The 41,653-nt window shown below is 71.3% G+C and carries 40 protein-coding genes (1 of these 40 cut by a window edge); 22 read left to right on the plus strand and 18 right to left on the minus strand.

Going from position 1 to position 41,653, the window contains the following annotated elements; all coding sequences use genetic code 11:
* Together ACTJKK_RS07545 and ACTJKK_RS07550 are read left to right on the plus strand one after the other, a co-directional pair.
* Positions 1-1,153, plus strand: the 3' portion of a protein-coding gene (locus ACTJKK_RS07545; protein WP_440747513.1) for a DUF6421 family protein. Its footprint begins 308 nt before the window's first position; only the last 1,153 of its 1,461 coding nucleotides appear in the window; its start codon lies off the left edge, out of view; its stop codon occupies positions 1,151-1,153.
* Between the two features lie 31 nt (positions 1,154-1,184).
* Positions 1,185-1,826 (plus strand): SDR family NAD(P)-dependent oxidoreductase, encoded by a 642-nt coding sequence (locus ACTJKK_RS07550; protein ID WP_440747514.1) that lies wholly within the window; start codon positions 1,185-1,187, stop codon positions 1,824-1,826.
* Positions 1,827-1,854: 28 nt separating this feature from the next.
* Here ACTJKK_RS07550 and ACTJKK_RS07555 read toward each other — a convergent pair whose 3' ends face one another.
* Positions 1,855-3,252 (minus strand): MFS transporter, encoded by a 1,398-nt coding sequence (locus ACTJKK_RS07555; protein ID WP_440747515.1) that lies wholly within the window; start codon positions 3,250-3,252, stop codon positions 1,855-1,857.
* A 62-nt stretch (positions 3,253-3,314) separates the two neighbouring features.
* On the opposite strand from ACTJKK_RS07555, the gene ACTJKK_RS07560 reads away from it, so the two are divergent.
* Positions 3,315-4,379: a threonine aldolase family protein gene (locus tag ACTJKK_RS07560; RefSeq protein ID WP_440747516.1), complete on the plus strand. Its 1,065-nt coding sequence runs from the start codon at positions 3,315-3,317 to the stop codon at positions 4,377-4,379.
* Between the two features lie 62 nt (positions 4,380-4,441).
* On the opposite strand, the gene ACTJKK_RS07565 is transcribed toward ACTJKK_RS07560, so the two are convergent.
* Positions 4,442-5,053, minus strand: a complete 612-nt coding sequence (locus ACTJKK_RS07565) for a DUF4916 domain-containing protein (protein ID WP_440747517.1) — start codon at positions 5,051-5,053, stop codon at positions 4,442-4,444.
* A 110-nt stretch (positions 5,054-5,163) separates the two neighbouring features.
* Here ACTJKK_RS07565 and ACTJKK_RS07570 point away from each other — a divergent pair, with 110 nt between their 5' ends.
* Together ACTJKK_RS07570 and ACTJKK_RS07575 are read left to right on the plus strand one after the other, a co-directional pair.
* Positions 5,164-5,820 (plus strand): alpha/beta hydrolase, encoded by a 657-nt coding sequence (locus ACTJKK_RS07570; RefSeq protein ID WP_440747518.1) that lies wholly within the window; start codon positions 5,164-5,166, stop codon positions 5,818-5,820.
* Between the two features lie 282 nt (positions 5,821-6,102).
* A complete protein-coding gene (locus ACTJKK_RS07575; protein ID WP_440747519.1) occupies positions 6,103-7,704 on the plus strand; it encodes an ABC-F family ATP-binding cassette domain-containing protein in 1,602 nt (533 codons plus the stop codon).
* A gap of 15 nt (positions 7,705-7,719) precedes the next feature.
* On the opposite strand, the gene ACTJKK_RS07580 is transcribed toward ACTJKK_RS07575, so the two are convergent.
* Both ACTJKK_RS07580 and ACTJKK_RS07585 read right to left on the minus strand, forming a co-directional pair.
* Positions 7,720-8,799: a hypothetical protein gene (locus tag ACTJKK_RS07580; RefSeq protein ID WP_440747520.1), complete on the minus strand. Its 1,080-nt coding sequence runs from the start codon at positions 8,797-8,799 to the stop codon at positions 7,720-7,722.
* A gap of 44 nt (positions 8,800-8,843) precedes the next feature.
* Positions 8,844-9,251 carry a DUF6157 family protein gene (locus ACTJKK_RS07585; protein ID WP_440747521.1) on the minus strand — a complete coding sequence of 136 codons (408 nt, stop codon included), beginning with the start codon at positions 9,249-9,251 and terminating at the stop codon, positions 8,844-8,846.
* A gap of 69 nt (positions 9,252-9,320) precedes the next feature.
* Between ACTJKK_RS07585 and ACTJKK_RS07590 the strand changes: the two genes are divergently transcribed.
* From ACTJKK_RS07590 to ACTJKK_RS07615, 6 genes are all read left to right on the plus strand, one after another.
* Entirely contained in the window at positions 9,321-14,066 is a 4,746-nt protein-coding gene (locus ACTJKK_RS07590) for an ATP-dependent helicase (RefSeq protein ID WP_440747522.1), read from the plus strand.
* Positions 14,067-14,129: 63 nt separating this feature from the next.
* Positions 14,130-14,972 carry an EI24 domain-containing protein gene (locus tag ACTJKK_RS07595; protein ID WP_440747523.1) on the plus strand — a complete coding sequence of 281 codons (843 nt, stop codon included), beginning with the start codon at positions 14,130-14,132 and terminating at the stop codon, positions 14,970-14,972.
* Positions 14,972-15,745 carry a DNA-formamidopyrimidine glycosylase family protein gene (locus ACTJKK_RS07600; RefSeq protein ID WP_440747524.1) on the plus strand — a complete coding sequence of 258 codons (774 nt, stop codon included), beginning with the start codon at positions 14,972-14,974 and terminating at the stop codon, positions 15,743-15,745. Before ACTJKK_RS07595 ends, ACTJKK_RS07600 begins: the two co-directional genes overlap by 1 nt.
* An 82-nt stretch (positions 15,746-15,827) precedes the next feature.
* Complete coding sequence (locus ACTJKK_RS07605; RefSeq protein WP_247625234.1) at positions 15,828-16,235, plus strand: DapH/DapD/GlmU-related protein; 408 nt, start codon at positions 15,828-15,830, stop codon at positions 16,233-16,235.
* A gap of 56 nt (positions 16,236-16,291) precedes the next feature.
* Complete coding sequence (locus tag ACTJKK_RS07610) at positions 16,292-17,020, plus strand: LysR substrate-binding domain-containing protein (RefSeq protein WP_440747525.1); 729 nt, start codon at positions 16,292-16,294, stop codon at positions 17,018-17,020.
* 82 nt (positions 17,021-17,102) lie between these two features.
* The gene (locus tag ACTJKK_RS07615; RefSeq protein WP_440747526.1) at positions 17,103-17,819 is read left to right on the plus strand and encodes a glutamine amidotransferase-related protein; all 717 of its coding nucleotides are present in this window, start codon (positions 17,103-17,105) and stop codon (positions 17,817-17,819) included.
* A gap of 45 nt (positions 17,820-17,864) precedes the next feature.
* Here ACTJKK_RS07615 and ACTJKK_RS07620 read toward each other — a convergent pair whose 3' ends face one another.
* A complete protein-coding gene (locus tag ACTJKK_RS07620) occupies positions 17,865-18,332 on the minus strand; it encodes a glutaminase (RefSeq protein ID WP_247625237.1) in 468 nt (155 codons plus the stop codon).
* A gap of 94 nt (positions 18,333-18,426) precedes the next feature.
* Here ACTJKK_RS07620 and purU point away from each other — a divergent pair, with 94 nt between their 5' ends.
* Entirely contained in the window at positions 18,427-19,278 is an 852-nt protein-coding gene (gene purU, locus ACTJKK_RS07625; protein ID WP_247634047.1) for a formyltetrahydrofolate deformylase, read from the plus strand.
* Here purU and ACTJKK_RS07630 read toward each other — a convergent pair.
* Genes ACTJKK_RS07630 through ACTJKK_RS07640 form a run of 3 tightly spaced genes read right to left on the minus strand, consistent with a single transcriptional unit; the run spans position 19,268 to position 21,051 of the window.
* Entirely contained in the window at positions 19,268-19,705 is a 438-nt protein-coding gene (locus ACTJKK_RS07630) for a type II toxin-antitoxin system VapC family toxin (RefSeq protein ID WP_440747527.1), read from the minus strand. The two genes, purU and ACTJKK_RS07630, sit on opposite strands and share 11 nt — an antisense overlap.
* Complete coding sequence (locus tag ACTJKK_RS07635) at positions 19,702-19,959, minus strand: type II toxin-antitoxin system Phd/YefM family antitoxin (protein WP_440747528.1); 258 nt, start codon at positions 19,957-19,959, stop codon at positions 19,702-19,704. Before ACTJKK_RS07635 ends, ACTJKK_RS07630 begins: the two co-directional genes overlap by 4 nt.
* A 39-nt stretch (positions 19,960-19,998) precedes the next feature.
* On the minus strand, positions 19,999-21,051 hold the full coding sequence (locus ACTJKK_RS07640; protein ID WP_440747529.1) for an NAD(P)H-dependent flavin oxidoreductase: 1,053 nt from the start codon (positions 21,049-21,051) through the stop codon (positions 19,999-20,001).
* 52 nt (positions 21,052-21,103) lie between these two features.
* Between ACTJKK_RS07640 and ACTJKK_RS07645 the strand changes: the two genes are divergently transcribed.
* Positions 21,104-21,376 (plus strand): DUF6412 domain-containing protein, encoded by a 273-nt coding sequence (locus ACTJKK_RS07645; protein ID WP_247625240.1) that lies wholly within the window; start codon positions 21,104-21,106, stop codon positions 21,374-21,376.
* Positions 21,377-21,448: 72 nt separating this feature from the next.
* Positions 21,449-22,258: a YidC/Oxa1 family membrane protein insertase gene (locus tag ACTJKK_RS07650; RefSeq protein WP_440747530.1), complete on the plus strand. Its 810-nt coding sequence runs from the start codon at positions 21,449-21,451 to the stop codon at positions 22,256-22,258.
* On the opposite strand, the gene ACTJKK_RS07655 is transcribed toward ACTJKK_RS07650, so the two are convergent.
* From ACTJKK_RS07655 to ACTJKK_RS07665, 3 genes are all read right to left on the minus strand, one after another.
* Positions 22,230-23,231: an EamA family transporter gene (locus tag ACTJKK_RS07655; protein WP_440747531.1), complete on the minus strand. Its 1,002-nt coding sequence runs from the start codon at positions 23,229-23,231 to the stop codon at positions 22,230-22,232. The genes ACTJKK_RS07650 and ACTJKK_RS07655 overlap by 29 nt on opposite strands.
* Positions 23,232-23,267: 36 nt before the next feature.
* A complete protein-coding gene (locus ACTJKK_RS07660) occupies positions 23,268-24,152 on the minus strand; it encodes an SDR family oxidoreductase (RefSeq protein WP_440747532.1) in 885 nt (294 codons plus the stop codon).
* Between the two features lie 130 nt (positions 24,153-24,282).
* Positions 24,283-24,630, minus strand: coding sequence for a DUF7882 family protein (locus tag ACTJKK_RS07665; RefSeq protein WP_247956795.1), 348 nt, complete (start codon positions 24,628-24,630; stop codon positions 24,283-24,285).
* Between the two features lie 200 nt (positions 24,631-24,830).
* On the opposite strand from ACTJKK_RS07665, the gene ACTJKK_RS07670 reads away from it, so the two are divergent.
* Together ACTJKK_RS07670 and ACTJKK_RS07675 are read left to right on the plus strand one after the other, a co-directional pair.
* Complete coding sequence (locus ACTJKK_RS07670) at positions 24,831-25,403, plus strand: FHA domain-containing protein (protein ID WP_440747533.1); 573 nt, start codon at positions 24,831-24,833, stop codon at positions 25,401-25,403.
* Positions 25,400-25,912, plus strand: a complete 513-nt coding sequence (locus tag ACTJKK_RS07675) for a CinA family protein (protein ID WP_440747534.1) — start codon at positions 25,400-25,402, stop codon at positions 25,910-25,912. Before ACTJKK_RS07670 ends, ACTJKK_RS07675 begins: the two co-directional genes overlap by 4 nt.
* A gap of 46 nt (positions 25,913-25,958) precedes the next feature.
* Here the strand turns inward: ACTJKK_RS07675 and ACTJKK_RS07680 are convergent, their stop codons facing one another.
* Positions 25,959-27,068, minus strand: coding sequence for an alcohol dehydrogenase catalytic domain-containing protein (locus ACTJKK_RS07680; protein ID WP_440747535.1), 1,110 nt, complete (start codon positions 27,066-27,068; stop codon positions 25,959-25,961).
* A gap of 250 nt (positions 27,069-27,318) precedes the next feature.
* Here ACTJKK_RS07680 and ACTJKK_RS07685 point away from each other — a divergent pair, with 250 nt between their 5' ends.
* Positions 27,319-27,804: a YfbM family protein gene (locus ACTJKK_RS07685; protein WP_247625253.1), complete on the plus strand. Its 486-nt coding sequence runs from the start codon at positions 27,319-27,321 to the stop codon at positions 27,802-27,804.
* Between the two features lie 220 nt (positions 27,805-28,024).
* Here ACTJKK_RS07685 and ACTJKK_RS07690 read toward each other — a convergent pair whose 3' ends face one another.
* Positions 28,025-29,740, minus strand: coding sequence for a DUF222 domain-containing protein (locus ACTJKK_RS07690; protein ID WP_440747536.1), 1,716 nt, complete (start codon positions 29,738-29,740; stop codon positions 28,025-28,027).
* Positions 29,741-30,041: 301 nt separating this feature from the next.
* Positions 30,042-30,914 carry an EamA family transporter gene (locus tag ACTJKK_RS07695; RefSeq protein ID WP_247625255.1) on the minus strand — a complete coding sequence of 291 codons (873 nt, stop codon included), beginning with the start codon at positions 30,912-30,914 and terminating at the stop codon, positions 30,042-30,044.
* 233 nt (positions 30,915-31,147) lie between these two features.
* Here ACTJKK_RS07695 and ACTJKK_RS07700 point away from each other — a divergent pair, with 233 nt between their 5' ends.
* From ACTJKK_RS07700 to ACTJKK_RS07710, 3 genes are all read left to right on the plus strand, one after another.
* Positions 31,148-32,431: a M18 family aminopeptidase gene (locus tag ACTJKK_RS07700; RefSeq protein ID WP_440747537.1), complete on the plus strand. Its 1,284-nt coding sequence runs from the start codon at positions 31,148-31,150 to the stop codon at positions 32,429-32,431.
* Positions 32,432-32,545: 114 nt separating this feature from the next.
* Positions 32,546-33,985: a purine-cytosine permease family protein gene (locus ACTJKK_RS07705; RefSeq protein WP_440747538.1), complete on the plus strand. Its 1,440-nt coding sequence runs from the start codon at positions 32,546-32,548 to the stop codon at positions 33,983-33,985.
* The gene (locus tag ACTJKK_RS07710; RefSeq protein ID WP_440747539.1) at positions 33,982-34,587 is read left to right on the plus strand and encodes a cysteine hydrolase family protein; all 606 of its coding nucleotides are present in this window, start codon (positions 33,982-33,984) and stop codon (positions 34,585-34,587) included. Before ACTJKK_RS07705 ends, ACTJKK_RS07710 begins: the two co-directional genes overlap by 4 nt.
* Before the next feature lie 145 nt (positions 34,588-34,732).
* Here ACTJKK_RS07710 and ACTJKK_RS07715 read toward each other — a convergent pair whose 3' ends face one another.
* Positions 34,733-35,443: an MBL fold metallo-hydrolase gene (locus tag ACTJKK_RS07715; RefSeq protein WP_440747540.1), complete on the minus strand. Its 711-nt coding sequence runs from the start codon at positions 35,441-35,443 to the stop codon at positions 34,733-34,735.
* A 99-nt stretch (positions 35,444-35,542) separates the two neighbouring features.
* Here ACTJKK_RS07715 and ACTJKK_RS07720 point away from each other — a divergent pair, with 99 nt between their 5' ends.
* On the plus strand, positions 35,543-36,154 hold the full coding sequence (locus ACTJKK_RS07720; RefSeq protein WP_440747541.1) for a TetR/AcrR family transcriptional regulator: 612 nt from the start codon (positions 35,543-35,545) through the stop codon (positions 36,152-36,154).
* 65 nt (positions 36,155-36,219) lie between these two features.
* On the opposite strand, the gene hutI is transcribed toward ACTJKK_RS07720, so the two are convergent.
* Genes hutI through hutH form a run of 3 tightly spaced genes read right to left on the minus strand, consistent with a single transcriptional unit; the run spans position 36,220 to position 40,653 of the window.
* Positions 36,220-37,413 carry an imidazolonepropionase gene (gene hutI, locus ACTJKK_RS07725; protein ID WP_440747542.1) on the minus strand — a complete coding sequence of 398 codons (1,194 nt, stop codon included), beginning with the start codon at positions 37,411-37,413 and terminating at the stop codon, positions 36,220-36,222.
* Positions 37,414-37,445: 32 nt separating this feature from the next.
* Positions 37,446-39,119: a urocanate hydratase gene (hutU, locus tag ACTJKK_RS07730; protein ID WP_440747543.1), complete on the minus strand. Its 1,674-nt coding sequence runs from the start codon at positions 39,117-39,119 to the stop codon at positions 37,446-37,448.
* Positions 39,112-40,653: a histidine ammonia-lyase gene (hutH, locus tag ACTJKK_RS07735; RefSeq protein ID WP_440747544.1), complete on the minus strand. Its 1,542-nt coding sequence runs from the start codon at positions 40,651-40,653 to the stop codon at positions 39,112-39,114. The genes hutU and hutH overlap by 8 nt, the downstream gene beginning before the upstream one ends.
* Before the next feature lie 58 nt (positions 40,654-40,711).
* Here hutH and ACTJKK_RS07740 point away from each other — a divergent pair, with 58 nt between their 5' ends.
* On the plus strand, positions 40,712-41,494 hold the full coding sequence (locus ACTJKK_RS07740) for an IclR family transcriptional regulator (RefSeq protein WP_440747545.1): 783 nt from the start codon (positions 40,712-40,714) through the stop codon (positions 41,492-41,494).
* Positions 41,495-41,653: the final 159 nt, after the last annotated feature.

Consider the following 41,653-nt stretch of genomic DNA (forward strand, 5'->3'; position numbering starts at 1 on the left):
CTGGGCGGCGGAGGACTTCGGCGTTCCGGACTTCCTCGACTCCCTCGTGGCGTTCCAGCCGCAGGAGCACCGCATCGACGGCATCCGCCACCTGGTCGTCTTCCCGATGTACACGCAGAACGGTTCGAGCGACCGCCTCGTCGAGGCCCTGATCGTCGAGACGATCTGGCCGGAGTTCATCGGTGCCCTCGAGGCCGGCGACTACGGCAACAAGCTGTTCGTCTCGCTGCGTCTGATCGACTTCACGCCCGGGTACGACACGAACTCGGCCGTGCTGTTCCCCGAGACCGTCGCGATGCGCGAGATCCCCTCGTTCACGTGGGGCGCGATCTTCCAGGACCGCGAGGCCGCCCGCTACCGCCGCGTCACGCGCGCGGCATCGGAGATCACCAAGCTCGATCTGCCCGAACGCGCCGCCGAGATGCTCGACGACCAGGCGCTCACCGAGCGGGTGTTCGTGATGTGGGACATCATCCACGACCGCACCCACATGCGCGGCGACCTGCCGTTCGATCCGTTCATGATCAAGCAGCGGATGCCGTTCTTCCTCTACTCGCTCGAAGAGATGCGCTGCGACCTGACCGCGTTCCGCGAGTCGGTCAAGATCGAGCGCACGCTCACCGCGCGCAGCGAGGCCGGCGAGGATCTCACCGACTCCGAGCGCGAGATGCTCGAGCATGCACCTCTGGTGCAGTACGCCGTGATCTTCGACCGCATCTTCCGCTTCGCGATCACGGGTTCGCGCGTGCGCAACTACGACGGCCTCGGCGGACAGCTGCTGTTCGCGTGGCTGCACCAGCGCGGAGTGCTGCACTGGACCGACACGGCGCTCGCGTTCGACTGGGAGGGTGTGCCCGACGCGGTCGTCGCGCTCGGTGACGCGATCGACGACCTGTACTGGCGTTCGATCGACCGCCCGAAGACGGCGCACTGGCTGGCCGCCTACGACCTCGTGCGCTCGGTGCTGACGCCGCACCCCGCGTCCGCCTGGGCGCGCGGACTGTCGGACGAGATCCTCGCGGGGGCCCCCAAGGGCTACACCGACGCGGTGCTCGACGACGAGTTCCCGCTGTCGATGTTCTTCGAGGCGCTCGACAAGAAGATGAAGGCCGTGATCGAGTCGACCGTGGGAATCCGCGGAACCGACGACTGATCGCATCCACGGCCGGGCCGGAGTCTCGCATATGAAGACCATCGTTCTCGCGGGTGCCACGAGCGCCTCCGGCCTCGCCGTGACCCGCGCGCTGATCACGGCGGGCATGCGCGTCGTCGCGACCGGACGCTCCGCCGACCGTCTGCAGCCGCTGGCGGATGCCGGAGCACGGACCGACGTCGCCGATGCGACCTCGCTCGATGACATGATCGCGCTGGCGGAGCGACTCGCGTCCGACGGCCTCGCGGTCGACGCCGTCGTGCCCCTCGTGGGCGGGTGGCGCGGGGGCGGCGGCCTCGCCGGTCAGAGCGACGAGGACTTCGCCGCGCTGCTGCCCGCGCTCGACGCCGTGCGCGCGACGAGCCGCGCGTTCGACGGGACGCTCCGGGCATCGGATGCCGGACGCTTCGCGATCGTGTCGTCGACGGCCGTCGCGCGACCGCTCGCCGGCGGGGCGAACTACGCCGCGGTCAAGGCCGCGAGCGAGGCGTGGACGCGCGCCGTCGCACAGGGGTTCGCCAAGACGGCTCGCGATGCGGGAGAGCCGCTGCGCGCGGCATCCGTCGTGTTCCGCGCGAAGGCGCTCGATCCCGAGTCGCTGGCACCGCGCATCGTCGGTCTCTGGGATGCGGATGCCGCCGAGTTGAACGACCGGGTCATCGACCTGGAGTGAGCGGGGCACGCGATCGGGAGCGTGGCGTCTAGAGCTGCGGTGCTCCCGGGACGACCGGCGGGGCATCGTCGACCGATGCACCCTCGCCCTCGCCCTCGCCCGGAATGCTCTGCTCGGGCGCCTCGGCGTAGAGCACCGTGAGCTTGCGGTACGACTTCGTGAAGAACGCGAGCGTCGCCGCGACCACCATGATGAGCCCGGCGAACAGACAGATCAGGGCGATACCTCGGGCCTCTCCTTCGCCGAGCAGCCAGCCCCACTGCTGCTGACCCTCGCGGCCGTCCATGTAGGGGATGATCAGGAACTCGGCGAGAGGCGCGATCAGGAACGCCGTGATGGGTGCGGCCGCCGCCTCCATCGCCGCCGCGACGCCGAAGACCCGCCCCTGGCGTTCGAACGGCACGACCTTCTGGATCACGGTCTGCTCGGCCGCCTCGACCGGGGGCACGAGCGCCATGTAGACCCACATGCCGAGCACGTACAGCCACCACCACTCGCGCAGCATGAACACCGCTCCGAGCAGCCCCATCGCGATCACGACGAGCAGCATGGTGCGCATCGGCTTCTTGCCCAGGCCGAACTTGGCCACCAGGCCGCCGCCGATGAGGAAGCCGGTCGACGCGAAGGCCAGGGCGAAGCCCCACGTCTGCGCGTCGAACAGCGTGAGCCCGTAGGGGTCCATGAGCGCCATGTAGACGCCGCCGATGAGGTTGTTGAAGGTCGAGAAGATGATGAGGGCGAACAGCCCGGGAGCCTGCCGGATCGCGCGCACGCTGCCGCGGAAGTCGACCGCGCTCTTGGCGTCGGGGTCGGCCTGCGGCTCGCTCTCGGGGATGCGGATGAAGAGCAGATGCGCGAAGGTGACCGCCATCGCGGCGATCGCGATCGCGAGGGTCCAGCCCATGCCGAGGAACCCGATCGAGAGCCCCGAGAAGACGCTCGTGACGAGGAAGGCGATGCCCTGCACCGTGCCGACGAGTCCGTTGGCGTTGGCCCGCTTCTCTTCGGGCACGAGCAGGGTGACGGTGGTCGAGAGCGCGATGTTGCGCAGCTGCTCGATCACCCCGCCGAACAGGATCACACCTGAGAACAGCCAGAACCACGGGCCGCCCAGGTCGAGCAGGGCCGCCTCAGGCTGCGACAGGTAGAGCACTCCGGCGACGAGGAAGGCCACGGCCGAGATCACGCTCGAGAGCACCATGACCGCGTGCTTGCGGTGCCGATCGACGATCGTTCCGAACATCATCGCGAAGAACGCGACGAACAGCATGTACGCGCCGCCGATGATGCCGGTCGCGAGCACCGACTGCGTCTCGATGTAGACCCAGAAAGTGAGCGCGAACCAGAGGAAGCTGGTCGTCACGTTGGCGATCAGCGTATTGACGAGGACGTTGAGGAACGCCCGGTTCGCTGCGGTCCGCTGCATGGGTTCGAGGGTACTCAGGACCACCGACATCCGATACGGGTTCGGGCGAATAGGCTGGGTCGGTGACCATTCAGCACGACCCCGCGATCCGGGGCTTCGCCAGTGACAACTACTCCGGCATCCACCCCGAGGTGCTCGCCGCGATCGCGACCGCCAACGACGGCCACCAGGGCGCCTACGGCAGCGACGCGTACACCGCGCGCCTGCAGGAGGTCGTTCGCTCCCACTTCGGCGAGCGCGCCGAGGCCTTCCCCGTCTTCAACGGCACGGGCGCGAACGTCACCGGCCTCCAGTCGATGCTTCCCCGCTGGGGTGCGGTGATCGCGGCCACGACCGCGCACATCAACGTCGACGAGGGCGGTGCCCCCGAGAAGATCGGCGGGTTCAAGCTGCTCACGGTGCCCACCGACGACGGCAAGCTCACCCCCGAGCTCATCGACCGCGAAGCCTGGGGCTGGGGCGACGAGCACCGCGCGCAGCCGCTGGTGGTCTCGATCACCCAGTCGACCGAGCTCGGCACCCTCTACACCGCCGACGAGATCCGTACGATCGCCGATCACGCGCACGAGCGCGGCATGAAGCTGCACCTCGACGGCGCTCGCCTCTCGAATGCCGCCGCCGCCCTCGATCTGCCGCTCGCGGCCTTCACCACGGATGCCGGCGTCGACGTGCTCAGCTTCGGCGGCACCAAGAACGGCGCCATGCTCGGCGAGGCCGTGGTGGTGCTGAACCCCGAGGCATCCGACGGGCTGGTCTACTCGCGTAAGTTCAACATGCAGCTCTCGTCGAAGATGCGCTTCGTCTCGGCGCAGTTGATCGCTCTGCTCGAGGGTGACCTTTGGCTGCGCAACGCGCGTCACGCGAACGCCATGGCCGCCCGCCTGCGCGGCGAGATCGAGCAGGCCATCGCATCGGGTTCGATCACCGGCGTCGCCTTCACGCAGCCCACCCAGTCGAACGGTGTGTTCGCGACTCTGCCCGACGGCGTCGCCGACGCGCTGCGCGAATCGTTCCGCTTCTACGACTGGGATGCCGCGCGCAACGAGGTGCGCTGGATGTGCAGCTTCGACACCCACGAGGACGACGTCGACGCGTTCGTCGCCGAGCTCGCTCGCCTCACGTCCTGAGGCCGTGCGGAGCCTCGGCCGGCACGCTCATCGCAGCGGCGCTCTCAGCGCAGCCGGCGCGCTCAGCGCAGCAGGCCGAGACTCGCGAGCGCCTGCCGGATGAGCGTGCCGCGGCCGCCCTCCATCTCCGACCAGACCGCGTCTGAGCCGGCGGCCTCGGGCGAGAACCAGGTGACCTCGAGGGCATCCTGACGGGGCTCGCAAGTGCCGGTGACCGGCACCACGAAGGCGAGCGACACGGCGTGCTGCCGGTCGTCGTGGTAGGCGCTCACGCCGGGGATCGGGAAGTACTCGGCCACCGTGAACGGCAGGGGCTGGGGCGGGAGCAGCGGGAACGCCATCGGACCGAGGTCGTTCTCGACGTGGCGGAACAGCGCGTCGCGGATGGTCTCGCCGAAGCGCACGCGGCCCGAGACGATCGTGCGCGTCATCTCACCCAGGGGCGTCGAGCGGAGCAGGATGCCGATCTCGCTCACCTGACCGGATCCGTCGGTGCGCACCGGGATCGCCTCGACGTAGAGCATCGGCAGGTGCCGGCGCGCCTCCTCGAGCTCGACGTCGCTCAGCCACCCGGGGTTCGCGTCGGGCACCGGAGGCTGCGGGGCGCCGTCGCCGAATCCGCCGAGGCCGTCGTCGTCGGGCTCGGGGTCGGGATCAGGTGTGCGCACCGCCATGTGTCCTTTCTACCAGCAGCATCCGACTTCCCCTATGGCCGGGCCGCTGTCGGCGGCCGCGCCGTGCCGAGGCCGGGCCCGTGTCGGCGGCCCCTGGCAGGATGGACGGCATGAGCGAGGAGCTGACGATCGACGACGCCGCGACCCGGTGGGTGCCGGGCGACCGCACGGGCAAGCCGCTGCTGGTGCTGCTGCACGGCTACGGCGCCGACGAGCACGACCTCATCGGACTGGCCCCGTATCTGCCCGCGGACATCGCCGTGGCATCCGTCGCTGCACCCCTCGCCCCTCCGTTCCCGATGCCGGGCCGGTCCTGGTACCCCATCGAGGGTCTGAACGGTCGTCGGCCCGAAGACGTCACGGTCGCCGCCCGCGCGTTCCTCCGCTGGCTCGACGTCGCCGCCGCCGACGCGTCGTCGGTGGCACTCCTCGGCTTCTCGCAGGGCGCGGCCGTCGCCCTCCAGACGCTGCGCCTCGCCCCTGAGCGGCTCGGCGCGGTCGTCGCCCTCAGCGGCTACGCCACCCCGGGCGACCTGCCCGGCGACGAGGCCCTGCGCGAGCTGCGTCCGTCGGTGTTCTGGGGCCGCGGATCGGCCGACGACGTGATCCCCGAGGCGCTCATCACGCACACCTCGCTGTGGCTCCCCGACCACTCCACGCTCTCCGGCAGGGTCTACACCGGGCTCACGCACAGCATCTCCGAGGAGGAGCTGGGCGACGTGCACCAGTTCCTCGCGCTCTGGCTCGAGGGCATCGCCGGCGAGTGACCCGCGCGGCGCTCGGGCGCGGCGCTCCGGCGCGGCGGAGCGTCGCGACACGCCCGGGTTGCACGACGGCATCCGCCGGGGGTATCGTCGTCACGTCCTGTCCGCCGTGTCTGGAAGTCCTTTGATCTGATCCGTCGCCTCCGCGCTCCTCTTTCCGCGCGCTGACCCGACGATCGCCGACTCCACCCGGCCGCTCTCCTCCCGCCTTCGACGGCGCCGCGCAGGAGACCCGCCGTGCAGGCCCGGTGTCAGTGCACCCTCGCACTCGACAGGAGACACACCGTGTCAACCCCCACCCTTCACGCATCGGTCACGCTCGACCGCCTCACCTTCGCCTGGCCCGACGGCTCCACCGCCCTCGATTCCGTGTCGGGCGCCTTCGGCGCGGGTCGGACCGGCCTCGTCGGACGCAACGGCGCCGGGAAGTCCACCCTGCTCCGCCTCATCGCCGGCGAACTCGACCCGACGGCGGGCACGGTGACCACCACCGGTGACGTCGCGTACCTGCCGCAGCAGCTCACGCTCGACATCGAACGACGCGTCGCCGACCTGCTCGGGGTCGGGGCGGCGCTCGATGCCGTCCGCGCGATCGCGGCGGGCGACGTCGACCCCGCCCACTTCGACGCGGTCGGCGACGACTGGGACATCGAGGCGCGAGCCGCGGCATCCCTCGCCGAGGCCGGTCTCTCGCCCGAGTTCCTCGACCGTCGCGTCGGGGAGCTCTCGGGCGGTGAGGCGGTGCTCGTCGCGATCGCCGGCATCCGTCTGCGGCGAGCTCCGATCACGCTCCTCGACGAACCCACCAACAACCTCGACCGCGACGCCCGTGCGAAGCTCGCCGCGATGGTGACCTCGTGGAAGGGCACGCTCATCGTCGTCAGCCATGACGTCTCGCTGCTCGACAGGATGGACGACACCGCCGAACTGTTCGGCCGCACGCTGAGCGTGTTCGGCGGACCGTACTCCGAATGGCGCGCGTGGCTGGACGCCGAGCAGGATGCCGCGCGACAGGCCGAGCGCGATGCCGCCCAGGTCGTGCGCAAGGAGAAGCGCCAGCGCATCGAGGCCGAGACCAAGCTCGCGCACCGTGCGCGCACGGCCCGCAAGGCCGAGATCGAGAAGCGCGTGCCGAAGATCATCGCGCACGGCCGGAAGATGGCCGCGGAGGTGTCGGCCGGCAAGCTTCGCACCGAGGTCGGGGCGAAGGAGGATGCCGCGCGCGCCGCCCTCGATGAGGCGGGGCGCCGCGTGCGCGCCGAGGCGTCGATGAAGATCGAGCTTCCCGACCCGCAGGTCTCGCGCAGCCGCCGCATCGCCACGATCACCGATGCGGAGAGGTCGTGGGTCGTGCAGGGCCCCGAGCGGGTCGCGCTGATCGGGCGCAACGGTGCGGGCAAGACGACCCTGCTGGAGCGCCTGGTCGCCGGGGCCGCGCCGGAGGACGGACGGGCGGTCGCCGCCGCGTACGTCGATCACATCGGCTACCTGCCGCAGCGGGTCGACGGCCTCGACGGGACGCTCACCGTGTTCGAGAACATCGCCGCGGCGGCCCCGCACGTGCCCGAGAAGGAGCTGCGCAATCGGCTCGCACGCTTCCTCATCCGCGGCGCGACGGCCGACCGGCCGGTGGGGGCCCTGTCGGGAGGCGAGCGCTTCCGCGTCGCGCTGGCGACGCTGCTGCTGGCGGATCCCGCGCCGCAGCTCGTGGTGCTCGACGAGCCGACGAACAACCTCGACCTCGACACGGTCGACCAGCTCGTCGACGCGCTGACGGCGTACCGCGGCGCCGTGCTCGTCGTGAGCCACGACGACGCCTTCCTCTCCCGTCTCGCTCTCGACCTCACTCTCGAGATCGACGGCGAGGGGATGCTGCAGCAGGTGTGAGCGGCCGGAGCGCGCTCACTCGAAGGTCACGACGAGCGCGCTCCCGCTGACCTCGACCGTGCCGCTCGTCGACAGCTCGCCCTCGAAGGTCACCGGCTCCGCGGCATCCGCCGGGGCGTAGACGGCCCGGACGGCTCCTCCCCGTGCGACGAACATCTCGCCGTCGAGCAGCAACTCGACGGTCGGGTACGTGTCGACGATCCATTCGACCTCGACGGTGCGTGCGTCCAGCGGTGCGCTCAACGGGCATCCGTCGACCCGCCAGGTGGTCTGCGTGGCGCACTCGTCGAGATGCGCGTCGACTTGGCGCTGCACCTCCTCCGAGAAGTTCGCGTTCGGGACGACGGCGACCTTCCGCGCTCCGCCCGGTGCGCCGGTGATGACGAGTTCGTCGATATCCGTCTCGTAGAACGTGTCATCGATCGCCGCGACCGGGTACACCGCCGGGTACAGCGCGAGCGGCAGGACCTCGCCCGAATCGACCGTCGGCGTCTCGACACCGCCGAGGAGGAACGCGGGGTCCTCCTCCGTGACGATGAAGCGGCCGGTCAGCGCAGTCCTGACCTGCCACTGCCCCGACTCCTCGTCGCGGGCGAGCGAGAGGGTCGTGTCGTGCCGCTCTCCCGCCAGGGCGAAGGACACGTCCACGCTCGTGACGCTCGCGGCGTCATCGGCGTCTGCGGGGGCCTCGACGACGACGTCCCGAATCCGTTCGGTCGCGGCCCCGAGCACCTCGTCGGTCAGCATCGACGGGTCGTCCAGCTTCTCGATCTCCTGCGGCCGGGGGGCCACGAGAGCCGCGGCCGCGGTGGCGTCGCCGTCGGCGATGTGCTGGAGGTATTGCTCGGCGACCTCACCGGCGCTCGGCCCGCGGTTCGCACCGTTCACCGCCACCAGGACGCCGGCGATCACCGCCGCGAGGACCGCGGCTCCGACGAACACCCACAGGAGGATCCACGCACCCGCGCGGGTACGGCGCGGCGGCCCGGGGTGCGCGGTGTGCGCGCCGGGATCAGGCGGCGATGGATGCTGCGGCGTGGAATTCTGCGACGCCGGAACGCCGTGGGCAGGCTGCGGTGCATGCGGATCGGTCATCGTCTCCCCCTGGTCGATCTGCACCCACCGTATCGGTCATGCCGTCAGGGCCGCCTGCTCCGCATCGCCCGCGTGTGGGAGATCCCGGGATCGGCGGCGTGGCGCGCATAGTCGTCGGATTCGCGCGCGACGAGGGCGACACGGCCCTGAGCGTCGTGGTGGAGGCCCCAGCCATAGCGCTTGCCGAGCGGCGAGGAACGCAGGCAGGGGCGCCCGACGGAGAAGAACAGGGCACGCTCGACGGCGTCGTCGACGGCGATTCCCGCTCGCAGGGCGAACGTCTCGAACACCACGTCGTCCGACGTGCGGCCGTACGGATGCTCGGCGATCAGCCGGTAGTGCAGGGCGGCGATCGTGGGTTTCTCGCTCGCGGGCGGCTCGACCGCGTGATCGGTCGGGCAGTCCTCGGCGACCTCGATGAACGTGTCGATGTAGTTCGTGGTGTGCGCCATGGCTACAGCATGCGCCCCACCACCGACAACCGTCGAGCCCATGTCGGTGGCCCGGGCCAAGATGGACGTATGAGTGACGTGCTCGAGCGCTTCACCCCACCCACGCAGGATTGGTTCCGGGGTGCGTTCCCCGCGCCCACTCCCGCACAGGCGGGTGCGTGGGACGCGATCTCGGCGGGCAAACACGCCCTCGTGGTCGCGCCCACGGGCTCGGGCAAGACGCTCTCGGCGTTCCTCTGGGCGATCGACAGCATCTTCCGCGAGCGCATGGCCGAAGCGGATGCACCCGCGAAGAAGAAGGACGACGCCCCGCGCACGCGCATCCTGTACATCTCGCCGCTCAAGGCGCTGGGCGTCGACGTCGAGCGCAATCTGCGCTCCCCGCTCGTCGGCATCGGGCAATCGGCCCGGCGGCTCGGGGCTCCGTCGCCGACGGTGACGGTCGGTGTCCGCTCGGGCGACACCACCTCGAGCGACCGGCGCAAGCTGGTCTCCGATCCGCCCGACATCCTCATCACCACGCCCGAATCGCTCTACCTCATGCTCACGAGCCGCGCGGGCGAGACGCTGCGCGGCGTGCACACCGTCATCATCGACGAGGTGCACGCGGTCGCCGCCACCAAGCGCGGCGCCCACCTGGCGGTGAGCCTCGAACGCCTCGACGCGCTGCGGTCGTCGTACGGTGCCGAGGCCCCGGCGCAGCGCATCGGCCTCTCGGCGACCGTGCGCCCGATCGACGAGGTCGCCCGCTTCCTCGGCGGTTCCGCGCCCGTCGAGATCGTGGCGCCCCGGGCATCGAAGACCTTCGAGCTGGGCGTCGTCGTGCCGATGGACGACATGACGAATCCGCCGCCGCCTCCGGGCAGCGGTGCCGACTCCCCGACAGCGGATGCCGAGTACACCGAGGTGACGGGATCGGTCTGGCCGCACGTCGAGGAGGCGATCGTCGATCGCATCCTGCAGAACAACTCGACGATCGTGTTCGCGAACTCGCGCCGCCTCGCCGAGCGCCTGACCGGCCGGTTGAACGAGATCTACTCCGAGCGCACCGGTGTCGAGCTGCCCGACCAGACGGTCCCCGCCCAGATGATGGCGCAGGCGGGGGCCACCGCGGGCGCCGATCCCGTGCTGGCCAAGGCGCACCACGGCTCGGTCTCGAAGGAGCAGCGCGCTCTCGTCGAGGAGGAGCTCAAGTCGGGCGTGCTGCGCTGCGTCGTCGCGACGAGCAGCCTCGAACTCGGCATCGACATGGGGGCCGTCGACCTCGTCATCCAGGTCGAGGCTCCGCCGTCGGCGGCATCGGGCCTCCAGCGCGTCGGCCGGGCCGGGCACCAGGTCGGCGAGATCAGCCGCGCAGCGCTGTTCCCGAAGCATCGGGGTGACGTGCTGCACACCGCGATCGTGACCGAGCGGATGCTCGCGGGCAAGATCGAGGCCATCCAGGTGCCCCGCAACCCGCTCGACATCCTCGCCCAGCAGACCGTCGCGGCGAGCGCGCTGGGAGCGATCAGCGTCGAGGAGTGGTTCGACACGGTGCGCCGCTCGGCGCCGTTCCAGTCGCTCCCGCGGTCGGCGTACGAGGCGACGCTCGATCTGCTCGCCGGGCGCTTCCCGTCCGACGAGTTCGCCGAGCTGCGCCCGCGCCTGGTCTGGGATCGCGACGCCGGCACGCTCACGGGACGTCCGGGCGCGCAGCGCATCGCGGTCACGAGCGGCGGCACGATCCCCGACCGCGGGCTGTTCGGGGTGTTCGTGGCGGGCGAGTCGACGGGCGCCCGGGTCGGCGAGCTCGACGAGGAGATGGTCTACGAATCACGCGTGGGCGATGTGTTCACGCTCGGCACGACCAGCTGGCGGATCGCCGAGATCACGCACGACCGCGTGAACGTGATCCCCGCGTACGGCCAGCCCGGCAAGGTGCCGTTCTGGCATGGCGACGGCATCGGGCGACCGTTCGAACTGGGCGAGGCCCTCGGAGCGTTCTCGCGCGAGGTCTCGGCGGCGACCCCCGAGAAGGCGGCGCAGCGCCTCATCGACGCCGGCCTCGACGAGCAGGCCCGCGCGAATCTGCTCGCCCACCTCAGCGAGCAGCGCGAGGCCACGGGCACCCTCCCGACCGATCGCACGCTCACGGTCGAGCGCGGCCGCGACGAGGTCGGCGACTGGCGCGTGATCCTGCACTCCCCCTACGGCATGAAGGTGCACGCACCGTGGGCGCTGGCGATCAACGCCCGGGTGCGCGAACGCCTGGGCGTCGAGGGGTCTGCGGTCGCGAGCGACGACGGCATCATCGTGCGCATCCCGGATGCCGAGGCCGAACCGCCCGGCGCCGAGCTGTTCGTCTTCGACCCCGACGAGATCGAGCACCTGGTGACCGAGGAGGTCGGAGGTTCGGCGCTCTTCGCCTCGCGCTTCCGCGAGTGCGCGGCCCGCGCGCTGCTCATGCCGCGCACCAACCCCAACCGCCGCACCCCGCTCTGGCAGCAGCGCCAGCGCTCGGCGCAGCTGCTCGAGGTCGCGCGCCGGCATCCGACGTTCCCGGTGATCCTCGAGACGCTCCGCGAAGTGCTGCAGGACGTCTACGACCTGCCCTCGCTGCGGCGGCTCGCGACCTCCATCGCCGACCGGCGCATCCGCCTCGTCGAGACGCAGCCCGCGCAGCCCTCGCCGTTCGCCCGCGACCTGCTCTTCGGCTACGTGGGCGCGTTCATGTACGAGGGCGACTCCCCGCTCGCCGAGCGCCGGGCCGCCGCGCTCTCGGTCGATCCCGCCCTGCTGGGCGAGCTGCTCGGCACCGTCGAGCTGCGCGAGCTGCTCGATCCCGAGGTCATCGCCCAGTTCGAACGCGAGGCGCAGCGCCTCGATCCCGAGCGCCGTGCGCGCGGACTCGAGGGCACGGCCGATCTGCTGCGTCTGCTCGGTCCGCTCGACGCCGCCGAGGTCGCCGCGCGGCTCGCGCCGGAGGGCGATCGCGAATCGGACGCCGATCGCGGACCGGAAGACGATCACGAACCGAACGAGGCCGTCGCCGCGGCCCACCTCGACGCGCTCGTGCAGGCCCGGCGCGCGATCCCCGTGACGATCGCCGGGGTGCAGCGCATCGCGGCGATCGAAGACGCCGGGCGCCTCCGCGATGCGCTCGGCGCGGCGCTCCCCACCGGCATCCCGGTCGCGTTCCTCGAGCCGCTCGCCGATCCGCTCGGCGACCTCGTCGCGCGTCACGCGCGCACGCACGGCCCCTTCACGACGGATGCCGTCGCCACCCGCTTCGGCATCGGCGCGGCCGTCGCGCGGCACACGCTCCAGCGGCTCGAGAATGCGGGCCGTCTCACGAGCGGTTACTTCCTGCCCGAGGCATCGGCCCCGGCCACCGGCTCCTCCGGGGCGGCGGGAGCGGCTGCAGGAACCCGCGACGACATCGAGTGGTGCGACACCGAGGTGCTGCGCCGCCTGCGCATGCGGTCGCTGGCTGCCATCCGCGGCAGCGTCGAACCGGTCTCTCCCGAGGCGTACGCGCGCTTCCTGCCCGACTGGCAGCACCTCACCCGCCCGCTCGAGGGCATCGACGGCGTGCTCGCCGTGATCGAGCAGTTCGCCGGCGTGCCCATCCCCGCGAGCGCCTGGGAATCGTTGGTGCTGCCCTCCCGTGTGCGGGACTACACCCCGGGCATGCTCGACGAGCTCACCTCCTCGGGAGAGGTCATCTGGTCGGGGCACGGCACGCTCCCCGGACGCGACGGATGGGTGTCGCTGCACCCCGCCGATCTCGCGCCGTTCACACTTCCGGAGCCCGACGCCGAGATCGCGACCGACTCGCTCGAAGCCCGCCTGCTCGGGGCTCTCGGCGGGCCGGGTGCACGCGACGACGCCGCGACCCCCGGGGCCGGCGGGAGCATCGGGGCGGCCGGTGGGATCGGCGGTGCGTACTTCGCGGCGCAGCTCAAGGAGATGACCGGTGCCGAGAACGAGCAGTCGGTGCTCGAGGCGCTGTGGTCGCTCACCTGGTCGGGGCACGTCACCAACGACACGTTCGCTCCGATCCGCTCGCTCCTCGCGGGCGGGTCGCAGGCGCACCGGGTGACCCGCCGCGCCCCGCGCACGCGCACGTACCGTGGTGTCTCCCTGGGCCGCACCCCCGCGCGCCCCACCGCGATCGGCGGACGCTGGTCGCTCCTCCCCGCCGCCGAGACCGATCCCGCCCGCCGTGCGACCGTGACCGCCGGGCTCCTGCTCGACCGCTACGGCGTCGTGACGCGCGGCGCCGTGCAGGCCGAGGGCGTACCGGGCGGGTTTGCCCAGGCGTACCGGGTGCTCGCCGGCTTCGAGGAGGCCGGGCACTGCCGCCGCGGCTACGTGATCGAGAAGCTGGGGGCGGCGCAGTTCGCGGCATCGGCCACCGTCGACCGCCTGCGCACGTTCGCGGGTCTCGCCGACCCGCCGCCCCGCAAGGCCGTCACCCTCGCCGCGACCGACCCCGCGAACCCCTACGGGGCGGCCCTGGGCTGGCCGCGCCGCGACGGCGTCTCGCACCGCCCCGGGCGCAAGGCCGGCGGGCTCGTGGTCATCGTCGACGGCGCCCTCGTGCTGTACCTCGAGCGCGGCGGGCGCACGGTTCTGTCCTTCACCGACGACGCCGAGGTGCTGCGCGCCGCCGCCGCCGATCTCGCCGCCACTGCCCGTGCTCGACGGCTCGACACCCTCACGGTCGAGAAGATCGACGGCGAGGGCGTCTACGGCACCCCGCTCGCTCTCGCCCTGCAGGATGCCGGGTTCGTCGCGACACCGCGCGGTTTCACGCTCCGCAAGGCGGTGTGACCCGCAGCCAGCCTCGGCCCGTCCCCCACCGCCCGCTCATCCGCCCCCTCTACTGTGAGAGTCATGATCCGAGAGTTCAGCACCGGTGTCCGCCTTCTGCTGCGCGGGTTCTCCGTATGGCGCACCCGCCCCGGACTCATGGCGCTGGGGCTCGTGCCGGCGGTCATCGCCCTCGTGCTCCTCATCGCCGCGATCCTCCCGCTGGTGCTGGGCATGGGGTCGATCACGGCGTGGGCCACGCCCTTCGCCGACGGCTGGGTCGAGCCCTGGCGATCGCTGTTCCGCACCGCGGTCGGGTTCGTCATCGTCGCCGCCGCCGTCTTCCTCGCGAGCGCCGTGTTCACGGCCCTGACCCTCACGATCGGCGATCCGTTCTATCAGCGCATCTGGCACGCGGTCGAGGTCGACCTCGGCGATCCGCCGCCGACCGACGGCGGCAGTTTCTGGACGACGATCGGCGAGGGCCTGCGCCTCGTGGTGCTGGGCGTGCTCATCGCGATCGTGGTGCTGATCGCCGGCTTCCTGCCCCTCGTGGGCGGTTTCGTCGGCCCCGTGCTCGGCGTGGTCCTCTCGGGACGCCTCCTCGCACGCGAACTCACCGGGCGCGCGTTCGATGCCCGAGACCTCAGCCCCGCCGACCGCGCCGCCCTGTTCGCGGGCAGCCGCGCGCGCGTGCTCGGGTTCGGCGTCGCCACCCAGCTCTGCTTCCTCGTGCCCGGCGGCGCCGTCGCGGTCATGCCCGCCGCCGTCGCCGGTTCGACGATGCTCAGCCGCAGCATGCAGGAACGCAGCCGCAGCATGCAAGAACGCAGCCGCAGCATGCAAGAACGCAGCCGCAGCATGCAGAATCACGACCTTCCCGCGCCGAGTGCTCCCCCGCCCCCGCCCCCGGTCGGACCGCGCTGATGCCCGAGGGAGATACCGTCTTCCGCACGGCGCGGCGGCTCGATGACGCGTTGGCCGGTGGCACCGTGACGCGATTCGACCTGCGGGTGCCGCGCTTCGCGACCGCCGATCTCACCGGCCAGACGGTGCACGGAGCGGCACCTCGGGGCAAGCACCTGCTCCTGCGTATCGGCGAGAGCACGCTGCATTCCCATCTGCGCATGGATGGTGCGTGGTTCGTCTACCGACCGGGTGAGAAGTGGCGGCATCCGGCGTTCAAGGTCCGCGCGATCGTCGGCACGGCCGAGCGCGAAGCGGTCGGCGTCGACATCGCCGAGATCGAGTTGGTGCCCACCCGCGACGAAGACGATCTCGTGGGCTACCTCGGCCCCGATCCGCTCTCCGCCGACTGGAATCCCGCAGAGGCGGCCCGGCGCATCTCGGCCGATGCGCGCAGCATCCACGTCGCCCTGCTCGACCAGCGCAACGTCGCGGGCTTCGGCAACGAGTACGCCGCGGAACTCCTGTTCCTGCGTGGAATCCTGCCGACCACGCCGGCCTCGGAGGTCGACGCCGCGGCCCTTCTCGACCTCGGCACGCGCACGATCCGTGCCAACCGCGACCGCCGCAATCGCACGTTCACCGGCGTCGATCGGCCGGGCCAGGCCACCTGGGTCTACGGCCGCGCGGGGCGACCGTGCCGACGGTGCGGAACGCTCATCCGACGGGGCGAACAGGGCGCGGATCCGACGCGTGAGCGCATCACCTTCTGGTGCCCCGTGTGCCAGCGCTGACCGGTTCCATACCGGGGAATGAATCCCGTAGACGCGTGGTTATTGATAGCACTGGGGAAAACCCCGGAGCACGGGAGGAATCGTGGGCAAGAACTACGTCGACATCGAGAACGACCGAGGCGACACGCTGCGCTACCGCAAGCACGCCAACGGCCGAGGACTCGTCGCGCACGGCGCGAAGGTACACCCGAAGGCGCACATCGAAGCCGGCGCCTACATCGAACCCGGCGCACGCATCGGCGCCGGAGCCACCATCGCGCGCGGCGCGTGGATCGAACCGGATGCCGTGATCGGCGACGGAGCGCACATCGAGGCGCACGCGCACATCGGAGAGGGCGCGGCCGTCGGCGATGGCGCGCACATCGGCGTCCGCACCGAGATCGGCGCGGGCGCGCGCATCGTGCGAGGCGCACGCATCGGCGACGACGAGACGGTCGCGGCCGGTCTCACCGTCGCGACGAACCGCAAGGGCCTCTGGCTCGCCGCCTGACGCACCGCTGACCACCGCGGCACCCGACCGCACGGTCGCCGGATACCCTTGATCGCATGGCGACTCAGGGACGGCGACCGCAGCGGCGCCCGCAGAAGACGACGAAGCCGCCGCAGCAGAAGCGCCGGCCCGGCCAGCCGAAGCAGGCGAAGAAGGTCGTCTTCGACGCCCCGGCCTCCGTTCCGGAGGAGCCGCGCGCGTTCCACCTCGGCGTCGTACCCGGCGCGACGCCGGGCAAGTGGATCGACGCCTGGAAGCAGCGCATGCCGCATGTCCCGCTCGAGGTCGTGCCGGTCGAGGTGGCCGATCAGGATGCCGCGATCGGCGGGCTCGACGCCGCCCTCGTGCGCCTGCCGCTCGGGGCGGACACCGTCGACACTCTGCACGTCATCCCGCTGTACGACGAGGTTCCCGTGGTCGTCGCATCGATCGAGTCGCACCTCCTCGCCGCCGAAGAACTCCGCCTCGAGGATCTCGCCGGCGAAGTGCTCATCGCGCTGACCGACGACACGCTGCCCGCGATCGACGCACCGGGTGCCCTCGCGCCGCGTTTCGCGCCCCTGTCCACCGCCGAGGCCATCGTCACCGCGGCGACCGGTACCGGCGCCGTGGTCGTGCCCATGTCGCTTGCGCGCCTGCACCACCGCAAGGACGCCGACTACCGCCCGCTCGTCGACGGCCCGACCTCGACCGTCGCCCTCGCCTGGGTGCGCGAGCGCACGACGCCCGACGTCGAGACGTTCGTCGGCATCGTCCGCGGCCGCACGGCGCAGTCGTCGCGGTGAGCGCCGTCGTCACGGTGAGCACCGTCGTCACGGTGAGTCACCGCCGACCGGCCGGCCGCCGCGCCCTCGTTAGAATCTTCTGATGTCCTCGCTTCTCTACGTCTGCGTGCGACCCGAGGTCGGGGCCGCGGATGCCGAGCACGCCTCGTTCCGGCGCGCGCTCGGCGTGGACGTCGTCGATCGCCTCGATCTCCTCGACGAGCCCCTCGACGAGAAGCGTCTGCAGGGCTACCGCGGGATCGTCGTCGGCGGTTCGCCGTTCAACGTCTCCGACACCGTGAAATCCGCCGTGCAGCTGCGGGTCGAGGCCGACCTCGAGCGCCTCGCCCGCCGTGCGATCGCGGCCGAGACCGCCGTCTTCTTCACCTGCTTCAGCATCGGCGTCGTCACCCGCCTGCTCGGCGGCGAGGTCGTCACCTCGACTCCGGAATCGGCGAGCGCGACCGTGATCCGCACGACGGATGCCGGAGCCGCCGACCCCGTGTTCGGTCCGAGCGCACCCGCGCTCACCGTCTTCACCGCGCACAAGGAGAGCGCCGCCGCGCTCCCGCCGGGGGCCCAACTGCTCGCGACGAACGACTCCTGCCCGGTGCAGGCGTACCGCGTGGGCACGCACCTGTACGCCGCCCAATTCCATCCGGAGCCCACGCCGCGCGACTTCGCCGACCGCATGACGTTCTACCGCACGACCGGGTACTTCGACCCGGACGAGTTCGATCGCGTGCAGGGGCAGGTGCTGGCGGCATCCGTCACCGAGGGCGCCGCGCTGCTGCGCCGCTTCGCCGAGACGTTCGCCTGAGCCGAGCACCCGAGACGTTCGCCCGAGGCCACCGGACGCGCGCGACTAGCTCGCCCCGCGCAGCAGCTCGACGCGCTCCCGCAGGTATGCCTCGAGGGGCATGAAGCCTCCGGCGGCGCTCCATCGCACCGAGGGGATGCCGTCGACCAGGGCGAGCGGCCCGGAGGCTCCCCCGGCATCCACCGCGTCGACGTCGATCACGCTCCACCCGACGTGCACGACCTCGCCCTCGTCGAAGCCGCCCTTGAGGGCTTCGGCACGGCGCTCGGCCCGTTCGCGCGCCGACTCGGCCGTGTAGCCGCGGCGACCGGGGTCGGCAGCACGGAGCACCTCGGCGGTCGCGAGCGCGTGCGTGTCGGTGAGCAGCAGCACGCCCAGGTGCCAGGCCTCGCCGACGCGCACGATCCGCTTGCCCCGCCAGCGCGAGTCGCGCTCCTCGCCGAGCCCCTCCTTCGGGGCGCCCGCGAGGTCGGCGACCGCGCGGGTCAGCAGGTCGGAAGCGGTCGGATGCATCCCTCCAGGCTAGCGAGCGGTGGCTCGTGACGGGCGCGATTCGCCGGGAGGGCCGCTCGCACGGCAGAATCGATGCACACCCCGAGGAGACGCCATGTCACAGCCCGATACCGCTCGCCTTCTGATCGCGTGCGACGACCAGCCCGGCATCGTCGCGGCGGTCGCCAACGTGCTGGCCGAGCACGGAGCGAACATCATCTCGCTCGATCAGCACTCGACGGACTCCGAGGGCGGGCGCTTCTTCCAGCGCACCGTCATCCACCTGCCGGGCCTCGCCGCTGCCCGCCCCGCGCTCGAGGCGAGCATCGCGCAGGTCGCCGAGCGCTTCTCGATGGAGTGGTCGCTGCACGACGTCTCCCGCCGCAAGCGCGTCGCGATCTTCGTGTCGAAGTACGACCACTGCCTCATGGAGCTGCTGTGGCGCACGCAGCGCGGCCAGCTCGACATCGACATCACGATGGTCATCTCGAACCACCCCGACCTCGCCGAGTCGGTGCGATCGTTCGGTGTGCCGTTCGTGCACATCCCCTCGGGCGACAAGGGCGCCATGGAGTCCCGTCAGCTCGAACTGCTGCAGGGCAACGTCGATCTGGTGGTGCTCGCGCGCTACATGCAGATCCTCACCGACGACTTCATCGAGCGCGTCGGCGCCCCGGTCATCAACATCCACCACTCGTTCCTGCCGGCCTTCATCGGCGCGAACCCGTACGCACGGGCGAAGGATCGCGGCGTGAAGCTGATCGGCGCCACGGCCCACTACGCCACGGCCGACCTCGACGAGGGGCCGATCATCGAGCAGGACGTCACGCGCGTGACGCACGGCGAGTCCGCCGCCGACCTGCAGAGCCGCGGCGCCGAGGTCGAGCGTCTCGTGCTCGCCCGCGCGGTGCAGTGGCACGCCGAGGACCGCGTGATCGTGCACGGCCGCTCGACGGTCATCCTCTAAGGGATTCTTCACGAGCGACGCCGGAACCGGCGACGTCGGAACCTCCGACGACTTCGACGGCGAGGCCACGGGATGCCGTCGCCAGACGTCGATCGTTGGTCCAGAGCTCGGTGCAGCCCGAGAGCTGCGCGGCGGCGAGGTGCAATGAGTCCGGCGTCTTCAGTCCGAAGTCCGCCCGCAGCTCGGCCGCGCGGATGAACACCGCCGCATCGAGATCGATCATCACGAGGCGATCGAACAGCGCGAGGTACCGGTCGCGCACCTCGACGTTGCGCTCGCGCAGCGATCGGATGAGGCACTCGTGCAGGGCGAGCGGGCTCGACGCCACGGGCTCGTCTACCTCGGCCAGCGCAGCGCGAACGGCATCACCGCGGGCGCCGGTGTCTTCGAGCGCGTAGATCAGGATGCAGGCGTCGACGTAGATCATTCCCAGGAGTCCCGGTTCTCGTCGATCTGGGCGTCGAGGGCCGCGGCATCCGTCGCCAAACGCGCCGGCAGCCGGTTCGCCTCGATCCAGTCGACGAGCACGCGTCCGCTGCGGACGACATTGACCGGACCGATCGGCACGAGGCGCGCCACCGGGGTTCCGCGCTTGGTGATGACCACCTCTTCACCGGCCTGCGATTCGGCGATCAGGCGCGAGAGACTGTTGCGCGCATCCAAGACGTTGTGCTCCGGCATGACGCCATCCTAGCCAGGTACATGGCTAGGAACAAGGCGTCACCCCCGCGGAACACCCGCGCGGAGCTCGGCGAACACCTCGCCCGCCGTCTCGAGGTGCACGAGTGGTGCGGCCTGCCCCATCCACAGCGACTGCAGCTCGCCGAACCCCTGCTCCCCCGCAGCCGCGCGGAATCTGCCGGTCAGCCAGTTCTGCATCGGGAACGGCGCGATGGTGCCGCTCGCCTCGATCGCGCGCACGGCCCGATTGCGGGCGCCGCGCGCGAGTCGTCCGCTCATCGCGCGGGTGAGCACGGTCTCGTCGGCGGCCGTCGCGTGGATCGCCGCCCGGTGCGCGGCGGTGACCGCTGACTCGTCGGTCGCGAGGAACGCGGTGCCCACCTGCACCCCGCTCGCCCCCAGCGCGAATGCCGCGGCCACCCCGCGGCGATCGGCGATGCCGCCGGCGGCGATGACGGGCACCGAGACCGCGTCGACGACCTGCGGCACGAGCGCGAAGGTGCCGACGAGGGAATCTTCGGCAGGTCGCAGGAACGACACCCGGTGGCCCGCCGCCTCCATGCCGGTTGCGACGATCGCGTCGACACCGCCCGCCTCCAGCGCCACCGCCTCGGCGACCGTCGTGGCGGTTCCGACGACGCGGATGCCGCGGCGGTGTGCTTCGTCGACCACCTCGGCGCCGGGCACACCGAAGACCACGCTGAGCACGGCGGGGGCGACCTCCCAGACCGCGTCGAGCTGCTCGTCGAGCGGGGCGAGGTACCGGTCCGGTCGAGCCGGCGTCTCGACGCCGACCGCGTCGTAGAACGGCTGCAGCGCCTGAGCGAAGATCATGTGCTGGGCGTTCGGCATGACCTCGTCGCCCGTGGGCAGCCAGACGTTGAGCGCGAAGGGTCGGTTCGTGGCCGCGCGGAGCTCGGCTCCGACGGCGCGGATGCGGTCGCCGTCGTAGCCGTAGAGGCCGAACGACCCGAGCCCGCCCGCCTCGCTGACCGCCGCGGCGAGCGCGACCGACGACAGCCCGCCGAACGGCCCCTGCACGATCGGATGCTCGACGCCGACAAGCTCACGAAGGCCACGCAGATCACTCATGCTCCGAGCCTATTCCCGCCCTCGCGCCCAGGCCCGGTGCTACCCTCGCAGCATGGGTGAGTGGATCGAGCGGATGCTGAGCGTGCTGCTCGCGACCCTCGGTCTCGTCGCGATGCCGGATGCCGCCGCCCTCGGTGTGGCCATCGCCGTCATCGCCGTGACCGCCCTCGTGCTGGCCGTCGCGCTGAGCATCCGCACGACCGTCGACGCCCGCGCCCCGCATCCGTGGCGCGCGATCGATGCGTCCGCGCTGCTCGCGCAGAGCGATCCCGATGCGGCCGGTCACCCGCGTCCGCGAGCGCCGGGAGTCGCGATCCCCGCGTAGTCCTCCGCCCGGGAACGGGAGGGACCACGCGGCTTTCGCCGACCCCTCCCGACCTCATGAACGGACACTCCGATGGATCTCTTCGCCTTCCCGCCCCTCGCCGCCCTCCTCGACGCCGCCTACGGCGCCCTCGCCGGGCTCTCCACCCTGCTCGAACCCCTCGCCGGGGCATCCGCCGCGGCCCTGGCGGTCGTGCTCGTCACCCTGCTCGTGCGCTCCCTGCTCATCCCGGTCGGCTTCTCGACCGCCAAGGCCGAACAGACGCGCGCCCGTCTCGCCCCGAAGCTGCGCGACCTGCAGCGCCGCCACAAGAAGAATCCCGAGCGGCTCCAGAAGGAGATGCTCGCGCTCTACCGCGACGAGAAGACCTCGCCGTTCGCGGGCATGCTCCCGGTGCTCGCGCAGGCGCCGGTCGTCGGCATCCTGTACACGCTGTTCATCCGCCCGGAGATCGCCGGGCACCCGAACGACCTGCTCACGCACGACCTGTTCGGGGCACCGTTGGGCACGAGCCTCGTCTCCGCGGTGTTCGGGGGCACGGCGACGCCTGCGACGTTCCTCGTGTTCGGGGCGCTGCTGCTCGTGATCATCGCGACCGCGGAGGTCACGCGTCGCGTGTTCCGCCCCGCTCCCGTCGACGACGACTCGTCGATGGGCGCGGCGATGAACTCCCCCGCGATGCAGCGGGTATTCGGCTCGCTCCACTACCTGACGGCCGTGTTCGCGGTCTTCGTGCCGCTCGCCGCGGCGCTGTACCTGACGGTCACGGTGGTGTGGACGCTCGTCCAGCGGATGCTGCTGCGTCGCCGTTACCCTCTCGCGACCACCGACACCGCGGGCGCCGCAGCGCCGGTCAGTCGGGCAGGGGTATCGGCGCGGTGAACACCCCGGTCTCGGGATCGTTCCGGCGATCGGAGCCGGGAACCGCGCCCGGCTCGGTCGCGGGATCGGTCGCGGGATCGGTCCTGGGCTCGGCGTCGTCCGCCCGCCGACGCGCGCGCCGGATGCCGAGGGTGGTCCCGATGCTCGCGGCGACGACGAGGGCGATCGCGAGGAGGCGCAAAGGCGAGGCGTCCTGACCGAGGATGAGCCACCCCGCCAGCGTCGCGAAGGCGGGCTCCAGGCTCAGCAGCACCCCGAACACCCGTTGCGGCAGACGGCGCAGCGCCGCCAGTTCGAAGCTGTAGGGGATCACCGACGACAGCACGGCGGTGATCCCCGCCAGCAGCAGGAGCTGCGGGTCGGCCGCCACGACGGTCGCGGTGGGGATGCCGACCGGGAGCAGCAGCACCGCGGCGACCACGAGCCCCATCGCGAGCCCGCCGCTGCCCGGGATCACCGCCCCGACCTTCGCGCTGGTGCGGATGTACATGGCCCAGAATCCGGCGGCGATGAGGATGAACACCACGCCGAGAGGATCGAGCGGTTCGGCGCCGACGACACCGTCGACGAAGAGCAGCCCCATGCCGATCACCGCGACGCCGACCCAGACGGCATCCGGAAGCCTGCGGGTGAGCACGGCCGCCAGCACGAGGGGGCCGAGGAACTCGATCGCGACGGCGGGGCCCAGGGGGATGCGGTCGATCGCGGCGTAGAAGAAGCCGTTCATCGCGGCCAGCGAGAGCCCGAAGAGCAGCGCCGCGGCCCACTGCTGTCGCGTCCAGCGCCGGGGACGCGGGCGCACGATGACGAGCAGGAGGAGGGCGGCGATCGCCACGCGCAGCGACGTCACACCCCAGGGGCCGAGCACCGGGAAGAGCTGTGCCGCGACGGCTGCCCCGAAGGGCAGCGACAGGCAGGAACCGATGACGAGGGCGACGCCCGTCAGGGTCCGGGACGACGCGGATTTCTGCACTCCTCCAGCGTAGCTCCACGCCGCCCCCGCGCGATCTCAGAGGTGCTTGCCCCCGGTGACCGGCAGCACGATGCCCGAGGTGTACGACGACTCCGCGGACGCGAGGTACACGTACGCCCCCGCGAGCTCCGCCGGCTGCCCGGCGCGACCCAGCGGGGTGTCCTGGCCGAAGGTCGCGAGGCGCTCTTCGTCCCATCCGGTGGCGGGGATCAGCGGCGTCCAGATCGGACCCGGTGCGACGGCGTTCACGCGGATGCCGCGGGGACCCGCCTCTTCGGCGAGCGCCTGCACGAACGCGACCTGCGCGGCCTTCGTCATCGCGTAGTCGATGAGTCCGGGCGAAGGGTTGTACGCCTGGACCGAAGAGGTCACGATGATGCTCGCCCCGGGCTCGAGGTCGGGGAAGGCGGCGCGGGCGGTCAGCAGCATCCCCTCCAGGTTCGTCTCGAACACGCGGCGCATGCGCTCGGGGTCGATCGACTCGAACCCGTCGATGTCGTGCTGATACCCGGCGTTGAGCACGAGCACGTCGAGACCGCCCAGCGCCTCACGGGTGTGCGACACGATCGCAGCGGCGAACTCGTCGTTGCGGAGGTCACCGGCGAGGCTCACGCCGGTGCGCCCCGCGTCGCGGATCAGCCGCACCGTATCGTCGGCATCCGCCTGCTCCTCCGGCAGATGCGCGATCGCGACATCGGCTCCCTCTCGGGCGAACGCGATCGCCGCCGCGCGGCCGATGCCCGAATCACCGCCGGTGATCAGGGCCCGCCGTCCGTCGAGCCGGCCGTGGCCGACGTAGCTCGCCTCCCCGTGGTCGGGGGTCGGCAGGGTCAGCCCGGTGAGGCCCGGCTGGTCCTGCTGCTGCGCCGGGAAGCCCTCTTCGCGGTGCGCGTGTCGGGGGTCGGTCGTGGAGTCGGTCATCTCGTCACCTGGGTTCCGTATCGTCGGTCTCGGCGCGCAGAAATCCGGTTGCGCGGGATACCGACGATGCCGTCACGGCCCACCCGATTCCAGGGGGTTGACAGGCGGATGCTCCGACGAGCGGCCGCGCTCAGCTCGCGGGTGCCGCCGGGATCTCGGTCGTCGTCGGCGCCTCACCGTTCTCGGCCGGCTCGGGCACGAGGTACAGACCGCTGGGAGCGTTGGCCGTGAAGGCGAGCGCTTCGATCCACGCGCGGTTGATCGAGGGCTGGCGGCTGCCGAAGTACTTGAATACCAGCGAGCTCGCCGGCTGGATCCACACGGTCGTGCGGCCGCCGCCGACGCTCGCGTCTTCGCGCCAGCTGAACGGGAACGGCTCGCCCCGGCGCAGCTTCGCGGTGATGACGAGTTGCAGGTGCGTGAGCGCCCTGTCCTCGATCTCGGTCTTGACTCCGCCTTCGTAGACGAACTTCCCCATCAGGTGCTCCTCGGTGCGATGCTTCGGTTCTCCGACCCGGCCGTCAGGATCACCCCATGAGAATAAGCGTATGCCCTCATCGTTCCCGCGCGGAACCCGGGTCCACGTGACACCCCGGCCAGGCGAAGTCAAGCCCCTGCGACGGCGACGGCCGAGACCCTAGAGTCGAGTCCCATTACCTGCCGAGGAGGCGATGACGGATGACCGATTCAGGCACCGAGGGCTACACCCCCACCACGACCCACGCCGAGTGGGGCGCGGGCGAACCGAAGCTGCGCATCTCGCGAGACGACGAGCGCACCGAGTTCCTCCTCGACGTCGACGTCGTGCGCATCGGCTCGGCGGCGGGCAACGAACTCCGTCTCGCCGACACGGACCCCGTGCACGCCACGATCACCCATGACCAGCGCGACGAGTACGTGCTCGAGCTTCACGGCGAGGGCGAGCGCAACGCGAGCGACAACGCCGACGGCACCCATTCCGCCCCGAGCACGGAGACCCTGCGCACGGGTGCACGGTTCACCGCCGGACCGTGGACGTTCGTGTACCACCGCGAGGAGTTCGCCGACCACGGCCGCCCGTTCGGCGGGCGCAAGGGCGGCGAGTACGACGACCAGCCGCTGCAGCCGCCGCGACCCGACTACGCGCACGACGAAGCGGCAGAGGGCCCCGACGACGAGGCCGCGCCCGACGGTCCCGCACCGGAGACGCCGGGTCCGGACGACTCCGCGGAGAGCTCGTCGGAGGAAACCTCGGAGGACGACGCGAGGTGACGGACGGTGCCGACTCGTCCGACGATCTCCGGCATCTGAGTCGCACGGCGCTCGAGCGTCGATTGCGCATCTGCGTGGCGGAGTCTCTGACATCGGGGCGACTGGCGAGCGCGGTCGGCGGGGGTGATGACGCCGGGCGCTGGTTCGGCGGCGGAGCGGTCGTGTACCAGTCCGACGAGAAGGAGCGCGTGCTCGGGGTCACCCCCGGCCTGGATCCCTGCTCGGCCGAGGTCGCCGAGCAGATGGCAGAGGGCGCACGAAAGCTCTTCGATGCCGACCTCTGCGTCGCGACCACGGGCGTCGGCGGTCCGGGACCGGACGACAACGGGCATCCCGCCGGAACGGTGTTCCTCGGGTGGGCAACGGCCGATGGTGTCGGTCACCGCGCCCTGATGCTGTCCGGCGATCCCGCGGAGGTCATGGAGTCGGCGGTCGTTCAGGCGGTACGCCTCCTGACTGTGCGGATCGAGGGGGTGCATGCGGCGGATCCTCGCCGCGCGAGTTCCTGAGGCGGCATGCCCACTCGGGGCGCTTCGCTCCGACTCGCCGCGTCGATCAGCGCCCCGGTAGCAACCCGACGCGGAGCGGCGCTCCCGGGGCGGATGCCTCGGCGAGCGCTTCGTCGATCGCGGCGAGCGGCCGCACGGCTCCGACCGCATCCGCGAAGGGGTAGGCGCGTCCGCGCCCGGCGAGGAATGCCACCGCCTCGGCGAGGTCGGCCCCTGTGTAGTTATGCACACCGGCGACCGTGACGAGGCGACGCACGATGCTCTCGGCGTCGAGCGGCACCCGGTCGGCGGGGAACACGCTGCCGACGAGCACGACGATCCCGCCGACGGCGACCCCGTCGAGCGCTTCGGCGACCGCGTGACCGGATGCCTCGATCACGACGTCGGGTTCGGGGCCGCCTGCGGAATCGGACGGCATCGCGCCTCCCTCCGTCTTGCCCCGCTCGCTCAGGGACCGGCTTCCGCGTGGTGCCAGCCACTCCTGCGCGCGGGCGCGACGCGCGTCGTTCGGGTCGAGCACCTCGACGAGCGCCCCCTGCTCGGCGGCGATCGCGGCGGCGGACAGCCCGACGAGGCCGGCACCGTGGATGCGCACCCGTGCGCCGTCCAGATCGCGATGCCGGGCCGCGCGGGCGACGGCCGCCCAGGCGGTCGCGGTCGCGCATGACGCGGGGGCGAGCACGGACGCCGGGAGCGTCTCGGGCACCCGCACGATCGTCGTTCCCTCGCGCAGCTGCATGTGGCTGCCGAAGGCTCCGGTCAGCTCCCCGTGCGCACCGATGCGATCGTGCCCGTACTTCGCGAGCGTGCGGCACTTCTGAGGCATGCCGCACAGGCACCGGTCGCAGCTCGCGCACGACACCGTGATCGACCAGACCACCCGGTCGCCGATGCGCAGCGGTGCTCCGTCGGTCGCGGTCGCCCCGGCGTCGCCGAGCGCGATGACCCGGCCGACGCTCTCGTGCCCGAGCACCAGCGGCACCGGGGCGGGTCGATGCCCCTGCACGGTGTGCACGTCGGATCCGCAGATGGTCGACAGCTCGACCGCGACCAGCACATCGCCGTCGGAGAGCGCGACACCCGGTACGGCGATCGTCTCGTGGGGCTGTCCTTCGCCGACGAACACCATCGCGGTGGCCGCCGGTCGCAGCGCCACGTCGCGTCGATGCCCGGGTGGGCGGGTCAGCATCGTTCCCATTTCGCTCCCCCGTGTCAGCTGCGCGATCTCGTTGCCCTAGTCCTCTCCGACTCTTCCAGGACGAGAACGACGCATTCGGGTGCACCCGCGAGTGTTCAGCGGCTGTTCACCTCCGATCCGATTCGGATTCGCCGAGTGTCTTGGTGCCGCTCGCGTGCGCTCTAGGCTGGGAGCGGTACCGCGACGAACGGGGAGGGTTCGGATGGGCATGAGGGCTGCATACACACTGATCGATGAGGGCACGCTCGATCGGTTGGTGTCGCTGTCGCCCGAGGTTCTGCTGTCGACGCTCGAGGAGCTCGAAGAGGCGGGGGCGCCGACGGTCTATGTCGACAAGATGTGGGATGGCCTGCACTTCCTGCTCACCGGGGTGTCGGCATCCGCTCCGCGCGAGGACGACCCGCTGAGCGAGGCCGTCGTGGGCGTGCACGCGTTCGGCGGCGAGGACTTCGTCGGCTGCACCGAGAACGACGAGCTCGATCCGATCATCGAAGCCCTCGACGCGGTCGACCTCGACGAGGCGCTCGCGCGGGTGGACTTCGCCGCGTTCGCCTCGGCGCGCGTCTACCCGAACATCTGGACCGACGACCCCGCGCAGCTGCGGGCCGAGCTGACGGATGCCTTCACCGAGCTGCGGCGCGTGCACCAGCAGGCCGCCGACGCCGAGAGCCATCTGGTGATCAGCATCTACTGATGCATGCCGCCGGGCCCGGCTGGCCACGGCGCTCGTGACAGTGCTCGTGGCGGTGCGCGTCGCCGATATCGTCGCGGGGCGCGGTGCATGTCGCGGAACTCTTCGCGGCGCGCGGTGCATGTCGCGGAACGTCCCGCTCATGGCACCACTCAGGAACCGGTCACGAACGGGCGAGGAACGCCGCCGATCTCGGTGACCGGTCGCGGTCGCCAAACTGCGTTCATGCGCGCACCGGTGGTCGGGCTCGCTGTCTCGCCGCGGTGGCGGTCGCGGTGATGGCGGTGGTGGCGGTGGCGGTGGCGGTGGCAGTCGCAGTCCGCGGTGCGGTCCATAGTGCGGGGCGCGGTGCTCGCCATTTCTGCTGGGGGTCCCACCAGGCGGGTCCGCGGACCTGGGGTGTGCCTTTGTGCATGCGGATGCGCCAGCCGGAGGTGTCGAGGGTGCGGTGGTGGTGCCAGCAGAGGGTGACGCCGTTGTCGGTGCTGGTGGGTCCGCCGCGGGAGTGTTCTGTGACGTGGTGGATCTCGCACCAGGCCGCGGGGACGTGGCAGCCGGGGATGAAGCACTCGCGGTCACGGAGCGTGATCGCGCGGCGTTGGTGGACGGTGAACACCCGGTCGGTCGAGTCGATGCCGATGATGCGCCCGGTGGGGTCGGAGGTGACGCGTTGGATGCTCCCGCCGCAGGCCGTGTGCCGGGCCGTCGCGAGGGAGACCGGGGTGTCGATGCCGTCGACCTGCGCCCATCCCCGCCCGGACGCATAGTCCTCGGCGATGACGGAGACGACCAACGTCGGGGCCGCGCCGCCGAGGGAGGGCATGTCACTGTGGCGGGCGGCGATTCCGAGGGCGGCAGCGAGGGCATCGTGCTGCTTCTGCGCCCGGGACCGGTCATCGACCATGCTGCCGGGATCACCCGACGGGAGGGCGTTGGGCGGGAAGACAGCGTCGTCCAAAGAGGCGAGGCCGTCGGGCGGGAGGACGTCGTCAGCGAGGAAACCATGCGCCTCGCCGTTCAGCGCGTGCTCATCCGTGCCGAACATCGTCTCGTCGGCGGAGGTAACGAACCGCACCCCACTGGCCATGCCCGCAGCAGGCTGCGGTGCCGCGGGGACGGGTGGTCCGTCGACTTTCGGGTTCAGGTACGCGTCCCAAATGCGTTGCAACTGCCCCGCCGTCTCCGGCAGCAGCGACCCACGGATCGGGATCACCCCATCCTTCACCCGCCCGAGCACAATCCCCCGGGCGCGCATTGCCCGCTCCTCTGCAGGTTCCGCGCCGTCGGGATCGAGGTAGGTCACGATCACCCGCGACAACAACTTCAGGTCTTCCGGCGTCGCCGGCGGGCCCGCTTCGAGACGACGCTCGGTATCGGCGTCGGCGTCGGCGTCGGCGTCCGCCTCACGGTCGTCGTCAACTGCGACAGCGACGAGACCACGCGCGTACTCCGCCAATTCGGCGTCCGCCCGCAAACGGTCCGCCGCACCGATTCGTGCCCCGGCCTGCTCCACGGGCCCGGTCGCGGCGAGCAGCCCCGCGACCCCGATGGCCCCGTCCAGTAATGCTTCCCGCAGGGCCGGCCATGGGGCGGGCAGCAGCGCACCGGAGGAGAAGTCCAGCTCCCGGCGGACGACCTTCCCCGCTTTCACGACCCGTGCCGCCGCGGCCGCGTCGGTGCGGAGCACTCGTTGGACGAGTTCGTTCATCGTCCGGCATCCGAACCGACCGCAGAACGCGAGTTCCCCTGATCCGGCCGGACGCTGATCGACGGATCCGACCGTTTCCACGATGACCGCGTCCACCCGGCGGGCAACCTCGCCGGCAGCGTGGAGCACCTGCATCTTCTCCGCATCCGATAACCCCGCCAGTACGTCTGCGCGCAGCACCGCGGCCAGGTCGGCGGCGACCCGGTCCAGGAGTTCGGCGGTGCTGTTCATGCGTCTCAGTCCACCAGCAGCCACCGACATTCCGAGACGAAAAACCCAGGCCAGAGGCAGTATCGACGCGAATGGTGGAGAACTCCCGGCAACACGGCACCGGTGCAGAACGAGTGCATGCGGGGCGGGACCCTTCGACAGGCTCAGGGACCCAGTTCCGGGGCGCGGGGCCCTTCGTCTCGCTGCGCCCGCTCAGCAACCGCGGCCGCCCACGGGGCGGGACCGATCGACAAGCTCAGGAACCGGGTGTGAGAGGGTCGGGCCTTTCGTCTCGCTGCGCCCGCTCAGAAACCACACCACCTCACACCGCGAGCAGCACGATCCCCGCGACCACCACCGCCGACGCGCCCACTCGCCACCACGGGCGCGACTCGCGCAGCACGAGCACCCCGAACAGACTCACGATCACCACGCTCACCTCGCGCAGCGGCGCGACGAGTGCGACCGGCGCGATCTGGATCGCCGTCAGCACGAGGATGTACGACAGCGGCGACAGCACCCCGAACGCCACGATGCGCCGCCACTGGGTTCGTCCGAGCATCCGCACCGCAGCCCACTGTCCGCGCACGCCGACGGCCAGAGAGTAGAACGGCACCTGCAGCAGCGTCGTTCCGACCATGAACGCCACCGGCGAGAGACCCCAGGTGCGCACGGCGTGGGCGTCCCAGATCGTGTAGATCGCGATCGCGACACCGGTGAGAACCCCGAACACCAGACCCGGGTCGATCCGACGACCCGCATCGCCACGTCCCCCGCGGTCGACGAGACCGATCGCGACCACGCCCGCGATCACCGCGGCCACTCCGACCAGCGCCAGCACCGATGGGCGCTCTCCGAGCAGCAGAACCGCGATGATCACCGAGAGGAACGGCCCCGTGCCCCGGGCCGTGGCGTAGACGGTCGAGAGGTTTCCCTCCTGGTAGCCGCGCTGCAGCACGAACATGTAGCCGACGTGCAGTACCGCCGAGACCCCGACGCCCAGCAGGAACGAGCCGAGATCGGATGCCCCGATCCCGCCCGTGAACGGGATCGCTCCGGCCCAGACCACCGTGCTGCCGACCGCTCCCCACCACAGGAACGGCATGCCGGCGCGGCTGATGCCGTGGGCGATGATGTTCCACGCGGCGTGCGAGAGTGCGGCGCCGATGACGAGCGCGAAGGCGAGAGCGGACATACGGGAACCCTTCCGGCCGCCGCGGGCGCGACGAACAGGGCTCCTCCGGGCTTTTGTCCTGTCAGATGACGGCTCGTCTGCGGAGGCGAGCCGTGGCGCCGCTCGGACCAGTCGGGCGAACCCCGGAACCCTAGGCGCTATCGAGGTGCACCATACTCCCCCGAGGTGAACGATCGAGCACGACACCATCCGCGGGTACGCTCGAAGGACGCCCGTCTGCAGGAAGGCCCTCCATGCCCGTCACTCCGGTCGCCCTCGCCCACGCCGAGGACCTCGCCGACTTCGTCGCCGCCTCCCCCTCGAGCTATCACGCCGCGACCGAGATCGCCCGCCGCCTCGAGGACTCGGGCTTCACGCGCCTGAACGAGGAAGATGCCTGGCCTGCACAGCCCGGCGGTCGCTTCGTCGTGGTGCGCGACGGCGCGACGATCGCCTGGGTGGTGCCGACGGATGCTTCGCCCACCACACCCGTGCACGTCTTCGGCGCGCATACGGATTCCCCCGGTTTCAAGCTCAAGCCGCAGCCGACGACCGGTACCCGCGGCTGGCTGCAGGCCGCCGTCGAGGTGTACGGCGGACCTCTCCTGAACTCCTGGCTCGACCGTGAGCTGCGGCTCGCCGGGCGCCTCGCGCTGACCGGCGGCCGCGTCGTGCTCGCCGACACCGGTGCGCTGCTGCGCCTGCCGCAGTTGGCCATCCACCTCGACCGCACCGCGAACAGCGGGCTCGCTCTCGACAAGCAGGTCGAGACGCAGCCGGTCTGGGGTCTCGGCGACCCGAGCGAGGCCGACGTGCTCGGCGAGCTCGCGGCATCCGCCGGTGTTGACGCCGCCGATATCCGCGGCTACGACGTCGTGATCGCCGACACCGCTCGCGGCGCCGTGTTCGGCAAGGACGACGCCTTCTTCGCCTCGGGTCGCCTCGACGACCTCGCCTCGGTGCACGCGGGCGTCGTCGCCCTCGCCGCGCACGAGGCCGAGGCGGGCGCCCCGATCGCCGTGCTCGCGGCCTTCGATCACGAGGAGCTCGGGTCGAACTCGCGCTCCGGCGCCGCCGGCCCCTTCCTCGAAGACATCCTGGGGCGCATCTCCGACGGGCTGGGGGCGGATGCCTCGGAGCGCCGCCGCGCCTTCGCATCGTCGTGGTGCCTGTCGAGCGACGTCGGCCACTCGGTGCACCCGAACTACGTCGGCAAGCACGACCCCGTCGTGCAGCCGGTGCTCGGATCGGGCCCGATCCTCAAGCTCAACGCCAACCAGCGCTACGCGACGGATGCTCTCGGCGCCGCCGCCTGGCACGCCTGGTGCGAGCGGGCCGGTGTGCCGACGCAGGAGTTCGTGTCGAACAACGGGGTGCCGTGCGGCTCGACGATCGGACCGATCACGGCGACCCGCCTCGGCATCCGCACGGTCGACGTCGGCATCCCGATCCTGTCGATGCACTCCGCGCGCGAGCTCGCCGGCGTCTCGGACCTGCACGATCTCGCCCGAACCGCCGAGGCGTTCTTCCGGTCCTGACCGGGTCCTGACCCGGTCCTGACCCAGGTCTCGACCCCGTCCAGACCTCCGCCCTGATCCGGCGTCGTTCGTCGTATTCGCCCCGATGTCGGCGCACGGTGCCAGGATGAGGGGATGACGCAGAACCCGCCCGGCCTCATCGAGCGCGCCGGCATCGAGATCATCCCCGAATCCGAGCGCACCGCGAAGCCGCGCGACCTGTTCTGGCCGTGGTTCGCGGCGAACGTGTCGGTCTTCGGCATGTCGTACGGATCGTTCGTGCTCGGCTTCGGCATCTCGTTCTGGCAGGCGACGATCGTCTCGGTCGTGGGCATCGTGGTGTCGTTCCTGCTGTGCGGGCTCATCGCGATCGCCGGCAAGCGCGGATCGGCGCCGACCATGGTGCTCTCGCGCGCGGCGTTCGGGGTGCACGGGCAGAAGGTACCCGGCATCGTGTCGTGGCTGACGTCGATCGGCTGGGAGACGTTCCTCGCCATCATGGCCGTGCTCGCGACCGCCACCGTCATCACGCAGCTCGGCGGCGACGGCGACAGCATCGCCGTCAAGATCACGGCGACCGTCATCGTCGCGGCGCTCATCGTGGGCGCCTCGGTGCTCGGGTACCACGCCATCATGAAGATGCAGTCGGTGCTCACCTGGCTCACCGGCGCCGTGACGATCCTCTACGTGATCCTCGCCGCGCCCAGCATCGATCTCGAGGCCGTGCTCGCGCGTCCGGACGGCGGCATCGGACAGGTGATCGGCGCCCTCGTCATGGTGATGACCGGTTTCGGACTGGGCTGGATCAACATCGCCGCCGACTGGTCGCGCTACCAGAAGCGCACGGCATCCGACGGCGCGATCGTCGCGTGGAACACGATCGGCGGATCGGTCGCTCCCGTGATCCTGGTGGTGTTCGGTCTGCTGCTCGCGGGGTCCAACGACGATCTCTTCGCCGCCGTGCAGGCCGACCCGATCGGCGCCCTCGCGACCATCCTCCCGCTGTGGGTGCTCGTGCCGTTCCTGCTCACCGCCGTGCTCGCCCTCGTCTCGGGCGCGGTGCTCGGCATCTACTCCTCGGGCCTCACACTGCTCAGCCTCGGCATCCGCATCCCCCGCCCCTCGGCCGCCGCGATCGACGGCGTCATCCTGACGATCGGCACGATCTTCGTCGTGTTCTTCGCGACCGACTTCCTCGGCCCGTTCCAGAGCTTCCTCATCACGCTGGGTGTTCCGCTGGCGTCGTGGGCGGGCATCCTCATCGCCGACATCCTGCGCCGCCGCAAGGACTACGACGAAAAGGCGCTCTTCGACGCGAAGGGTCGCTACGGCGCCTGGGACTGGATCTCGATCGGCACGATGGTCGTCACGAGCGTGATCGGGTGGGGGCTCGTCCTCAACGGCTTCGCCGAAGATGCACCGTGGAACAACTGGCAGGGCTACCTGCTCTTCCTCGTCGGGGGCACCGAGGGCGACTTCGCGTACGCGAACCTCGGCGTCTTCTTCGCGCTCGTGCTCTCGTTCCTCGTGACGTACATCGCGCGCGCGGGCAAGATCCGGCGGCAGGAGGCGTGAGCGCCTCGGCGGGCGCGACGTCGCCGGCGGAAACCGGAACGGCAGCACCCGAGACCGAGCAGTCGTGGTTGGTCGTGATCGATCCGCAGGCGATCTTCGCGGCACCGGATTCCGCCTGGGGCTCGCCGTTCTTCGCCGAGGCGATGCCCCGCATCCGGGCTCTCGCGGAATCCTTCGGCGAGCGCGTGCTCGTGACGCGATGGATGCCGACGGCCGATCGCGCGACCTCGTGGGGTGACTACTTCGCCGCCTGGCCGTTCGCCGATCAGCCGCCGACCGACCCGTTGTTCGCTCTCGTGCCCGAAGCCTCCACCCTGTCGCCGCTGCCGACGCTCGACTTGCCGACGTTCGGCAAGTGGGGCGCCGACATCGAGCGGATCGTCGGACGCGGAGCGCACATCGTGCTGGCCGGCGTCTCCACGGACTGCTGCGTGATCTCGACGGCGCTGGCCGCCGCGGATGCCGGGGCCCACGTCACCGTCGCGGCCGATGCCTGCGCGGGGTCGACCGCCGAGAACCACGCCGCCGCCGTTCAGGTGATGGGCCTCTACCCGCCGCAGATCACCATCAGCGACACGGCGACGGTGCTCGCGGCGCGCTGAACCCGGGGCGCTGAACCGGGGGCGCTAAACCCGGGGGCGCTGAACCCGGAACGCCGACACCTGAACGCCGACACCTGAACGCCGACACCGGAACGCCGAAGGCCGAAGGCCGAAGGCGGAGCTTTGAGCCTGAGATCAGGAGCCGTCAGGCGGATGCCCGCACGGCTTTCGCGATGTCGGCCGGTGATCCGCGCCAGGGGGCTCCGTGCCCGGGAAGCACCCAGGATGCCGACACCCCGGCGAGCCTGTCGAGGGAGGCGAGCGCCTCGGCCGGCTCATCCGTGAACGGGGCGGGCTGCGCACCGACCTTCCCGGTGAGCACGTGTCGGGTCGTGAGCGCGTCGCCGACGAAGACGGCCTCGATAAGGGGAACGTGCACGGCGATGCTGCCGGGCGAGTGCCCCGGCATCCCGATCACGACGGGCGAGCCGGGCAGGTCGAGCACGTCGCCGTCGCCAACCTCGCGCACCTCGGCGACGTGGTGCGTGCGGAAGGCGTTCTTGCGCAGCCCGTAGCCGAGGAAGCCGAGCATCGGCCCGATCCGCGCCGGCCCCATCGGGGTCTTCGGCTTCTCGCCCGTGCGCACGCGGTGCGCATCGGCGGCGTGGATGAACACGGGCACCCCGACCTCACGCCGCAGTCGTTCGGCGAAGCCGATGTGGTCGCTGTCGCCGTGGGTGAGCACGACGCCGCGGATGTCGCTGAGCGGGCGCCCGATCTCGGCGAGAGTGCGCTGCAGATCGCGCCAGTGTCCAGGGAGTCCGGCGTCGACGAGCGTGATGCCCTCGGGCGTTTCGATCAGGTACGAGGCGACGATGTCGTTGCCGAGGCGGTGGAGGTGCGGGGCGAGCAGCATGGCGGGGTCCTTTCTGGACGGGTGCGATCGGCGGACGATTGCGAAAGCTACGATACGTAGCTATCATGGCTACTGTCAATAGCCATGAAGGAGGCGCCCGTGCCGGCACCCGAACGCACCTCGACCGAGGCCATCGTCGCCGCCGGTCGCGCGATCCTCGAGGAATCGGGGCCGGCGAGCCTCACGATGCAGGCCGTCGCCACCCGCGTCGGCGTGCGCGCCCCCTCGCTCTACAAGCGCGTGCGCGATCGCGATGCCCTCCTCACCGCGGTGGCCGAGGCCGCGATCGACGAGCTCGGCTCGCGTCTCGCCGGCACCGCCTCCGGCACCGGCACCGGCACCGGCACCGACACCGACACCGACACCGACACCGACACCGACACCGACACCGACACCGACAACTCAGGTACCGACCTCACGAGCCTCGCCGAGGTCTACCGCGCCTTCGCGCACGAGCACCCCGAGAGCTTCCGGCTGATGTTCACGGCATCCGCTCCCGTCGACGCGCTGCACCGCGCGTCGGAGCCCGTGCTGCGCGCCGCCGCCGCGCTCGTCGGCGAGGCGGATGCCCTCGACGCCGCGCGTCTGTTCACCGCCTGGGCGACGGGATTCCTGCAGATGGAGCTGTCGGGGGCGTTCCGGCTCGGCGGCGACGTCGGCCGGGCCTTCGACTACGGGCTGCGCCGGCTCCTCGCAGGGCTGACCGCCTGACCGCCTGACCGCCTGACCGCCTGACGCCCGGAAAGCCCGCAGGCCCGACCGCCCGCAGCGACCTCTCAGACCGCGACGCCGTCCTTCCACACGCGTGCCACGAGCGGCACGCCGGGGCGATACGCGAGGTGGATGCGGGTCGGCGCGTCGAGCAGCACGAGGTCGGCCCGCGCCCCCGGAGCGATGATCCCGATGTCGTCGCGGCGCAACGCCCGGGCACCGCCCGCCGTCGCCGCCCACACGGCCTCCGCCGGGGTCATGCCCATGTCGCGCACGGCGACCGCGATGCAGAACGGCATCGACGACGTGAAGCTCGATCCGGGGTTGGTGTCGCACGCGAGCGCGACCGTGACGCCGGCGTCGATGAGGCGGCGCGCATCGGGGTACGGCTGGCGGGTCGAGAACTCGACGCCCGGCAGCAGGGTGAGCACGGTGTCGGATGCCGCGAGCAGCGCCACGTCCTCGTCGGTCAGGTAGGTGCCGTGGTCGACGGATGCCGCGCCCAGCTCGACCGCGAGCGCGACGCCCTCCCCCGGTCCGAGCTGGCTGGCGTGCACCCGCGGCGCCAAGCCCCGGGCGATCCCGGCCTCGAGCACGCGGCGCGACTGCGCGACGGTGAAGGCCCCGGTCTCGCAGAACACGTCGATCCACCGCGCGTGCGGGGCGCAGGCGTCGAGCATGGGGCCGATCACGAGGTCGACGTACTCGTCGCCGCGGTCGGCGTACTCGGCCGGCACGACGTGCGCGCCGAGGAAGGTCACCTCGGGCGTGACCTCGGCGGCGAGACGCACGAGACGCTCCTCGTCGGCGACGCTCAGCCCGTACCCGCTCTTGATCTCGACGGTCGTCGTGCCCTGCGCGAGCATCTCGTCGAGGAACCCGCGCACTCGCGCACGCAGCTCGTCGTCGGTCGCCGCGCGGGTGGCCGCCACGGTCGATCGGATGCCGCCGGCCGCGTACTTGCGTCCCGCCATCCGCTCCTCGAACTCGACGGCCCGGTCACCCCCGAACACCAGGTGGCTGTGGCTGTCGACGAACCCGGGAATCACCGCCCGCCCCGCGGCATCCACGATCTCATCGGCGGGCGGGGCATCCGCCGCTGCCCCCACCCACGCGATCCGGTCGCCGTCGATGAGGACGGCCGCCTCGTGCAGCGTGCCCACCGGATCGCCGCTGCCCGGGGTCCCTGCGCCCGCCGACGGGCCCGCCCCCGGAGCGTTCGTCGTCAACTCGCCGATGTTCGTGAGGAGCGTCGTCATGGCGTCAGCCTTTCAGATTCGAGAAGCGCAGCTCAGAGCATCGGGATGTTCAGGCCGCGCTCGCACGCCACCTCGCGGGCGTGTTCGTAGCCCGCGTCCACGTGCCGCATCACACCGGTGCCAGGGTCGTTGGTGAGCACGCGCTCGAGCTTCTGCGCGGCGAGGTCGGTGCCGTCGGCGACCGTCACCTGACCGGCGTGGAGCGAACGACCGATACCGACGCCTCCGCCGTGGTGGAGCGACACCCACGAGGCACCCGAGGAGGTGTTCAGCAGCGCGTTGAGCAGCGGCCAGTCGGCGATCGCATCGGAGCCGTCCTTCATCGCCTCGGTCTCGCGGTAGGGAGAGGCGACGGAGCCCGAGTCGAGGTGGTCGCGCCCGATCACGATGGGCGCCGAGAGCTCGCCCGAGGCGACCATCTCGTTGAACCGCAGCCCGGCGAGGTGGCGCTCCTTGTATCCGAGCCAGCAGATGCGGGCCGGCAGCCCTTCGAAGTGCACCTTCTCGCCGGCCTTCTCGAGCCAACGGTGCAGCGCGGTGTCGTCGGGGAACAGCTCGGCGATCGCCCGATCGGTCTTGGCGATGTCCTCGGGGTCGCCCGAGAGCGCCGCCCAGCGGAAGGGTCCGCGCCCCTCCTCGAACTGCGGCCGGATGTAGGCCGGCACGAATCCCGGGAACGCGAACGCGCGGTCGAAGCCACCGAGTTCCGCCTCCCGACGGATCGAGTTGCCGTAGTCGAAGACCGCGGCACCGGCGTCCTGGAACGCGACCATCGCGGCGACGTGCGCCGCCATCGACTCCCGCGAGCGCCGCGTGAACTCCTCGGCATCGCGCTCGGCCTCCGACTTCCACTCGGCCACGTCGATGCCGATGGGCAGATAGGCGAGCGGGTCGTGCGCGCTGGTCTGATCGGTCACGATGTCGATCGGCACACCACGGCGGTGCAGCTCGGGGAACACCTCGGCTGCATTGCCCACGACGCCCACCGAGAGCGCCTCCCCGGCATCCTTCGCCGCGAGGACGCGGGCCACGGCGGCGTCGAGATCGGTCGTGTACTCGTCGAGGTACCCGTGCTCGACGCGGCGGGCGAGGCGTGACTCGTCGACGTCGACGATCAGCACCACGCCGTCGTTCATCGTCACCGCGAGCGGCTGCGCGCCGCCCATGCCGCCGGCACCGCCGGTGAGGGTGAGGGTGCCGCGCAGCGAGTCGCGGCCGAGCGAGCGGGCCACGGCCGCGAACGTCTCGTAGGTCCCCTGCAGGATGCCCTGCGTGCCGATGTAGATCCACGAGCCGGCCGTCATCTGGCCGTACATGAGCAGACCCAGTTCCTCGAGCCGGCGGAACTCGGGCCACGTCGCCCAGTCGCCCACGAGGTTCGAGTTGGCGATGAGCACGCGCGGTGCCCACTCGTGCGTACGGAAGACCCCCACCGGCTTGCCCGACTGCACGAGCAGCGTCTCGTCGGGCTCGAGCTCGTCGAGGGTGCGCACGATCGCGTCGTACGCCTCCCAGCTGCGGGCGGCGCGGCCCGTGCCGCCGTAGACGACCAGGCTCTCGGGGTGCTCTGCCACCTCGGGGTCGAGGTTGTTCATCAGCATCCGCTTGGCGGCTTCGGCGCCCCAGCTCTTGGCGGTGCGCTGATTGCCGCGTGCCGCGCGCTCGGTGCGCGTCGTGTCGGTGAGGGTGGGCTTCTGGTCAGTCATTCGCGTGCTCCTGTGCGATGCGGGCGACGGCGCCGGACTGCACGAGCGCGGTCACGGCCTCCATGTCGGGAGAGAGGAATCGGTCGGGGCCGGGGCCGGCGGCGACCGTGCGCACGAGGTCGCGCACGGCACCGGTGGCCGGTCCTGCGTGGAGGGGGGCGCGCAGATCGAGGGCGCGGGCACCGGTGAGGATCTCGATCGCCAGCACCCGACCGAGGCCGTCGATGGCGCGGCGCAGCTTGCGCGCGGCCGCCCAGCCCATCGAGACGTGGTCCTCCTGCATCGCCGACGAGGGGATCGAATCGACGGATGCCGGAACCGCGAGCCGCTTCAGCTCCGACACGATGCCGGCCGCGGCGTACTGCGCGATCATGAGGCCCGAGTCGACGCCGACCTCGTCGGCGAGGAACGGCGGAAGACCGTGGTTGCGCGCCGGATCCAGCGCCCGGTCGGTGCGCCGCTCCGACACCGAGGCGACGTCGGCGACCGAGATCGCGAGGAAGTCGAGCACGGCGGCGACCGGCGCCCCGTGGAAGTTGCCGTTCGACTCGATCCGCCCGTCGACCGTGATGACCGGGTTGTCGATGACGCTGGCGAGCTCACGGCCGGCGATCGTCGCCGCATAGCCCGCGGTGTCGCGCGCGGCGCCGTGCACCTGCGGCGAGCAGCGCAGCGAGTACGCGTCCTGCACCCGGCCGTCCTCCGGACCCTTGTGGCTGTGCACGATGGGCGAGTCACGGAGGAACGCGCGCAGGTGCGACGCCGAGACGCCCTGTCCCGTCTGCGGACGCAGCGCCATGAGATCGGCGGCGAAGACGGCATCCGTGCCCAACTGCGACTCGATCGACATGGCCGCGGCGATGTCGGCGGTGAGGAGCAGACCCGCGAGGTCGTGGAGCGCGAGCACCAGCATCCCGAGCATCCCGTCGGTGCCGTTGATGAGGGCGAGGCCCTCCTTCTCGACGAGGGTCACCGGCTCGATGCTGGCGGCCGCCAGCGCCTCGGATGCCGGGACCAGCGCACCGTCGGGGGTGCGCACGTCGCCCTCGCCCATCGCCGCCAGTGCGATGTGGGCGAGCGGGGCGAGATCGCCCGAGCAGCCGAGGGATCCGTACTCGCGCACGACCGGCACGATCCCCGCGTTGAGCAGCGCGGCAAAGGTCTCGACGACGACGGGGCGCACGCCGGTGCGGCCCGAGGCGAGCGTCTGCAGTCGCAACAGCTGGAGGCAGCGCACGACCTCGGCTTCGACCTCGGCACCCGTTCCCGCCGCGTGCGAGCGGATGAGGCTGGCCTGCAGCTGCAGACGACGGTCGGGAGCGATGAACGTGGTGGCGAGTGCGCCGAACCCGGTCGAGACACCGTAGTGCGGGTGCGGATCGGCAGCCAGCCCGTCGATCACGGCGCGGGTCTCGGCGACGCGAGCGAGCGCGTCGGGGGAGATCACGACGGGGGCGCCGTGGCGGGCGACGGCGACGACATCGGCGGGAGCCAGCGGGGCGGTGCCGACGAGCACGGGGGCGAGTTCACTCATGTCTCGATTCCACACCCGAGGGGTCGCCCGTGACAGCGGATCATGACATCCTGTGTCTGTGATCCCAGACAGATCGGATGCCGTGGCCGACACTCCCCTGCAGGTGCCGGCGGCCGAGCACACGCTGCGCATCCTCCGGTATCTGGCGGGGCGGCCCGCGCCGGTCGCCGCGTCGGCGATCGCACGCGAACTCGCGCTCCCGCGGTCGACCGTCTACCACCTGCTCCGCACCCTGGCGCTGCACGGCTTCGTGGTGCACCTGCGCGAGGACCGTCGCTGGGGCCTCGGCACCTCCGCGTTCGAGCTCGCCGGCGGCTACGCGAGACAGCAGCCGCTCGCCCGGCTGGGGCGTCCGCTCGTGGCAGCCCTCTCGGACCGCCTGGGCGAGAGCGCGCACCTCGCCGTGATGAGTGGGGGCGACGTGCTGTACATCGTCGAAGAGCGCGCGCCGCGGCGGCCGGCACTCGTCACGGACGTCGGCGTGCGGCTGCCCGCGCATCTCACCGCGAGCGGGCGGGCCATGCTGGCCGCGCTCCCCCGCGAGCAGGTGCGCGCGCTTTATCCGAGCGCCTCGGCATTCCCCGACCGCACCGGCGTCGGTCCGCGGAACCCCCGCGAGCTCCGTGAGGTGCTCCGCGACGTGCACACGCGCGGATACGCCACCGAAGACAGCGAGGTCGCCGACGGGCTGCGCTCCGTCGGCGCCGTGGTGCGCGATCACAACGGGTGGCCGGTGGCCGCGGTCGCCGTCACCTGGGCAGGGAACGACGTCACGGAGACGCAATTGGCGGATGCGGTACGCAGCACCGCCTCGGTGCTCGAAGCGCGTCTGGCGCACTGATCGCGCGCGCACACTGAACATGTGCACGGTGCACGTGCGCGCGTGATCGCGTGTACGTGCCCGTAAAACGAAAAAGAGCCACCCAGCGTTGGGTGGCTCTTTTTCTTAAAAGAAGTCCGGCGGTGTCCTACTCTCCCACAGGGTCCCCCCTGCAGTACC

This window comes from Microbacterium sp. 22179 (assembly GCF_052045715.1).
Classification (GTDB): Bacteria; Actinomycetota; Actinomycetes; order Actinomycetales; family Microbacteriaceae; genus Microbacterium; species Microbacterium galbinum.

Bases quoted from the DNA above. Each gene is read 5' to 3' on its own strand.
- ACTJKK_RS07550 (WP_440747514.1), top strand. From the start codon at position 1,185: ATGAAGACCATCGTTCTCGCGGGTGCCACGAGCGCCTCCGGCCTCGCC.
- ACTJKK_RS07555 (WP_440747515.1), bottom strand. From the start codon at position 3,252: ATGCAGCGGACCGCAGCGAACCGGGCGTTCCTCAACGTCCTCGTCAAT.
- ACTJKK_RS07565 (WP_440747517.1), bottom strand. From the start codon at position 5,053: ATGGCGGTGCGCACACCTGATCCCGACCCCGAGCCCGACGACGACGGC.
- ACTJKK_RS07570 (WP_440747518.1), top strand. From the start codon at position 5,164: ATGAGCGAGGAGCTGACGATCGACGACGCCGCGACCCGGTGGGTGCCG.
- ACTJKK_RS07580 (WP_440747520.1), bottom strand. From the start codon at position 8,799: ATGACCGATCCGCATGCACCGCAGCCTGCCCACGGCGTTCCGGCGTCG.
- ACTJKK_RS07585 (WP_440747521.1), bottom strand. From the start codon at position 9,251: ATGGCGCACACCACGAACTACATCGACACGTTCATCGAGGTCGCCGAG.
- ACTJKK_RS07590 (WP_440747522.1), top strand. From the start codon at position 9,321: ATGAGTGACGTGCTCGAGCGCTTCACCCCACCCACGCAGGATTGGTTC.
- ACTJKK_RS07595 (WP_440747523.1), top strand. From the start codon at position 14,130: ATGATCCGAGAGTTCAGCACCGGTGTCCGCCTTCTGCTGCGCGGGTTC.
- ACTJKK_RS07600 (WP_440747524.1), top strand. From the start codon at position 14,972: ATGCCCGAGGGAGATACCGTCTTCCGCACGGCGCGGCGGCTCGATGAC.
- ACTJKK_RS07610 (WP_440747525.1), top strand. From the start codon at position 16,292: ATGGCGACTCAGGGACGGCGACCGCAGCGGCGCCCGCAGAAGACGACG.
- ACTJKK_RS07615 (WP_440747526.1), top strand. From the start codon at position 17,103: ATGTCCTCGCTTCTCTACGTCTGCGTGCGACCCGAGGTCGGGGCCGCG.
- ACTJKK_RS07620 (WP_247625237.1), bottom strand. From the start codon at position 18,332: ATGCATCCGACCGCTTCCGACCTGCTGACCCGCGCGGTCGCCGACCTC.
- purU (WP_247634047.1), top strand. From the start codon at position 18,427: ATGTCACAGCCCGATACCGCTCGCCTTCTGATCGCGTGCGACGACCAG.
- ACTJKK_RS07630 (WP_440747527.1), bottom strand. From the start codon at position 19,705: ATGATCTACGTCGACGCCTGCATCCTGATCTACGCGCTCGAAGACACC.
- ACTJKK_RS07635 (WP_440747528.1), bottom strand. From the start codon at position 19,959: ATGCCGGAGCACAACGTCTTGGATGCGCGCAACAGTCTCTCGCGCCTG.
- ACTJKK_RS07640 (WP_440747529.1), bottom strand. From the start codon at position 21,051: ATGAGTGATCTGCGTGGCCTTCGTGAGCTTGTCGGCGTCGAGCATCCG.
- ACTJKK_RS07645 (WP_247625240.1), top strand. From the start codon at position 21,104: ATGGGTGAGTGGATCGAGCGGATGCTGAGCGTGCTGCTCGCGACCCTC.
- ACTJKK_RS07650 (WP_440747530.1), top strand. From the start codon at position 21,449: ATGGATCTCTTCGCCTTCCCGCCCCTCGCCGCCCTCCTCGACGCCGCC.
- ACTJKK_RS07660 (WP_440747532.1), bottom strand. From the start codon at position 24,152: ATGACCGACTCCACGACCGACCCCCGACACGCGCACCGCGAAGAGGGC.
- ACTJKK_RS07665 (WP_247956795.1), bottom strand. From the start codon at position 24,630: ATGGGGAAGTTCGTCTACGAAGGCGGAGTCAAGACCGAGATCGAGGAC.
- ACTJKK_RS07670 (WP_440747533.1), top strand. From the start codon at position 24,831: ATGACCGATTCAGGCACCGAGGGCTACACCCCCACCACGACCCACGCC.
- ACTJKK_RS07685 (WP_247625253.1), top strand. From the start codon at position 27,319: ATGAGGGCTGCATACACACTGATCGATGAGGGCACGCTCGATCGGTTG.
- ACTJKK_RS07690 (WP_440747536.1), bottom strand. From the start codon at position 29,740: ATGAACAGCACCGCCGAACTCCTGGACCGGGTCGCCGCCGACCTGGCC.
- ACTJKK_RS07695 (WP_247625255.1), bottom strand. From the start codon at position 30,914: ATGTCCGCTCTCGCCTTCGCGCTCGTCATCGGCGCCGCACTCTCGCAC.
- ACTJKK_RS07700 (WP_440747537.1), top strand. From the start codon at position 31,148: ATGCCCGTCACTCCGGTCGCCCTCGCCCACGCCGAGGACCTCGCCGAC.
- ACTJKK_RS07705 (WP_440747538.1), top strand. From the start codon at position 32,546: ATGACGCAGAACCCGCCCGGCCTCATCGAGCGCGCCGGCATCGAGATC.
- ACTJKK_RS07715 (WP_440747540.1), bottom strand. From the start codon at position 35,443: ATGCTGCTCGCCCCGCACCTCCACCGCCTCGGCAACGACATCGTCGCC.
- hutI (WP_440747542.1), bottom strand. From the start codon at position 37,413: ATGACGACGCTCCTCACGAACATCGGCGAGTTGACGACGAACGCTCCG.
- hutU (WP_440747543.1), bottom strand. From the start codon at position 39,119: ATGACTGACCAGAAGCCCACCCTCACCGACACGACGCGCACCGAGCGC.
- hutH (WP_440747544.1), bottom strand. From the start codon at position 40,653: ATGAGTGAACTCGCCCCCGTGCTCGTCGGCACCGCCCCGCTGGCTCCC.